Here is a 52,410-nt window from a genome sequence, read left to right as displayed (position 1 = left end):
GGCCACGCCGTGGCCGGCCCCGCTTCCGCGCTGAACTACCTGCGCTGGGTCTACTTGCCCGGGGTGGGCGTGCCACCGCTCACGCTGATCAGCGCCTGGATGAAGGGCAGAGCCGCGTCGCTGAGGCTGCCGGCGCCGGTCTGCATCAGTTCGTAGAGGGAACCCATGTCTAACTCCTGGTGATGAGGTGGATCGGGCTCGGTGAACGAGCCGAAGTGCCGATGTGGGCCGGGTTTACGGGAAGAAGGCTGCTACCGAACCCAGGAAGGCGGCGAGCAGGCCGTCGCCTTCGGCCGCGGAACCCAGTCCGGCGATGGCGGCCATCATGATCTCGGTCAGTGAACCCATCGTAAAACTCCTTGCTCATGTGAAAGGTCTGATCACAGCCGGATAAATGGCTGTGAAGTGTCGGGAATCGACAGCGATTGCCCGCTCGGCCAGTGGTTATGCGCCGCCGATGGGCGTGCCGCCGCTCAGGCTGATCAGGGCATCGACGAACGGCAGCGCGCCGTTGCCGAGGCTGGCCATCCCCGTCGCGAACAATTCGTAAAAGGATCCCACGTGTTACTCCTGAATATGGGGAAATTCAGCATCTGGGCTGAATCGACGGTGCCGACGGGTTGTCGGGTTACGGGAAGAACGCTTCCACCGAGCCCAGGAAAGTCCCGAGCAGGAGGTCGCCCGAGTTCGCGGACGCCATTCCGCCCAGGACGCCGAGTAGCAGCTCATCGAATGAGCCCATGGTGTATCTCCTTGCGCTGTTGTCTAGCCCCCGGAACTGGGGTGGCCCCCTCGCTTCGGGTGGTTATCACCATCGGTAACTGATGTGATGCCGGTAACGTAGCGCCGTCGCAGATGTGTGGCAAGGCGATGTTTCACTCACGGTGAATCGTTCATTTTTTTCATTCCTGATGGAAGCTGCTCGGCGGTTGCCATCTTCTCTGTCCGGACTGCGTGTGACCTGTAGTTACTGCGACTGTCTGGCACAGTAAACAGGGATCTGGCCGCGAACGATCCCGTTCGCCACAAGTGCGTCAAGGGGGGTTGATATCGGTTCTGGACAGTCTGATCTGCGGTGGTTCGGTGAGGCTGGGCGGCTGGGGCCGGTGGCTTGCGGCGTGAGGTTCTTCGATGAGGGGTTCTGGCCGTATCGGGCGAAACGGCCGCAGTTCCGTAGCTGTCTGTTGTCGAGTGGTTCGCCGCTGTGCTGGATGTCCGGCGATCGGGCCGACGCCGGTCCTCCTCTTTTTTCCGACGAAGACCCGGTGTGAATCATGTCGATCAGCTATTGAAATGACGCGTTGACACAGGCGTGGATGGTGGGTAGGAATGGGTCGGGGGCGGACCGTCAACGGCCCGCCCCCGACTGTGTTGCCGTGTATTACTTACCTGGCGTCGGCGTACCGCCGCTGACCGTGATCAGCGCCTGAATGAAAGGCAGAACGGCGTCGCTCAAGCTGCCTGCGCCGGTCGCCATCAATTCGTACAGGGATCCCATGTGTCTTCTCCTCGGGTGATGAAAAAATTATCGTTGGCCGGGTGGCGCGTTTACGGGAAGAAGGCCTCGACCGAGCCGAGGAAGGCCGCGAGAAGGCCGTCGCCCTCGACCATAGAGCCCAGTCCCGCAATTGCGGCCATCATTATTTCCGTCAGCGAACCCATGGTGAATCTCCTTGCATGATCGGTAAGCATCCCGCCGGAAAATGGTCGTACCGTCGGCCGGGATGTGGATCACAATCAGATCTCTGTTGTGATGGGGGTAACGTAGCTCCGCTCATTTCCTACGGCAAGGAAATCGTCCGATTCGCGCAATTCGGGCAGAGATCCTTCCTGATGGAAGTGCCGATGGGTATTGGTGCCCGTCACGAAGAATCGCGCCGTGACCTGTACGGACGTCCAGTCCCGTCAGGTCCGACGATGAACGACCGCGTTCGCCGCCGGATCTGTCAATCCCCCTGGAGTTGGCCGCGCCAGAGACGTGCCGGAATTCCGCTGACCAGATCTTGTCGCCGCAGCACCTGGATGCGCCACGGCGTGAGGCGAAGTACCTGGAAGGCCCGGTCGTCGGCACCCTGCCAGAACTGTCCGGGGTCGTAGCCGGCGCCGGGTGGACTGCCGTGCCGGTACAGGTCCCACACGTGTGCGCGCTCGCCGGGGTCATCGGTCCATTCGGCGACCGCGTCGACGGCGACGGTGTTCTGTGCCGGGCTCCAATAGGAGAACGTCACATGCGGATTTCCCGCGATATGGGCGGCCTTCACCGGTGTGCGGTAGGTTCCGAGCCAGCCCGCCGGGTGGTCGGTATCGGTTTCCCAGACCGGAATCAGGACGCGCGACCGTGGGCGTCCCTTGGCGTCGACGGTGGTCATGGTCGCGTAGTTGACGGCGCCGACGATGGCGTCGAAATCGGGTTTGATATCGGCGAACGTGTGCACGTGGGCGCGGGTGCGGTTGCTCACTACCGCTCCTCGACGCGCACGCCGGCGCGGCGGCCGACGGTGGTGAGGACGAAATCGGTGGTGCCGCCGTCGAGGAAGCCGGCACGCCCGTCGGTGGCGAGGTAGCGGCGGACGTGGTCGGTCACCGGGGGATCGGGGCTGTCGGTCACGGTGTGAGTCATGGATTCACCGTGCCCGGGAGGGCTTCGGACGGACTCAGGGCCTACTCGAGGCGGTCGGGCGATCGAGGTCGGTCGACAGCGTCCGCAGTGGGCTCAGGGCCGGTTCGGGACTTGCGCGAGGTGCAGGGTCGAGGGTTCGGCTCGCTCACCCTCGGCGAGGTTGTCGGCGAACTGATTCGTTCCGATGTCGGCGAGGATGCGTGCCTCGATGCGGTCGACATCGCCGCGTTCGGCCTCGGGCAGCGGGGCGCCGGTGGACCGACGCAGTGCATCGGCGGCACCGAGTAGCCGCGCGGCGTGGGCGGAAGATCCGGCGAGCGACCGGGCTCCGGCCAGGCCTTCCAGCGCGAGTGCGTGGGCACGGGGGTCGCCGGTGCGCAGGGCGCAGGCGAGTCCACGCAGGTGCTGGCGCTCGGCTTCGCCAACGTCACCGGCGAGTTCGGCGGTGAAGCCCAGTTCGGCGAGGATCAGGGCGGCGCCGAAATGCGACCCGGCCCGCAGATGCCAGTCCAGCCAGGTGCCGAGGTACTCGCGCGCCGCCGCCAGGTCGCCGCGGCGGCGCGCGACCAGACCGAGCCCGAGTACCGCGGATTCTTCCCCGACGAGGTGTCCCTGGTCGACCGCCACCCGACGGGCCCGTTCGTGCAGTTCGGCGCTGCGGTCGAGCTCACCGCGCAGCAGCGCGATCCGGCCGAGCGAGGTGAGCCGCTCGCCGACTTCGGTCCACAGGCCGAGTTCCTCGGCAGTGGCCAGCGCGCCGCGGTGGTGGTCACGGGCGGTGTCGAGGTCGCCGGTCACCTCGGCGTGGCTGCCGAGCAGGAATCCGGCGATGGCCTGACCCCAGCGATCGCCCACCTTCGCGAACAGCTCCCGGCTCCGCTCGGCGTGCTCGCTCAGGCCGATCAGGTCGCCGCGGGCGAAGGCGTCGCGCGCCAGCGACACCGAGGCCGCCGCGATGCCCCAGTCATCGGCGTTGTCGGCGAAGGCATCTCGCAGGTGGGCCGCGTCGTCCATGCCCTGGTGGGCGGCGAATCCGGAGTAGACGTGCGCGAGGTACCAGCGGGCACGCAGTTCGGCGGGCGTGGGTCGCGCAGCGAGGGCCGGCAGAGAATCGACCGTACGGCCGGCGCCGATCTCGAGAGCGCCGCGCCACAACAGGGCAACCCGGCGTGTGGCGGGCTCGGTCTCGCCGGATACCGCGAGAGCGATGCCGAGTGACCGGATGCCCTCGGCGAGGCGTCCGCGCATCACCCAGTACCAGGCGAGGGCGTTGACCAACCGCAGCGCGTCCTCGGACCTGCCCGCGGCACGGGCGGTCTCGAGTGCCCGTCGCAGGTCGGCCGACTCCGCGTCGAGCCGAGACAGCCAGCGGCGCTGGTCACCGGTGCGTAGGTGCTGGTCGGCCAGTTCGGCGAACGCGAGGTAGTAGGCGAGATGGCGCCCTCGTGTGTCGGGTTCCTCGCCGCTGTCGCGCAACCGGTCCGCACCGTAGGCGGCGACCGACTTCAGCAGCCGGTAGCGCGGGCGGGTATCGGTGGCGGGGGTGATGATCAGGGAGCGCTCGACCACACGAGCGAGCAACTCCGCGACCTCGGCGACCGCGATGTCGCCACCGGCGCAGACGGCTTCGGCCGATTCCAGCGTGGCGCCGTCGGCGTGGGCCGAAAGCCGCCGCAGCACAGCACGTTCTGGCTCATCGAGCAGTTCCCAGCTCCAGTCGATCACCGCGCGCAGGGTGCGCTGGCGATCGGGTGCGTCCCGATAGCCGGACGACAACAGTGTGAAACGGTCCTCGATCCGTTCGGCGAGCACGTGCACCCCGAGCGCGCGGACCCGCGTCGCCGCCAGTTCCAGTGCCAGCGGCAGGCCGTCGAGATGGGTGACGATCGTCGCGATCGCCGCCGCATTGTCGTCGGTGACGGCGAAGCCGGGCGCGCGCGAGCGGGCCCGTTCGACGAAAAGCTGTGCGGCAGGTGAGGTTTCCACCCCGCGCGACCCCGGTCCGGCAGCGGGTGCGGTGGGCAGGGCCAGCGGCGCCACCGGCCGGATGTGCTCGCCCGCGATATTCAGTGGCACCTGACTGGTGACCAGCACCCGCAGCTCCGGTGCGGCGGCGAGCAGGCGTGACACCACCGTGGCGGCCGCGTCGGCGACGTGCTCGCCGTTGTCCAGCACCAGCAGCACCTGCTTGGCCCGCACCGCCTCGGCGAGATGGTCGAGCTGAGTGCCGTTGCCGGGCGCGGGGAACGGGCTCGAACCGGCCGAATCGTCACGGACGTCGAAGGCGCCCGCCACGACTTCGGTGATCGTCGTCAGCGCGCTGTCGGTGCCGGTGCCCAGGCACAGTCCGGCGAGCTCGACGAACAGCACGCCGTCGCGCGCCGGATGCACGGCCGCGGTGGCCAGTGCCAGGCGGGTCTTGCCGACACCGCCCGGCCCGGTGAGCGTCACCAGTCGTTCGGCAGTGACCAGCGCCTCGACCGCGGCGAGATCGTCCGCGCGCCCGATCAGGGAGGTGGGCGCGACGGGCAGGTTCCGGCGTGGTGTCACCGGTATCGCGGGTGCGGGCCGCGCGGGCGCGCCGAGAGCCGGATCCTGTTCCAGCACAGCACGATGCAATGCGGTGAGCTCGGGACTGGGATCGAGTCCGAGCTCTTCGGCGAGGTGTTCGCGCAGCCGACGGTAGGTTTCCAGGGCTTCGCCGTGTCGTCCCGATCGGTACAGCGCCAGCATGTGGGCCGAGCGCAACCGTTCCCGCAGCGGATGGAGCTCGGTGAGTTCGCCGAGTTCGTCGGCGACCTGATCGTGCTCGCCGAGGGTGATCCGGGTCTGCGCGAGTTCCTCGACCGCGGTGAGGCGCTGTTCCTCCCACCGCAGCACCGGGATCCGCGCGAACTCGTGATCGGCGAGGTCGGCCAGGACCTCGCCCCGCCACAACGCCAGCGCTTCGGTGAGAAGCGTTGCCCGAGTGGCGGTGTCGTCGGTAGCACGCGCCCGATGGAGCACACGCTGGAAGGTCTGGGAGTCCACCGAGCCGTCGGCGACCTCGAGCAGGTAGCCGGGGGAGCGCGAGACCAGCAGCTCGCGCCCGCCCACCTCGGCATCGCCGAGAACCCGGCGCAACTGTGAGGCTCGCGTCTGCAACGAACCAGCAGGGTTGGCGGGCAGGGCCGTATCCCACAGATGCTCGACGAGCCGGTCGGTGGGCACGATCCGGCCCGGTTCGACCAGCAGCGCGCCGAGCAGAACCCGCACCTTGAGCTCTGGAACCCGCACGGATCGTCCCTCGTCGGTCCAGACCGCCAAGGGACCGAGCACTCCGAAACGCATGTCACCCACCCTAAACGGCCCGGCCGCCGACCCGACCACGCACGGCGAGCCCCGCCGCGCCTCGATCATCGCCTCACGTAACCGCTCGAGGTCGTCTGGAGTCGACCCGAAGGGTTCCTGCAGCACGGCCCGGCACTGTCGGTCGCAGTTCGAATCGTCCTCGAAGGGAAACTCCTGATGTCCGAGTTCACCGATGTCCCCGAGCGGGCAGGTACCCGCCAATGGCTGGGACTCGCGGTCCTGCTCCTGCCGACAGTCCTGCTGTTCCTGACCATGACCGTGTTGTTCCTCGCTACCCCGTATATCGCCGCCGATCTGTCGCCGAGCAGCGGTGAGCTGCTGTGGATCAACGACATCTACGGTTTCGTGATGGCCGGTTTCCTCGTCACCATGGGCACCCTCGGTGACCGGCTCGGCCGTCGCCGACTGCTGCTGGCCGGGGCCGTGCTGTTCGGCGCCGCCTCGATCCTGGCCGCGTTCGCGCCGGGCCCGGAACTGCTGATCGCCGCCCGAGCGGTGATGGGCTTCGGTGCGGCTGCCGTCATGCCCGCCACGTTGTCGCTGATCACGACCATGTTCCGGGACGACAGGCAGCGCGCCACCGCCATCGGTCTCTGGGCCGCGTCGGTGTCGGCGGGTGTGGCGCTCGGGCCGCTGCTGGGTGGTCTGATGCTCGCTTCGCTGTGGTGGGGTGCGTCGATGCTCATCGGTGTGCCGGTCATGCTGGTGGTCGTTGCCGCGGTACCGGTGCTGATTCCCGAATACCGTGCGCCGAGCGCGGGTCGACTCGATCCGATCAGTGTCGCGTTGTCGCTGGCCGCGCTGCTGCCGTTCGTCTACGGCGTGAAGAAGCTGGCCGAGACCGGATTCGCCGCCGAATCGCTGCTCACGCTGCTCGCCGGTGTGGTGTTCGCGGTGGTCTTCGTCCGCAGGCAGCTGCGCCTGGCCGATCCGCTGCTCGACGTGCGACTGTTCGCGAATCGCACGTTCAGTGGGTCGCTCGGCGTGTACATGCTGGCCGCCGTCGCCCTGGGCGGGGTGTACCTGCTGTTCACCCAGTACTTGCAGTTGGTCGCGGCCCAGTCGCCGCTGCAGGCGGGGCTGTGGATTCTGCCCGCCGCCATCGGCCTGGTCATCGTTTCCACCGTCACCCCCGCGCTCGCTCGCCGCATTCGTCCCGCCTCTCTCATCGCCGCGGGCCTGGCGGTCTCGGCGGTCGGCTACCTGGTGCTCACCCAGGTCGGCAGCGTTGCCGGGCTACCGCTGCTCATCGTCGGTTTCTACGTCCTCTACCCGGGCATCGCCCCGGCGATGGCACTGATCCCGGGCCTGGTCATCGGTGCGGCCCCGGCGGAGAAAGCAGGCGCGGCCTCGGCCGTGAACAGCACCGCCAGCGACCTGGGCGTGGCATTGGGCGTCGCGCTGCTCGGTAGCGTGGGCGCGGCCATCTACCGCGCCGACATGTCCGAGGCGGAGGGAGCCGCCTCGGAAACCCTTCCGGCAGCGCTGAGTTCGGCCGAGTCGCTGCCCGCCGACCTCGCCGATTCGCTCGTACTGGCTGCTCGGGAAGCGTTCACCCACGGACTGAACGCCGCCGCGTGGACCGCTGCTGTGCTCTCGGCCGCCGGTGCGGTGCTGGCGGTGGCGTTGCTGCGCCGGATCCCGGCCGGGGCGACCTCGGTGCCGGAAAATATGGAGACAAAGGAGGTTTCGGCGGCAGGCGGTGCCGCCGAGCGACCCACCGTCGCTGTCTGACGGTCGCGCGATCTCGTCGACCGAGAGCGATCCGCAGCCCCAGTTCGCCGGGTGCTGCGGATCGCTGTATCCACTGCCCTGCAGAGTATTACGTGAAATCTGTCGGGGATTCCGGAGTTGCGCGTCGGCGGTTACCGCCGGTCGACTCGTTCATCGGGGGAGGTGCGGCCGGTGACCACCATCAGTAGTTCTGCCGCCGTGCCGGTGATCGGTGCGCCGTTGCCCGCGGTCCAGGAGCTGTCGGTGGCTCGCAACGAGTATCCGGCCAGCCGATTCTGCGCGTGGAAAGGGGCGCCCATCGTCCATACCCGGTCCAGTGCGAGTTGCGCTGGCGCAGGTGGCATCACCCGGTCGATGCCGAGCGGGACGGCGATGTCCTGCCCGTGCACCAGCAGATCCATCAGCCGATCGACCGGTGTGGTGCCGATCGGGATGGCCCTGGAGTCGATCGTGGCGCGCAGTTCGGCGAGCAACTCGGCGGTCGGTGTCCGGTCGGCGTGCCGGACAGCGGTGTCATGGATGAGGCGGTCGGTGTTGCCGCGCGCGCGGATCAGGTTCACCAGCAAGGCCGCGACCGTGACGCGGGTGGCCAGCACCAGGTGCGCCACAACGTCCCGAATCCGCCACCCCTCGCACAGGGACGCGGTGTCCCACGCCGATGCGGGCAGGCCGCGCAGCAATTCGGCCAGGGTGGTGCGTTCGTCGGCCACCGCCTGCCAGATCGTGTCGTTCCTCGTGTCCTGTCGGGTCATCGTCGGTTCTCCTTCGCGTGGGCGTCCTCGGTACCGTAGGAGTTCCACCGAGGTGGAGGTGCCAGCGAAAGTGACTCACATCACATATCTGACGATCGGCGAGCTCGCCACCAGGACCGGCGTCGCGGTGCGAACGGTCCGGTACTACTGCGACGCGGGCCTGCTGGACGCGGCGCGCACCCCCACCGGCCACCGAGTGTTCGAACCCGGCGCGGTCGACCGGCTGGTGCTGCTACGCCGGCTGCGCTCCTTCGGCATCGGACTGGCGGCGATCGAGGACGTGCTCGACGGCACTCGCTCGCTCGCCGAGGTGATCGCGGCCGAACGCGTCGCCGTCGACGACGAACTCGACGCGTTGAATCGTCGTCGGGCGCTCCTGCGCGCCGTCGAATCGGCCGCTCCCGACCGGCATGACGAACGCCTGAATCTGCTTGCCGCCGTGGTCGATCCGCGCGCGGCCCACGATGTCCTCGTCACGTTCTGGCGCCGCCAACTCACCCCGCTACCGGCCGCGGCCATCGACGGTTTCCTCAGCATGAACGTCCCCGAACTGGCACCCGGCGCCCACCCCGAACACCTCCTCGCCTACGCGGAACTGATTGCCGTGGCCTCGAATCCGGATATCGCGACCGCCGTGTACGACACCATCCGGCACCGCAGCACCCCCGGCATCCGCGACGAACGGCGCCTCCTGTTCGACGTAGCCGATGCTTGCGTCGCGGTCGCGCCCCTCGTCACCGCGGGCCACCCACCCCACTCCGGCCCTGAACTGGACCATTACGTCGCGATCCACGCCACCGCCCGCGACCGCCACGACACCCCGTCGTTCCGCCGCCAACTCCTTGTCGACGCCGCGGGCGCAGACCACCGAGTCCGCCGATACTGGCACCTCACAACAACTCTCACCGGCGAAACCGCCACCTCCGGCACCACCCAACTCTGGCTCTTCGACGCCCTGACCACGTCGGTGACGTGACAAGGGGAGGCCGGCGACTGACCGGCCTCCCCTTGTCACGACGCAGAACTCAGGGAACGACTTCGACGATGTCGCCCGGTTCCAGCCACTCGTAGTGCGCCTTGGCGCCTTCCGGGGTCAGGCGGATGCAGCCGTGGGACTGCTCCTCGGTGGGTCCGATGTGGTAGGCGATGTCACCGTTGAAGAAGACCGCGTACTCCATGGGGGCGTTGTGCAGCGTGCTCCAGTGGAACGGCTTCTTGAAGGCCACCTTGAAGACTCCGGGCGGCGTTTCGTAACCGGGGCGGCCGTGGGACATCGGGCTCGGCCCGAAGGTGACCTTGCCGTTGTCCATCAACCACGCGTTGTTGGTCGACAACTGCAGGCACGCACGGGCTTTCTCGCTGCACGGAGCCACCACGGGCTCCGGCGGCGGGGCGGGAATGATGGCGGGCACGCCGGGCACATCGGGCCCGCCGGGCCACAGTGGTTCGGCCTGAACGGGTGCTGTGACCGCGGCCCCGACCGCCGCCGCGCACATCACCGCCTGCACGGCCCATCGGGGAATACGACTACTACTCACGAAATCTTGCCTCTCTCGCCGCGCCCAGCCCTGGTCGTCGTACGCCCAGAACATGAGCTTTCACCATCGACACAAGCCTCGGAAAACATAGAGGTACAGCGATCATGGAGTATTCCGATCGTGTTGAGCAAGCCCAGGGCCGGGCTACCGGCGCGTCACGCGCCGCAGCGGATCGGTCGGGGCCGCCGCGGGAGGGTCCGCCCGGAACACACGGGCGGCCAACGGTGGCAACACCATCAGCCGGGTGAGCTGGTTGCGCAGCCAGATCCGGGTGTTCGTGGCGGGGACGAGCATGGCGCTGCCGGTGCCGACCGAGCGCTGGCGAGCGCGGACGATCGGGCGGAAGGCGTGTTCGTAGCGAGCGAAGGCAGCGGTGTGGCCGTCGCTCTCGGCGAGGGCGGTGGCGAGAAGATGCGCGCCTTCGATGGCGAGGGCGGCGCCCGAACCCGAGAACGCGGTGGCGCAGTAGGCGGCATCGCCGACCAAGCCGACGCGGCCGTGCGACCAGGTCGGCATCCGGATCTGTGTCATCGCGTCGAGATAGAACGTCGGATCGGCGGTGGCGGCGTCGAGCAGAGTGGGGATTTCCCAGCCGGCGGTGGCGAATTGCTCGCGCAACAGCTCGATCTGTGATTCCCGGTCGCGCGGGAAGTCGAACTCGCGCGAGGTGCGGAACGCGAAGAACGCTTGCGCGTCTCGGTGATTGCCGGATCGATACACCCCGGCGACGCGGCCCGCCGTATTGTGCAGCGTCACCTCTCGCCGCGCGCCGAAGCTCACATCCACCGTGGCGGTCGCGAAGCCGATGCCGAGCGGGTGCGCCGCCTCGGCCTCGCTCAGCACCGCGAGATTGCGCACGCGCGAATGCAATCCGTCGGCGCCGACGACCAGGTCGAATTCCGCGCTGGTGCCACCGGCGAAACTCACCTGGACCGTGTCGCCGTCCTGGGCGATGGTGTCGACGGTGTCGCCGAAGCGGTAGTCGACATCGTGCGCGGTGGCGTCGTAGAGAACGCGGGCGAGGTCGCCGCGCATCACCTCGATATCGCCGGGCTCGTCGAAGGTGCTGGTCGGCATACCGGCGACTCGTCGTCCCTCGGCATCGACGAAGGTGAGCGCCCGGATATCGGTGGCGAGGTCGCGCAACGCGGGCAGCACCCCCATGGATTCGGCGATACCGACCGCGGCGCCGCGCAGATCGACGCCGTTGCCGCCCGCGCGCAGCTCCGGAGCTTGTTCGACGACGGTGGGACGGAACCCCTGGCGGACGAGCCAGTAGGCGAGAGTGGGCCCGGCGATGCTGGCGCCGGAGATGAGAATGCGGGGATTGGTCGACATGACGACTCCTCAGTGACTGACCGTTGGTCAGTTTTCACCGTAGGCTCCTGACCGATGGTCAGTCAAGGGATAGAATACGCCGATGAGTGATGACGCAGCGGTCGGCACCAGGGAGCGCATTCTTGCCGTCGCGATGGATCTGTTCAGCGCGCACGGTTACCACCGCACGACGGTGCGGGCGATCGCCGACCAGCTCGACATCTCCAAGGCTGGTGTCCTCTATCACTTTCCGAGCAAGTACGACATTCTCGCCGGACTGGCCGAGCCGCTGCTCGTCGCCCTCGCCGCCGCCTTGGCCGCGGCGGCCGACCCTGATCCGCGGGTCGCCCGCAGGCAGGCGCTCGAAGGAATTCTCGAGGTCTACATCGAGCATCGATATCTGCTGCGCCTCAACGTCAACGATCTCGCGCTCGCCGCGTCGGGCAGCATCTTCGAACGGTTCCGCGACTTGGTATTGGCCGCGAATGTGCTGGTAGCGGGACCGAATCCGACGCTGTCCGATCGCGTGCGCGCCGTGCAGGCATTGGGCGTGCTCAGCGACCCGGTGGTGTTGTTCGCGGACGAATCGCCGACGGCTCTGCGTGCGGAAGTGCTGGCCGGGGTGGATCTGCTGTACCCCGACGACATGAATGCTGCTGCGGTGCACCGTGGTAGGCCCGCACTGCTCGACGAAGCGGGAGTAGCCGCGGCGCGCAGGATGAGCCGGGTCGAGCACCGCAGCGCCGCGGAGATCGCCGCCACGCTCGGCGTCTCGCGAGCAACCGTGTATCGGTATCTCAAAGACTAATTATGAGACGAATTATGAGACATTAATGAGACAAATCCGCGAACACTTGACGACTTAGGTAAGCCTGACCTACTCTGATCTCGGCGTACGGATGAGCCGGTGGTCCCGAGGGCTGCGGTCGACTCCGCCATCCTGCCGCGGCGGGCTCCGTTTTCGAGACGGAGCCCGCCGCTACGTCTTACCGGCTGTTGAGCGCCGTTTCGGATGGTGTAAACCGGACGGTATGAGCGAAACGCCCCTGTCCCTGGCCGATGTCACCCCCGAGTTGATGACCAAGGCCAGCGAAGGCACCTTCACCGACCTCATCGGCCTGCGCTACACCGAGGTCACCCCCGACCGGGTCCGCGGTGAATGGCAGGTGCGTCCCGAACTGCATCAGCCCGCGGGTATCCAGAACGGTGGCGTCTACTGCACCATCATCGAAACTCTCGCGAGTGTCGGCGGCGGCGTCTGGTTCGGCGAGCGTGGTTCGGTCGTCGGCGTCAACAACAACACCGACTTCCTGCGTGCGGTCCGCGAGGGCGTCCTCACCGGCGAGGCCACCCCCATCCACCGTGGCCGCAGCCAGCAGCTCTGGGTCGTCGTCATCACCGACGCGGAAGGCCGCACCGTCGCCCGCGGCCAGGTCCGCCTCCAGAACCTCGCCGCCTAGCGGTCCATGGGAGCCCCCGGCCTTGCCGGGTTCGGCGTCGTTCCGGTCTGAACCTGTGAGTTCAGCTTTCTGTACGAGTCCGGTGGCATCGGCGTACCGGGATCGATAACATCGGTCTTTGTGAAGCACGTTGTAGTCGCGGGCGGGACAGACGGGTTGGGGCGGGCGGTCGCACTGGACCGACTCGCCAAGGGCGATGCCGTCGTGGTGATCGGGCGCGATCCGGCGAAGGGCGCGGACCTCCTCGCCGCGGCGGCGGCCATCGGCGCGGACCGACGTGCGCATTTCGTGCGGGCGGACCTGAGTTCGATCGCCGAGACGCGCACCGCGATCGAGTCCGTGCGCGCCCACTTCACCCGACTCGATGCCCTCGTGCTGTGCGCGCGGCACTATCGCTCCGAGCGGCTGGTCACGGTGGAGGGGTTCGAATACACCTTCGCCTTGTTCTACCTGAGTCGCTTCGTGCTGAGCTACGAACTGATCGATCTGTTCGACTCCGCGGTCGACCCGGTCGTCTTGAACGTGGCGGGGCCAGGCAGCGGGACCGAGGAGATCCGCTGGGACGATTGGGGTTTCGAGCGTGATTACCACGGGTTGCGTGCCCTGTCCCAGGGTGGACAGCTCAACGATCTACTGGGTATCGAGTTCGCGCGCCGATCGTCCTCGACGCGCGTGCGCTATGTCCTGCTGCACCCCGGTGTGGTCGATACCGGCCTGTCGGGCGACTATGACGCGGAGATGGCAGTGAGGGTCGAGGCGATGCGCGCGACAGCGCAATCGATCGATCAAGCGATCGGTCCGATTCTGGGCGTCCTGGATGAACCGCCGACGGAGCCACTGGTCGCGATCGTGCAGGGCGCACGGCTCGACACCGCGGGGCCTGCCTTCGACTCCGCGGCGGCTATCAAGCTTTTCGACGAAACGGTGAGAGTGCTGGCTCGGCTGTGATCCGCGCGCCTCACCGAACTCGACACCCTTGTCGACCTGCTGCTGGGTGAGGGTGGTGAGCTCGGTACAGAAATCGCTCACCGTGGACCTGGTCGGGCGCACGATGATGTCGTGCTTGCTCACCCTGGTCCGGGTGGCGAGATCGACCACCGTGATCCCGATCTCGATGATCTCGTTGACCTGTCCGGCGGGCGGGTCGCCCGCCCAGCAGGTGGCTTCCACGTCGACCACGTTGAGCAGGCCGGTCCACTCGTTCATGGGTGTGACGGTACGGGCGCGTCGTGGTGTGCTCCAGTGATATTCGTGGTGCGGCGATCCGTGGCACAGGCGCACCCGCCGCTCGGCCGGTGAGTTGGCTGTTCCCGGGCCGATCCTGGACCCATCGTTAACATCTCGTTAATCGCCTCGGGGTCGTCCCCGGTCGCGCTCGGCGGCGGTCGCCGCGCAGCCGGGCGACGTGCCAGAATGTCGCTCACCGACCACGACCCGCCGAGGAGAGAACGTATGCGCCTGTCGCCGCACGAGCAGGAACGGCTGCTGCTGAGCTATTCGGCCGAGCTGGCGCGCCGCAGGCAGGCGCGGGGGTTGAAGCTGAACCATCCGGAGTCGATCGCGTTGATCACCGATCACGTGCTCGAGGGAGCACGGGACGGGCGGACCGTGGCGGAACTGATGTCGTCGGGGCGATCGGTGCTCACCCGCGAGGATGTGATGGAGGGGGTGCCGGAGATGATTCACGACGTGCAGGTCGAGGCGACGTTTCCCGATGGCACCAAGCTCGTCACCGTGCACCACCCGATCGGATAGGCGAGACCCATGATTCCCGGCGAATACCTCTGTGCCGAGGGCACGATCGAACTGAACGCGGGCGCGGTACGCGTCGAGCTCGAGGTGGTCAATACCGGCGACCGCCCCGTTCAGGTGGGCAGCCACGTGCACTTCCCGCAGTCCAACGCCGCGCTGGAATTCGATCGCGAAGCCGCCCACGGGCACCGGCTCGATATCCCGGCAGGCACCGCCGTTCGATTCGAACCCGGTCTGCCGCAGCGGATTTCGCTGGTTCCGCTCGGTGGTACCCGCGAGGTATACGGCATCAGCATGAACCCGCCCGGGCACCTGGATGCCTGAGGTGACCGACAACCATCGCGCGGCAAGCCTCTCGCCGCGACGTCCGGGAGAGAGCCGATGACCGAACTGAGCCGCGCCCGCTACGCCGAACTGTTCGGGCCGACCGCCGGCGACCGTATTCGCCTGGCCGACACCGACCTGATCGTCGAGATCACCGAAGACCGCAGTGGCGGACCGGGACTCGCCGGTGAGGAAGCGGTGTTCGGCGGCGGCAAGGTGCTGCGCGAGTCGATGGGTCAGTCACGCGCGACCCGCGCCGACGGCGCCCCCGACACCGTCATCACCGGTGTCGTGATCATCGACCACTGGGGGATCATCAAGGCCGACGTGGGCATTCGCGACGGCCGGATCTGCGGAATCGGCAAGGCGGGCAACCCCGACACGATGTCGGGCGTGCACCGCGATCTCGTTGTCGGCCCGTCGACCGAGATCATCGCGGGCAACGGCCGCATTCTCACCGCGGGCGCCATCGACTGCCACGTCCACTTCATCTGCCCGCAGCTGATGGACGAGGCGCTCGGTGGCGGCATCACCACGCTCATCGGCGGCGGCACCGGCCCCGCCGAGGGTTCCAAGGCCACCACCGTGACACCGGGCTCCTGGCACCTGGCGCGGATGCTGGAATCCCTGGACCACTGGCCGATGAACATCGTGCTGCTCGGCAAGGGCAACACGGTCAGCCAGGAATCGATGTGGGAGCAACTGCGCGGCGGCGCATCGGGTTTCAAACTGCACGAGGACTGGGGCTCCACCCCGGCCGCGATCGATGCCTGCCTCACCGTCGCCGACGCGGCCGGCGTGCAGGTGGCACTGCACTCGGACACGCTGAACGAGGCCGGTTTCGTCGAGGACACCCTCGCCGCCATCGCGGGCCGCGGCATCCACGCCTACCACACCGAGGGTGCGGGTGGCGGCCACGCGCCCGACATCATCACTGTCGCTTCCCATCTCAATGTGCTGCCCAGCTCCACCAACCCCACCCGGCCGCACACCGTCAACACCCTCGACGAGCACCTCGACATGCTGATGGTGTGCCATCACCTGAGCCCGTCGATCCCTGAGGACCTGGCCTTCGCCGAATCGCGGATCCGCCCGTCCACCATCGCCGCCGAAGACCTCCTGCACGATCTGGGCGCCATCTCCATGATCGGCTCGGACTCCCAGGCGATGGGCCGGATCGGTGAAGTGGTGATGCGCACCTGGCAGACCGCGCACGTGATGAAACGCCGCCGTGGCGCCCTGCCCGGTGACGGCGCGGCCGACAACGCCCGCGTGCAGCGCTACATCGCCAAATACACGATCTGCCCGGCGGTTTCGCACGGACTCGACGACGAGATCGGCTCGATCGAGGTCGGTAAGCTCGCCGACCTGGTGCTGTGGGAACCGGCGTTCTTCGGTGTCCGGCCGCACGCGGTCCTCAAGGGCGGCATGATCGCCTGGGCCGCGATGGGCGACGCCAACGCCTCCATCCCCACCCCGCAGCCCGTGCTTCCACGCCCCATGTTCGGCGCCGCGGCCCCGGCCGCCGCGGCGACCTCCCTGCACTTCGTCTCCGAACAGGCCATCGACGACGGCCTCGCGAACCGGTTGAACGTGCGCCGAAAGCTGGTGCCGGTCAAGAACGCTCGCCGCGTCACCAAGGCCGACATGCCCCACAACGACGCCATGCCCCACATCGAAGTAGACCCCGATACCTTCACTGTCCGCATCGACGGCGAAGTCTGGGCAGAGGAACCCGCCACCGAACTCCCGATGGCCCAGCGCTACTTCCTTTTCTGACCGCCGTCTTCGCTGCGTCCGTGCCGGGCTGATGAACGCTGTCGCGGCTGTGTCCATTAGGCTCGTCGCGATCCGAGCGGGGCGGGTTCCGGCACGCCTTCCGCCGCACAGCGCCGGGGACCCCGGCGGGAGGGGAACACAGCATGGACGACCTGAACAACGCCGCCGCGGACCTGTCGCGCTGGGCGGAGGACCTGGAACAGAAGGCGCAGCGCTACCAGGAGCTGCACGCCAAGATGACCGCGGTGAGCGTCACCGATACCTCGGCCGACGGCCGGATCAGCGTCACCGTGGACGCCAACGGTTCGACCACCGCGATCACCTTGGCGGCCGCCGTGCGCGGCATGGATCCCACCGCCGTGGCGGCCGAGCTCATGGCCTGCACGCATCGCGCCCAGGCGCGCCTGCGTGACCAGGTCACCGGCCTGGTCCATGACACGGTCGGCACCGACGAGGCCGGGGAGGCGATCGTCGGCCAGTACAGCGACCGGTTCCCCGACCTGGACCCGACCGCGTCGGCGCCCGTCCCGCCGTCGTCGCCGCCCGCCGCTCCGGCCGCCCCCGCCGCATCGTGGCCGGCCGCGCCCGAGGCTCCCGCCACTCGCAAACCCGACCGCGATCGGGTTGTCGCGCCCGAGGAGCCGTCCGACGAGGACATGTTCTACCAGCGCAAATCCTGGTTGCAGTAGCCACCGCTACAACCCGGCACACATTCGAGGGAACCGAACGGGGCCGGGGCGCGTCCAACTAGATCGAGAGCTGCGGACTCGACCGAGTTCGCCGGAGGAGGGATTCTGCGTGACCAGTCTGGTGAATGTGAATCTGGAGGCGATCAGGTCACAGGCCTGCTCGGTGGACGGCGTGTCCGGCGGGGTCGCCAAGGCGCTCGAGGCGGCGAACTATCTCGCCCACGCCGACGACGGCTACGGCCTGCTCGTGAAGCCGTACGCGGTGAGCACCCTCAACTCGCTCCACGACGACATCACCGAGGCACTGGCGCAGCTCGACACCCTGGCCGCGGAGATGCCGGGCAAACTCCGCACCGCCGCCGACACCTTCGAAACGTGTGACACCACCCGGGCGGGCGATCTCACGGGCAAGACCGCCGAGATCGAAAGGAACGTCTGACCATGGCCGACGGACCCAACGCGGCGGGCACGTTCCTCAACGAGCACACCGTCCTGCCCGGCACGGTGAGCACTTTCGACGACGGCGAAGCTCCCGAGAACGACCTGCTCCAAGACGGCGTCGACTATCGGGACACCTATTACCAGGAGAACAACTTCCTGTTCAGCAATGTGGGCCGGCCGACGGGTGGGGAGGAACCCGACGCGGGCATCATGAAAGGCACACTCCAGGGTGACACCTGGGAGAACGGCCTCGGCCTCTACAACGCGATGACCGGCGACGGGTCGATCATGACCAAGGTCGACGCCATCTCCAAAGCGGCCGGTACCGCGGGTGATTGGGCGTCGGCGGCGACGATGTTCGGCAAGGCGATCAAGGGCACCTCCACGCTGGCGAAGTTCGACCCGTTCAACTTCCTCGGCTCGCAACTGATGAGCTGGATGCTCGAACACGTCGAACCGGTGCGCAAATCACTGGAATCGATCACCGGCAGCCCGGATATGGTCCAGGCGTATTCGGATTCGTGGAAGGCAATCGCCGAGAGTCTGACGACCACCGCGCAGGAGTGGGCGACCGCGCTCGACACCGGAATCGGTGAATGGGCAGGTGCCGCGGCCGAAGCCTACGTGGCCAAGGCGACCGAGCTGACCGGCAAGATCGCCGAGAAGGCAGCCGTCGCCGAGGTGCTGTCGGAGTGCAACGCGGCGATGAAGGGCATCGTCGAGACAGTGCGCGAGATCGTGGTCGAGATCCTGAGCAATCTCGCCGGCATGCTCGCCGAGATGACCGCGCTGCTCATCGCCTCCGCCGGAACTGCCACCCCCGCGCTCATCGCCAGGGCGCTGCTCGACATCTCGCTGGCCACAGTGACGGTCTCGCAGATGCTGGTGAAACTGGCGCAGGCGCTGATCGATACGAAGATGCTGGCGCAGAGCGCGGTGAAGATCATCCAGGGCGTGACCGAGGTCGAGACCGCGAAGTAGCGGCCGAGGAGCCGGTGCCGACCCGCGCTCGGTGGCAGACTGCGTCTATGACGATCAACGATTGGGCCGATGTCGACAGCTACCTCGTCACCACGCTCGTCGGTGACGAGGGAGCGCCCGCACTCACCGCCAACGCCGACGCGGGGCTGCCCGCCATCGACGTCTCCCCGCCCCAGGGCAAACTGCTGAACCTGTTGGCCCGCACCGCGAAAGCGCGCCGGGTCCTCGAGATCGGCACCCTCGGCGGATACAGCACCGAGTGGCTGGCGCGCGCGGTCGGTGACGGCGGTCTCGTCGTCACCCTCGAATTCGAACCCCGCCACGCCAAGGTCGCGCGCGAGAACCTCGACCGCGCCGGCGTGGGGGAGCGCGTCGAGATCCTGGTGGGTGCGGCCCTCGACACCCTACCCGGTGTCGCCGAGGATCTGACCGAACCGTTCGACCTGGTCTTCATCGACGCCGACAAGGTCAACAACTCCAACTACGTGCAGTGGGCGCTGCGCCTGACCCACCCGGGCTCGGTGATCATCGTCGACAACGTGGTGCGCGCGGGCGCGGTGGCCGACGAGCAGACCGAGGATCCCAATGCCCGAGCGAGCCGCGACCTGATCGAATTGCTCGCCGCCGAACCGAGTGTCGACGCGACCGTCATCCAGACCGTCGGCGCGAAAGGGTGGGACGGATTCGCCTACGCCGTGGTGAACGGCCCGAATTCCTGATCTTCACCGCCCGGCAATGCGCAGGGTCATTGCCGGGCGTCCGGGATTCATCGGGAGGTTGTTCGCTGCCGCTAGCGTGGGACTGTTCGACTTCAGGAGCCGCCATCATGGAATTCCGTCATCTCGTCTCGTTCATCGCGCTCGCCGAGGAATTGCATTTCGGACGGGCGGCGCAGCGCCTGCATCTGACGCAGCCGAGCCTCAGCGCTCAGTTGCAGAAGCTGGAGAAATCCCTGGAAGTGCAGCTGGTCGCGCGCAATTCACACGAGGTGCGGCTGACGCCGGCGGGCCGGGAGTTCGAGCTGCAGGCCCGCCAGATCATCGCCCAGCTCGACCGGGCCGCCCAGGCCGCGAAGGCGACCGCCGCCGGTCGCGCCGGTAGCCTGAACGTCGGCTACAACCTGCCCGCCAGCAAACACATCCTGCCCGACGCGCTGGCCCAGCTCACCGACCGCCACCCCGGCATCTCGGTGTCGCTGTGGGAGAAGCGAACCGGGCCGCAGCTGGCCGCCCTGGCCGACGGATCCCTCGACCTGGCCATGGTCTACGGCCACCCCAGCACCGCCGACTTCCGGTACCGCCGGCTGCTGCACCGGATTCCGCTGGTGGCGGTGGTCGGCCGGCAGCACCGCTGGGCGCACCGCTCGCACGTGCCGTTCGCCGAACTGCGGGACCAGGACTGCGTGCTGTTCGCCCGTGAACAGTGTCCGGCGATGTACGACGCGATCCTGCGGTCGGCCGCGCAGACCCGGATCTCGCTGAACATCACCCAGATCGCCGACGATCCGGGCGCCACCGCCCACATCGTCTCGGTGCGCCCACTGGTGGGATTCGCCTCGCTGCCACGGGCGGTGTCGGCGGGTATGGGGTCCTCGGACACCGACCCGGTGGCGGTGAAGCTGGTCGATCCGGTCCCGACCCTGGATCTGCACGTGGTGTGGCGGGCCGACGAACAGAATCCGGCGGTGGCGATGTTTCTGGATTGCCTCGCGTCCACGGCACCTGCCCTGGCCGACGACCAGGTCTTGACGGCGTGAAGTCGTCGTTCATTTCAGTCCCGACCGCACGAACGCATTGACGATGTGGCGCTGCAGCACCAGATACAGCAGCAGCACCGGCAGGCAGGCCAGACCCGCCAGCGCCATCATCGGCCCCCACTGATCGCCTTCGGTGCCCATGAAACTACGCAGTCCCAGCTGCAGCACACTGTTGGACTGACGCAGCACGACCGCGGGCCAGAAGTACTCGTTCCACGCGTTGATGAACAGCAGGATGCCGAGCGCGGCGAGCGCGGGTCGCAGGTTCGGGACCACCACGGTCCACAGGATCGACCACGACGAGCGCCCGTCGATCTTCGCGGCGGCGATGAGCTCTTTCGGGAACGCCGACATGTGCTGGCGCAACAGCAGCACCGCCAGCGCCGAGCACAGCGTCGGCAGCACGACGCCGATCAGGGTGTTGATCAGGCCCAGCTGGTTGAGCAGGATGTAGTTGGGCAGCATCGTCACCTGGAACGGCACCAGCCACACCCCGACGAACGCCAGATACAGCAGCTTCTGCAGCGGGAAGGTGTAGATGGCGAACGCGTACGACGCCAGCAACGCGATGAGCAGCTGGCCCGCCGCCGAGAGCACCGCGACGAAGAACGTGTTGGCGATCAGACCGGCGATGTCGACCTTCTGCGCCGCGTCGAGATAGTTGGCGGTCGACAGGGGCCACGGGATCGGCGACAGCGAGGTGACGTCCTCGGGTCTGCGCAGCGACGTCGCGAACAGCCAGTAGATCGGGAACACGCACACCAGCGCCGTGGCGGCGAGCAGCAGGTGGCTGCCCGCCCCGCGCAGTCGTTCAATCGTCATGGACAGCAACCTTTTCCGAGATCCAGACCAGCAGCGCGGCCACCAGACCGAAGCCGAAGAACAGCAGCACACCGGCCGCGGCGCTCAAACCGGCGTCGAAACTGTGGAAGGCGTAATCCCAGAGCAGGTAGTAGATATTGGTGGTGGCCTGCGCGGGACCGCCCTGGGTCATCGAGTCGATGAGCGGGAAAGTCAGTGTGGGACTGAGCAACACGGTTGTGAGGACGAGGAACAGCACAGTGGGCGAGAGCAGCGGCAGGGTGATCCAGCGCCGGATCTGACCGGGTGAGGCGCCGTCGACCCTGGCCGCTTCGTCGTAGTCACCGCTGATGCCGGCCAGGCCCGCCCACACCACGAGCACCGCGAAGCCGATCAGGTGCCAGGCGGTGATCGCGATGATCACGCCCTGCGCGGTCGCGGTCTCGTACACCCAGTTGCGGTCCGAACCGGTCACCTGGGCGAGGAAGCCCGTCCCCGGATGCAGCAACCAGCGCCACACCGCCGCCGCCGCGACCGGCGCGACCAGGAACGGCGCGAACACCAGTGCCTGATAGATCGTGCGCGCCCGACCGGTGACTCGTCTGCTCGCCATCGCGATCACGACCGGCAGCACCACCGTGAACGGCAACAGGCCCAGGATCAGTGTCCCGGTGCGACCGAGGGCGCCCCAGAACGCCGGAAGGTCCAGCAGCCGTTCGTAATTCGCGGTGCCCACCGGTGTCATCGGTGCGGTCGGCAGCAGGTTCCACGAGTAGGTGGACAGCTGCAGGGCCTGCACCAGCGGTTGATAGGTCCACACCACCAGCAGCACCAGTGCCGGGCTCAGATAGAGGTAGGGCGCGACGAACCGGGCCACATGGCGGCGGGTGAGGCGCCGGCGCACCGGTGTCGCCGCGACCGGCGGTACCGGCGACGCCGGCGCATCGATGACGAACATCTACCGCACCGCCGCCCGCGCGGCGACGATCGCCGCGATCTGCTCGAGCATCTCCGACTCCGGCCGGTCATAGACCTTCGGCGCCGGAGCGGCGTCGATCGCGGTGGCCAGCACTGTCGACTCCGTGACGTCGACGCGGCTGAATCCGAATCCGACGAAACCGCGGTGCCTGCCCGCCGGTGCCATGGGGTCCACCCGGTAGGCCGTCGCGGGACCGATCCACACCGGAATCCCGGCCAGCGCCGACGCGCCGGTGAGGTGGTTGTGTCCGCACAGGATCATCCGGACATCGGTGCCCGCCACGACCTCGGCCAGCTGCTCGGCGTCCTTGAGCCGGAGGAAGTCCAGGGTGGCCAGCGGGGAACGCAGCGGCGGATGGTGCACCACCAGCACGGTGCCGTGCGGGGCGGGGGTGCGCAGCTGCTCGGCCAGCCAGGCCAGCTGCTCCGGCTCGAGCTTGCCGTCGTGCTGGAACGGTGTGGTGCTGTCCAGCACGATGATCCGCACGCCCGCGATCTCGACACTCTGGTCGTGTGGGAGATCCGGGTCCACGGTGTCGCGGCCGAGCAGTTCGGTGCCGAAGGCGGTGCGTTCGTCGTGATTGCCCATCGCGTAGACGATCTCGGCGCCGAGATCGGCCGCGACGGGCTCGACCGCGGCCCGCAACCGCCGGTAGGCCTCGGGCGAACCGTTGTCGCTGAGATCACCGGAGAAGATCAGCACGTCGACGCGCTGCCCGAATTCGCGCAGCCGGTCGAGCACCGCGGTCAGATTGGCGGCGGTGTCGACACCGTGGAGCAGTTCGCCCTCGGGCCGCAGGTGGGTGTCGGTGATCTGGACGATCGTCAGCCCGCTCATGACTTCGGCATGAGTTCGGTGCCCGCGGTGCGGGCGGCGGTGAGCGTCGACTGCGGGTCGGCGCCCTGGAACACGACGGCCTCGACGGCGTCCATCATGCCGTCGCGCATCTGCAGATAGTTGTTGCCCGGCATCGACACCCACGGCTCCATGTTCGCCAGCTGCGCGACATTCGGGCGCAGCAGCGGGTTCTGGTCGGCCCATTCCTTCAGCCCACCCGCTTCCTCGAGCAGGCCGGTCCGCAGCGGCAGGTAGCCGATGTTCTGCGCGATCTTCTTGTAGGAATCCTCGCTGGTCAGGTGCTTGATCAGTTCCCACGCGGCCCGCTGTTTCGCGGGGTCGTTGGACAGGATGTGCAGGCCCGCACCGGAATTCGTCGGGACGGCGGCTTTGCTGCCGAAACCGGGCATCGGCGCCGAACGCAGGTCCCACTTGCCCTTGGACCCGGTGACGAAAACGCTTTGCAACGCGCTGGTTTCGAGCATCATGCCGATCTCGCCGCGACCGAACGCCTCGTAGCCCTGCTTCTGATTGAGCTTGGGCATGCTGCCGCTGTTCACGAGGTTCTGCGCCATCTTGGTGACCTCGACGGCGGGCGCGTCGGCGAAGGTGAGAGTGTTGCGATCCTCGGAGATCACGCGGCCGCCGTTGGAGCGCACCAGCGACTGGAAGCACCAGTCCTTGGCGGTCTTGGTCAGGCAGTCGATGTAGACCCCGCCCTTGCCGGTGCGGTCGGCGATCGCCTTCGCGGCGGTGGTGACCTCGTCCCAGGTGGTGGGCGGCTTGGCGGGATCGAGACCGGCCTCGGCGAACAGCGACGCGTTCAGATACAGGACGGGCGTGGAGAAGACGAACGGAACGCCGTAGGTGTGGCCGTCCCAGTCGTCGAGGGTGCGGGCGCGGGGCGCGTACGCGTGCCGGGCGCCGTCGAAGTTCTGCTTCACTTCCGGTGCGCCGACCAGCTGGTCCAGCGGCTTGGCCTTGAGCTGGTGGATGGTGAAGTCCAGGTCGGAGAAGCCGAGCTGGGCGACGTCGGGCGGGGTGCCCGCCACCATCTGGTTCTGGATGCTGGAGACGGTGTCGGTGGCCGGGTTGGGGCTGTTGCCCTGCGGCTTCTGCGCGGTGACCTTGATATTGGGGTGCTTGGCACCGAAGTCGGCGATCAGGGCGTTGAAGGTGTCGGTCCAGGCGCCCGCCACACCGTAGCTGTAGGACTCGAAGACGATCGAAACCTGTTGGTCGGCAGCCAGTTCGGGAATCTGCGCGGTAGTGGTGGCGTCGGTGGACCCGGTGGTGCCGAGGCCGCAACCGGTGAGGGCGAGGGCGGCGGTGAACACCACGCCCAGCGCGGGCAGTGTGCGTTTCATCGTGGTTCTATCCTTGTCATCGGGGTGGTGCCGAAATCAGGGGACGGGGATCGCGGCCGCGTCGACGGCCGGTTCCGCGGGGGAGCTGGGCGCTTGCCACGTCAGCCGCAGGCCGGTGTCGGGGTCGAACAGGTGGATGTCGGCGGGGTCGACGCGGCAGGCGATGTCCTCGCCCACCCGGACACCGGCCGGTCGCGCCGCGCGCACGCAGAGGCCGGACTCGAGGTGCACGAGTTCTTCGCTGCCGAGGTTCTCGACCATCCGTACCCGCCCGCGGACATCGGTCGAGGTGTCGTCGATCCGCAGGCGTTCCGGGCGGATTCCGGCGACGACGGCGGTGGCGTCGCCGGAATCCTCGGCAATGTCCAGGGCGGCATCGATGCCGTCGGCCATCACCGTCATATGGCCGTCGCTCGCGGTGACGACGGCGGGGAACAGGTTCATCGGCGGCGATCCGAGGAAGCCGGCGACGAAGGTCGAGCGCGGGCGGTCGTAGAGCTCCTCCGGGGTGCCGCACTGTTCGATGCGGCCCTGGTTGAGCAGCGCGATGCGCGTCGCCATCGTCATCGCCTCGACCTGATCGTGGGTGACGTAGAGGAAGGTCGCGCCGAGGCGCTGGTGCAGCGCGATCAGTTCGGCGCGGGTCGCGCTGCGCAGTTTCGCGTCGAGGTTCGACAGCGGTTCGTCCATCAGGAACGCGCCGGGATCGCGCACCATGGCGCGTGCCAGCGCGACTCGTTGCCGCTGTCCGCCGGACAGGGCGACCGGGCGTCGCTCCAGCAGCGCCGAGATCTCCAGCGTCGCCGACACCTCGGCGACCCGCCGCGCGATCTCCGCCCGTGGCCTGCGCCGGGCCCGCAACGGGAACCCGATATTGCGCGCCACCGAAAGATGCGGATACAGCGCGTAGCTCTGGAACACCATCGCCAGATCCCGCCGCTGTGGCGCCGCGTCCGTCACGTCGACGTCGCCCACCAGAATCCGCCCCGCGCTCGGCTCCTCCAGCCCCGCGATCATCCGCAACAACGTGGACTTGCCGCAGCCACTGGGCCCCAGCAACACCATGAACTCACCATCGGCGATGTCGAGACTCACCTCGCGCACCGCGTACTCGGCATCGAACTTCTTCGACACCGCTTCGATCTGCAGTCGTGCCATGCGCCCAGTGTCGAGCCCGCCACGGCCCCCGCGCCGGGGCGATAGTGAACGTCGATCGGTCCAATCATCTCGACCCCACCGACCCACGAACCGCACCATCGGTGCTCGTCGTGGTCGTCAGTCGTTGGCGGGGTTCGGCGACGCTGTCACCGGGTGATCGGCCGATGGTGGAAAGCCCCACCGGGGCGCCGATCTACATCGTGGTGGCGGTCAGCGGCGTCAGCGCAGCCGGACCGGTAGTTCGAGTAGGCCCCGGATGAGGGTGCTGGTTTGCCAGCGGAGGTCGGCGGTGGGGGCGAGGGTCAGGTCGGGGTAGCGGTGCAGGAGTGCGGTGAAGGCGATTTCGGCTTCTACGCGGGCCAAGGGGGCGCCGACGCAGAAATGGATGCCGTGGCCGAAGGCGAGGTGGCCGGCGGTGGGAGTGTCGGTGGCGAGGGTGTCGGGGGCGGCGAAGCGGGCGGGGTCGCGGTTGGCGGCAGAGAGGGCGACGTAGACGATCTCGCCTGCGGGGATCTCGGTGTCGCCCAGTGCGACCGGTTCCGCGGTATAGCGGGCGGTGGCCATGTCGACGGGGCCGTCGAAGCGCAGGAATTCCTCGATCGCGGCGGGGACACCGGTGGGGTCGGCGCGCAGGGCCTGCCACTGCTCGGGGTTGCGGAGCAGGGCGAGGACGCCGTTGCCGATGAGGTTCACCGTGGTCTCGTGGCCCGCGACCAGCAGCAGGAACGCCATCGACACCAGTTCCTGATCGGTGAGCCGATCGCCCTCCTCGTCCGCGAGGACCAGTTGGGACAGCAGATCCTCGGCGGGCGCGGACTGCTTGGTGCGCACCAGCTTCGCGAGATAGCCGACCATCGCGGCCGACGCGGCGGGACGCTCGTCCTGCTCGCCCTCGCCCACCACCGTGACCAGGGCCTTGGTCCAGGCTTGGAAATCGGCGCGATCCTCGAACGGGACACCGAGCAGCTCGCAGATCACCGTCACCGGAAGGGGATTGGCGAAATCGTTCATCAGATCGACCTCGTCGCGATCACCCATCGCATCCAGCAGCGACGCGGTGATCTGCTCGATACGTGGTCGCAGCAGGGCGACCTGGCGGCTGGTGAAAGCCTTGTTCACGAGCTTGCGCAGGCGGGTGTGCGCGGGCGGGTCGGTGCCGAGCATATGGCTCAGGAGCGCGACGATATTCGGGTCCGTCGCCGTGGTGTCGCGCTTGGTGTGCAGGATCGCGTTGAGCTGCACGGCGTCCTTGCCCAAGCGCGGGTCGGCGAGCGCGATCTTGGCTTCGGGATAGCCGACGACCACCCAGCGCACGACATCGTCGGGGAAGCGAACCCGATGGACGGGGCCCTCGGCGCGCCACCGGCGGTACTGCGCGTGCGGATCGTCGAAGAAGTCGGCGCCGATGGACTCGACAGGGGCGGAAGCGGTGAGGTCGGCCATCGAATCGACGGTACCCGCGCCGGGCCGAACGCGCATCGACCGTACACACCGGAAGCACGGAAAGCCCTGTGACGAACACGAATTCGCGTTCAGGTGGTGCGTGGCTCCGTCGTCGAGGTGCTCGACTCGACCGATGCCAGGAAATCCCGAAGGAGTTCGGTGACGGCCTCCGGTTGTTCGAGGGAACTCGAGTGACCGCACGCGGGGATCGTGTGGAGCCGGGCATGCGGGATGAGCGCGGCGATCTGGCGGGCATGCGGGAGCGGGGTGGCGGCGTCGTCCGCGCCGACGATGATCTGGGTGGGGACGGTGATCGCCGCGAGTTCGCCGTCGACGGCGCCGCGTTCGGTGACACCGTGGACGGCGTCGCGGGTGCCGATACGATCGATTCCGGCCAGGCGACGCGACCACTCGCGGACGACTTCCTTGCCGGTGCCGGAAGCCCGAAACGAGGGGCCGAACAGGTGCGTGGCCACCCGGCCGGCGATGGGGCGGATGCCGAGCCAGCGCAGCGCCAGGGCCAGCCGGTGGTATTCGCCGATCTTGGCGGGATCCTCGGCCTGAGCGCTGGTGTCGAGAAGCGTGAGCGATCGCAGGAGTTCGCCGTGCCTGGCGGCCAGTCGTTGGCCGACGAAGCCGCCCATGGACAGCCCGACCCAGTGCACGGGGCCCGCGTCGAGAGCGCGGATCACCCCCACCGCGTCGGCAGCGAGAGTGTCCATGTCATAGCCGCCGGCGGTGGGTGGGGTATCGCCCTGACCTCGCCAGTCGAGGGTGACGCACCGGTAGTCGCTTTGCAGGGCCTCGAGCTGGGCGCGAAACATCCAGCCACCGAACAACAATCCGTGGCCGAAGACCACGGTGGCGGCGTCGGGTGTGCCAGAGGGAGCGCCGGTGTCGGTATAGGAGATCGGAACATCGTCGAGAGTGATGACCGGCATGGGGTCGCTCGCCGCCGGTGCTCAGGCCGCCGCGAGGCGAACGTTGCGCATCGTCACCAGCGCGGTGGCACACAGGATTTCGCCGGATTCCTCCACCGAGAACACGTCGGCGGCGGCGATCGTGAGCAGTGCGCCCGGCTTGATCACCCGGCCGCGGGCGACCACGTTCGGCCCTTTGGCGGGCGCGAGAATCTTCACGGTGTAGTCGATGGTCATGTTCACCCAGCCTGCGGGCAGCAGCGTGCCCGCGGCCGAGCCGGCGGCGAAATCGGCGAGCGAGCCGAGGACGCCGCCCTGGAAATAGCCGTCGTGCTGGGTGAGTTCGCGCCGGTGTGGTTGCACGATCTCGACGTCGCCGGGCTCGACCCGGCTGAAGTGGAAACCCAGGTGCGCGGCGGCGGGCATGGACAGCACGACGCTGGGGACCAGCTGTGCGAAGTCGGGATTGGGGGCCTGTGCTGCGGTCATCGGCTCAGTCCTCTGCTCGGCAGCGGCGCGGCGTCGCCGCTGCTCCTGCGGCGAATCCTGCCCGCTGACGGCGCGCGGGAACAGCCCATCGCGGAAATTTCGCCTGCTGTTGGGAGTCCGGAAAGAGTTCGGCCGGGCGAGTGGCGCGTTCACCCGCCCGGCCGAGCGTTCAGCGAGTTCCGGCGTGCAGGACCACTTTGCCGTTGCGGCCGGGAGTTTCGGACACCACCGCGGCCTCGGCGGCCTGCGCGAGCGCGAAATCGGCCTGGACATCCAGTCGCAGGGTGCCGTCGGCGGCGAGGGTGACGAGTTCGGTGATCAACCGCACGTAGTCGGCCCGGTCGATGTCGGAACTGCGCTGCTGGCCCCAGAATCCTTTCACCACAGCCTGTTTGAAGATGACGGCGCCGGTGTCGATGATCAGCGGTTTGCCCGACAGCGCGCCGAAGGAGATCAGTTCACCGCGCGGGGCGAGCAGCGCCATCAGATCACCCGCGGCCGGACCGCTGACCTGGTCGACGGCGCGCACGATCGGTTCGCCACCGGTGATGTCGGCCCCCGTGGCGAGCCAGCCCACCGATTCGGTGTCGAGCACGGGACCGTAGCCGAGCTTTTCCAGCGCCTGCACCGACGACTGGCCGCGGACCAGGCTCAGCACCCGCACTCCGCGTTCCTTCGCGAACAGGTTGAGCAGGCGACCGACCGCGCCGTTGGCGGCGTTCACGACGATCCACTCACCGGCCCGCACCTGGAGATCGTCGAGCAGCATCAGGGCGCTCAGCGGCATGGCGAGCAGCTGGCAGGCGGTCTCGTCGGGCACGGAATCCGGCATCGGCACCGCTTGTTCGGCGCGGGCGACGAAGGAATCCGCCCAGGCGCCGCGGACGCCGGCGATCGCCACCCGCTGACCGACCTGAAGTGCGTCGACACCGGGGCCGACCGCGTCGACGACGCCGGCCGCCTCGGTTCCGGGGATCGCGGGCAGCGGCGGCCGATAGCCGTAGACGCCGCGGATGATCGCCAGATCGTGGTTGTGGATCGGCGACAGCGACATCGCGATCCGCACCTCACCCGCCCCGGGCTCGGGGGTGGGCGCCTGCTGTGCGGTGAGCACATCCTTCGGTTCGCCGAATTCATCGATGACAACTGCCTGCATGTCCGCCTCCGTGGTGGTTGCGAGTCCCTGCCGAGCGTGATCGTGCTCCATTGTGGCACCGTGACGGGCGCGGGTGGCTCAGGGATGCCCATGGTCGGACCCGGCTGTCAATACCTCGCAGGGCTGAGAGCGGGTCACTCCGACAGGGCCTGAAAATAGCTCGCACGGTGGACGAATGTGACCGGGAGGCGTGCGTACCCTCGGTGCATGGCAGACGCGCTCGGAACACGCTCGCCCGCAGTGCGATCCGGATCGCGGATCGCCGAGGTCGACATCCTGCGTGGGTTCGCCCTGTTCGGGATCCTGATCACCAACGTGGTCGTGGCGACCTCGCTGTGGTCGGTGGTAGGAACGCGCGAGGATCCGGTACTGCGTTTCGGCGGCACCGTCGATCTGCTGGTACGGGCCACCGTCGACGCGCTGTTCGCCGGGCGGTTCTACCTGCTGTTCGCGTTTCTGTTCGGGTACTCGTTCACGTTGCAGATCGCGGCGGCCCAGCGGGCGGGGGCCTCGCCGGTGCGGCGGTTGCTGCGGCGGTGTGCCGCGCTGATGGCGATCGGACTCGTCCACGTCTACCTGCTGTGGATCGGCGACATCCTCACCCTGTACGCGTTCCTGTGCCTGACCCTCATCGCGCTGCGCAAATTGCGGCCGCGGACCGCGGTGATCACCGGTGTGGTGCTGTACGCGACGTGGTCGGCGTGGAGCTTCCTGCCCGGCAGTACCGGTCTTCTCGCCTTCGGCGAGCTCGTCGACCTGCCCGCGATGTCGGCCGACTACACCGCGGACTTCGCATCGACGTTCTCCGCGCAGACGGCCATCGCGCCGGTGTTCCTGTTGCTGATCTGGTTCAGTCAGGGCGTACCGAGCCTGGCGATGTTCCTGATCGGCATGGCGGCGGGCAAACGCAACCTGTTCGCGGATCCGGATACGCTGCGCCGCTGGTCCTTTCGCGCACTCGTGATCGGCTTCGGCATCGGTGTTCCGATCTCGGCGATGACCTTCGCCGAGTCGATGACCTGGTGGCACGCCCCCGCGGTGATCCACGGCCTGCAGATGCTGGCGAACCCGTTCATGACGTTCGCCTATGTCGCCGCGGTCCTGCTGGCCGCGCAGTCCGCACGCCTGGGCCGCTTCACTGCGATCCTCGCCCCGGCGGGGCGCATGGCCGCTACCAACTACATCGGGCAATCCGTGGTGCTGATGCTCGTCTACACCGGATACGGCCTAGCCCTCGCCGATGACATCGCACCCCTGGGCGTCATCGCGATCGCCCTGCTCACCTTCGCCGCCCAGCTCGCGTTCAGCGCCTGGTGGCTGCGCGGTCATTCGTACGGCCCGGTGGAGTGGTTGCTCCGCGCCGCGACCTACCTGACCGTCCCAACGTGGCGTCGCCCCGTACAGAACGCTGCGCCCGGCGTCTGAGGCGCCGATTCGGCGCTCTACCGTCTGGGGGACGGCGACATTCTCACGCTGTACGCGGCCCTGGGCCTGGTCTTGATCGCGATTCGCGCGCTCGGTCCGCGTTCGGCCGCCCCCGCGGACCGCTCCTGCCTGGCGTTGCCCGGTGTCAGTCGGCGGTGCGCGGCGGGCGGTGGAACTCCGCCCGCCAGCGGTGCAGACCTGAGGCGTCGGCACGAGAGACGGTTTCTACCCGGACCGGGGTCAGGTCGGAGGCGGTGAAAGAGTCGATGTCGGCGCGGGTGAGCGGCCAGGGCGGGCCGGCGGTCGCGGGGGTCTGGCTGATGTCGGCGATCACGAGCAGGGTCGCGCCGGGTGCGAGGAGGTCCCGGATACCGGTGATGGCGTGGGTGCGGACGTCCAGGGGCAGGGATTGAACGGTGATCGACTCGACGACCAGGTCGAAGGCGTGGAGCCAGGTCGGCGGCGGGTGGAGGAGGTCGGCGACCTTGTAGGTGACGGGGGAATGCGGGAATCGGGCACGGGCGCCACGGATCGCGGTGGGGGAGATGTCGAAGGCCGTGGTTCGGATACCTTGGGAGGCAACGAATTCGGCGTCGATGCCGTATCCGCAGCCGATCACCACGGCCCGCGCTCCCTGCGGCAGGGTGGCGGTGCGGAGCCAGTCGACCAGCAGGGGATTGGGGACGTCGCGATCCCACGGAACCACCGAGGTCCCCGCGGCGGCCTCGGCGTAGAGCGGTTCGAACCATCCGGTCGGATCGTTCGCGGCCAGCGACTGAGCGGCGAGGCGACGATCGGCGGGCGGCTGCGCGTCGGTCATAGGTCCAGTCTTCACCACCGACCCTCGCCCCGTCGTCCGACATTCGGGGACGCGCCCGACGACCGGTGAGCTGGTCGGTTGATCATCAGGCCCGGGTACCGGAGATTCCGGCCGGATCACCACCGCCGGAGCCCGATGATCTCGACCTGTCAGGGGATCAACACGACTTTGCCTGTGGTGGAGCGGGATTCGAGAGCGTGGTGGGCGGTGGCGGCCTCGGCCAATGGGAATTCGGTCACTGCGGGACGGAACAAGCCGGTGCCCGCGCCGGCCAGGGCGCGTTCGGACAGGACGCGCAGGTCACCGCCCGCCCGCTGGATCATCGGCGGGCCGAGCACGGTTTCGGAGGTGATGCCGCGCGCGGCGGTGTCCACCTGTGCCGGAGCGCCCGCCGACCAGCCGAAAACCAGGTGGGCGCCGCCGCGGCCGAGCAGGTCTACGGCGGCTTCGGCGACCGGCCCGCCGACGCCGTCGAACACGACGGTCGCGGCTCGGCCGCCCAGCTGGGCGCGTACCTTCGCCGGCCAATCCGGCAGTGTGTAGTCGACTGCGATATCGGCGCCGTTGGCTCGCGCCATCGCCACCTTGTCCGGTCCACCCGCGAGCCCGACCACTGTGGCGCCCGCGGCGACGGCGTACTGGACCAGCAGGGTGCCGATCCCGCCGGCCGCCGCGGTTACGACCGCGATGCTGTCGGCATCGAGTTCGGTGAACTGGAGAATGCCCAGCGCCGTGCGACCGGTGCCGACCATCGCGACGGCGGCGCTGAAGCTCACGCCGTCCGCAACGGCAAGGAGGCGTTCGGCTTCGGTGACCGCGAGCTCGGCATAGCCGCCGGGTGCGGTGCCCAGGTGGGCGACGACACGCGTACCGAGCAGGGCACCGTCGACACCGTCGCCGACGCGGTCCACGACTCCGGCGACCTCGCGGCCGGGGACCGTCGGTAGCTCGGGTACCGGGTACGGGCCCGGCTCACCACGGCGCAACGCGGTGTCGACGAGGTGGACCCCGCAGGCCGCCACGTCGATGCGGACCTGACCCGGGCCCGGTGCCGGATCCGGCATCGACGCGTAGCGCAGGTTCTCGGCGGGACCGAACTCGTGGAGCTGAATCGCATGCATGACGTCAGTGTTCAACCTGAACGGTGCTCGAGGTCAAGCGTGACGGACGGCCCGGGCGGCGAAACCGTCGCAGAGTGCTTCGAGGCCGAGGAACAGCAGGTCCTCGGAGGTCAGGTCGCTCACCCCGGCGCCCTCGAGCTCGGCCAGCGCCGGCGGGACGGGGAAGGAGGGTTTCCCCTCGAGGAGATCGCGCAGTCCGTTGGTGTCGTCGGTGGCGGTGCGCTTCTCGGCGAGCAGTGCGCCGCCGACCACCGGCAAGCTGGCGCCGGAGATGTAGTTCCAGACGGAGAATCCCATCGTGGTGGCCTCGCGGGCGGTCACGTCGAGTTCGCGCAGGCCTTCGACCAGCCATGCCAGGCTGTTGAGGCCTTGCGGGCCGAAGCTGTAGCGGGGGACCGCGAAAGTGAGCAGCACCCACGGATGCTGCTGATAGAGCTCCCAATCGATCTCCGCGGCGATGCGCACCCGGTCGCGCCACGTCCACCCGCGACCGGCGGGATCGGGGTAGGGGTGCCGGGCGGCGATCTCGTCGGTCATGGCCGCGATGAGTTCGTCCTTGTTCGCCACGTGCCGGTACAGCGACATGGTGCCCACATCGAGGCGGTCGGCGATGCGGCGCATCGATACCGCGTCGAGTCCGTCGGCGTCGGCGAGGGCGATCGCGGCGTCGACGATCGCGGTGCGGGTGAGCTTCGTCTCGGTCATCCCATGACTCGTTTTCGTAATACAACCTTCATGCGTACACTGTACCCAGCTCGCGCGTACGGCGTACGCACAACCTCGGAAGGATGTCGGAATGACGAAGCTGGAACCGGCGGTGCCCACCGCAGTCGCCGGTGGACGCCGCGCATGGCTCGGATTGGGCGTGCTGCTGCTGCCGGTGCTGCTGGTGTCGATGGACATCTCGGTGCTCTTCCTTGCCATGCCGACCCTCACGGCCGACCTGGATCCCACCGCGTCGCAACAACTCTGGATCCTCGATATCTACGGGTTCATGCTCGCCGGTCTGCTCATCACCATGGGCAACCTCGGCGACCGGATCGGCCGACGCAACATCCTGCTCGCCGGCGCCGCCATCTTCGGCGTCGCTTCGGTGCTCGCCGCGTTCGCCCCCACCGCGCCGATCCTCATCGCGGCCCGCGTACTCATGGGCATCGGCGGGGCGACGCTGCTGCCGTCGAGCCTGGCGCTGATCTCCACCCTGTTCCCCGACACCCGGCAACGGGCCACCGCGATCGGCATCTGGACCGCGTTCTTCGCCGGTGGTTCGGCGGTCGGGCCGATCATCGGCGGCGTCCTGCTGCACCACTTCTGGTGGGGTTCGGTATTCCTGATCAACATCCCGGTCCTGGCGATCCTGCTGATCTTCGGGCCGATCCTGCTGCCCGAACATCGCTCCGCGGCCCTGGGGCCGATCGATCTGCCCAGCGTCGCGCTGTCGATCGGCGGCATCCTGCCGTTGATCTACGGCATCAAACACATCGCCGCCGAAGGCCTGGACGCGGTGTCGCTGGTGATCGCGATGATCGGCGTCGGGCTGCTCGTGCTGTTCGTGCGCAGGCAGCGTCATCTCGCGGAACCGCTACTCGACCTGTCGTTGTTCACGCGGCCGCTGTTCCGGGTGGCGATCGGGGCCAGCATGGCGGGCATGATGTCGCTCGCCGCGCTGAGCTACCTGACCAGCATCTACCTGCAGTCGGTCACCGGGCGTGACCCGCTGGCCGCCGCGCTGCTCGGCATTCCGATGGCGATCGCGGTGTTCGTGTGCTCGATGAGCGGCGCGCGCCTGGGGCTGCGGCTCGGCGTGCGGGCGACGTTCACCCTCGCGCTGCTGCTGTCGGCGATCGGCAACCTGATGTTGCTCGGCGTCGGTGTCGACGGCGGCCTCGGCTGGTACATCGCGGGCTCGGTGATCGCCGGTATCGGGTACGGCTTCTCGTTCACCCTGGTGTCGGATGTCGCGGTGTCGGCGGTGCCGGCCGAGCGGGCGGGTTCGGCGGTCGGGATCTCCGAAACGAGTTTCGAACTCGGCAACGCGCTCGGTCTCGCCCTGCTCGGCTCGGTGGCCGCGCTGGTGTTCCGTTCCGGCGGCGACTTCGGCGAGACCCTGGGCGACACCCTCTTGGAGTCCGCCGGCGACGACGGGCTGATCCACGCGGCCCGCGAATCCTTCGTCAGCGGCATGCACGTCGCGACCGCGGGCGGCGCACTGCTGCTGATCGCGATGGCGGTACTGGCCTGGCGCTCTGCCCGCACCGGCTCGGCGGCCACCGAGCCGCGCTGAAGCACCCGCGGCTGATCGGCGAGCACGACCACCGGCCGGGGTGATGACCGCCACGGTGTGCCCTGCTGATTGCCCTCACCGGGCAGACGTCCAGGTTCGTTGCATAGGATCGGCGGATGCGAAACGAGGGTGCGACAGGACTGGCGACCTTGCTCGCCCTGGCCGATTCGCGCCTGCCCATCGGTGGACACGTGCACTCCGGCGGCGTCGAGGAAGCGGTGTCGTCGGGGTTGCTGCGCGACAACGCGAGCGTGGAGCTGTATCTGCGGCGCCGGATCTCCACCTCGGGACTGGTCACGGCATCGCTGGCCGCCGCGGTGTGCGGCGGGGTGCTCACGCCCGAACGCGCCGAGCTCGAAGCCGACGCTCGTACGCCGTCACCCGCCGCGCGAACGGCGTCGCGCGCGCAAGGCCGTGGGCTGCTCCGCCTGGCCAAACAGCTGTGGCCGCACCATGATTGGGCCGCGGTAGGCCCGCGCCCGCACCTGTCGACGGTGTTCGGCATGGTCGGCGCCGCGAGCGGAACGAGCACCGAACAGCTGGCGGGCGTGGTCGTCTACACGACGCTCACCGGCGCCGCCACCGCGGCGCAACGACTGCTCGCCCTCGATCCCGCGGCCATCGCCGCGAGCACCGTGCGCCTGGCACCGCTGTGCGATCGGATCGCCGCCGAGGCCGCCGTCGGCCTCGCCGCCCTGTCCGATCCGCTGCAGGACGCGCTCGCCGAACGTCACCTCCATCGCGACATGCCGTTGTTCGCGTCCTGACCCCCGTGATTCCGAGAAGAATGGAGCCCCCATGCCTCCCCATCTGATCGATGGCGAACCGCACGATCACAGCCACGACCGGCCCAAGCGCAACCGCACGGCCGGTGAAGCGCTGCGCATCGGCATCGGTGGACCCGTCGGCTCCGGCAAGACCGCGCTGGTGGCGGCCCTGTGCAGGCAGCTGCGCGACGAGCTGTCCCTCGCGGTGCTGACCAACGACATCTACACCACCGAGGACGCGGACTTCCTGCGCCGCCACGCCGTGCTGCCCGACGAGCGGATCACCGCCGTGCAGACCGGTGGCTGCCCGCACACCGCCATCCGCGACGACATCACCGCCAACCTCGACGCCATCGACGATCTCGTCGCGGCCAATCCGCCGCTGGACCTGATCCTGGTGGAATCCGGCGGCGACAATCTCACGGCCACCTTCTCGTCCGGTCTGATCGATGTGCAGATCTTCGTCGTCGACGTGGCAGGCGGCGACAAGGTGCCGCGCAAGGGCGGCCCCGGCGTCACCTTCTCCGACCTGCTCGTGGTGAACAAGACCGACCTCGCCCCGCTGGTCGGCGCCGACCTCGGTGTGATGGAGCGCGACGCCGCCAAGGTCCGCGACGGCCGCCCCACCGCCCTGGTCTCGCTGACCGACGACCCGGCCGCCACCCCGGTCCTGGCCTGGGTGCGCGAGCAGCTGCGGGTCGCCGCCGACCAGGACGCGGCCACCGGCGTTGCGCACTGAACTGAGCATCGTCGCCGCACCGGGCAGGCTGCCCCGCATCGACGCGATCGGCGGCCTGGCCGGGCGGCACACCGGTATCGACACCGTGCACCTGATCGGTACCGCGGCGACCCCGCTCGGCGGGGACGAACTCGACATCACCATCGTCGTGCGGGCCGGCGCGCGGCTGGTGGTTCGTTCGGTGGCGGCGACGATCGCCCTGCCGGGCACGGGCACCATGGTGTCGCACGCGCACTGGCGTTTCGACATCGGCGAAGGCGCCGAACTGGATTTCGATCCGGAACCCACGATCGTGGCCGGTGGCGCACACCATCATGTGGTGACCACGGTCCAGGTGGCGCCCGACGCGCGGCTGCGGCTGCGGGAACGGGTGCAGGTGGGCCGCAGCGGCGAGGACGGCGGTGGGTGGCGCGGTGATCTGCTGGCCGACCTGGGCGAGGTGCCGTTGCTTCGGCACCGGCTCGAGCTCGGAGCGGGTTCGGCGACCGACGATCGGCTGAGCGGGGCCCGTGCGCTCGACAGCGAATTGGTCTACCCGGACCATCGTCCTGCCTGGTCGGGCAGCGTGGACGAGGTTCGGCTCCCGCTGGCCGCGGGCGGCTCGCTCGCCACCCGCACGAGCAGCCGCCTGCGCGCGCTCGCGTTCGCGCCCGGATAGCTCACGAAAAGGCGGTGGGAGCCGGGCAGCAAGAGCCCGACTCCCACCGCTGGGAATTCGATCAAGCGTTGACGAGCCCGGCGTCGCTGTCGGCGGCCTCGGGGGCCATCCCCCGCGGCGGCGCGAGGAAACCGCTCGCCGCACCCACCGCCGCACCGATACCGGCGCCGACGACCGTGACGGGGATCGACACGGCCATGTACGCGGCCATACCGCCCAGGATCGGACCCGCGACCAAACCGATCGGCACGAACGGGATTCCGGCGACGAGCCCCGCCAACGCGCCACCCGTGCTCGCCATCATCGCGAACGGGATCGCCACGGTGGAACCGACCGCCGCACCCCTGGCCGCCGAACCGAGGGTCTCGGACGCGATCCGGTCCGAGCGGCTGCGCTCGAGCCCGACCGAGTCGAGGAACGTCGCCAGGTTGGCCTCGGTGTTGGCCGCGGCGTCGTTGATCTGGATCGAGGTGTCCACCGGCACGAAGTCCGGCACCGGAACCTGCTGGTCACCGAAGCGGAACTGGCCCGGCGGCGGCAGGATCGGCGGCACCGGCGCGACCGCGGTCGGTGCGTGCAGCGGTCCCACCGGGGACAGGTAATCCATTTCCGGCCCCGTCCGCGACCACTGCAGCGAGCTGCGGGTGTTCGCGGGCATCGGCTGCCCCACGTACGGGGTGGCGTTGGGCGCCACCGCGTCGAACTCCGGTCCGGCCTGATGCTCGGGCTGGGTCACCGCCGCCTGCGCGGGATCGGCATTCGCGGTGCCCGTGCCGATCAGGGCCATGACCAGGGGTACCGCTCCGGCTGCGACGACCGAACCTACCTTCTGTCGCTGCAAGTTCGGCGCCCTGTGTTTCCCCGTCGCCATAGATCACCTTTCATCCTGGGGATTGGTCACACATATGACCTCCGACATTCGGACCGGTGCCCGACTCGGATGGGTCCGAAACGTCGGCAACCCGCAACAGCGGTCGGGGGAAAGGCAACTGGCACGAGAAAGGCCGGGTGGTTCGACGGAACCACCCGGCCTTCGTAGAGCTGTGTCAGCCGATCTTGCGCTGCTCCGCGGTGAGCGGTTCGGCGGTGGCGGGCGGCGCGCCCACGTCGGCCGCGAGTTCCTTGGCCTCCGCCTGATCGGCGTTGACCTCCTCGATCGCGAGCCGCGCGAAGATCCACTGCTCGGTCGCCGCCATCTGACCGCGGTTGCGGCCGAGGAACGACACGAACCAGCCGATCACCGTGACGATTCGGCTGCGGTAGCCGACCAGGTAATACAGGTGCAGGGCCAGCCAGGCGAGCCAGGCGAGGAACCCGCTGAACTCGAGCTTGCCGATCTGGCAGACGGCGTCGAACCGCGAGATCGTGGCCATCGAGCCCTTGTTGAAGTACTTGAACGGCTTGCGCTCCTGCGGCGTCTGACCGTGCAGCCCGGCCTTGATCGCCTTGGCCGCGTAGGTCGAACCCTGGATGGCACCCTGTGCCTGCCCCGGCACACCGGGCACCGACATCAGGTCGCCGACCACGAACACGTTCGGATGGCCCTTGACGGTGAGGTCGGGCTCCACGATGACGCGCCCCGCCCGGTCCACCTCGGTGCCCTCGGATCGCTCGGCGATCATCTTGCCCAGCGGACTGGCCTGCACGCCCGCCGACCACACCTTGCACACGGCCTCGATGCGGCGGGTGCTGCCGTCGGCGTCCTTCACGATCACGCCGTGCGCGTCGACATCGGTCACCATGGCGTTGAGCTGGATCTCCACACCCATCTTCTCGAGCCGCTTGGCCGCCTTGGCGCCCAGCTTGGGACCCATCGGGCCGAGCACCGCGCCGGCGCCCTCGAGCAGGATGACGCGCGCGTCGCGGGGATCGATGGTGCGGAAGGTGCCGTCGAGGGTTCGGTCGGCGAGCTCGGCGATCTGCCCCGCCAGCTCCACCCCGGTCGGGCCCGCGCCGACGACGATGAACGTCATCAGCCGGTCACGCTCTTCCTGGGTGGTGGCCAGCTCCGCCTGTTCGAAGGAGCCGAGGATGCGCGCGCGCAACTCGAGCGCGTCGTCGATGGTCTTCATGCCGGGCGCGTAAGTGGCGAAGTGGTCGTTGCCGAAGTACGACTGCTGGGCGCCGGTGGCGACGATCAGGCTGTCGTAGGTGGTTTCGGTGTCGCGGTTGAGTAGTCGCGAGGTGACCTTCTTGTTCGCCAGGTCCACGTCGACGACGTCACCGAGCAGCACCTGCGCGTTCTTCTGCTTGCGCAGCACCAGCCGCGTGGCCGGGGCGATCTCGCCGGTCGAGAGGATGCCGGTGGCCACCTGGTACAGCAGCGGCTGGAACAGGTGGGTCGACGTTTTCGAGATGAGCGTGACGTCGACATCGGCTCGGCGCAGGTGCCGGGTGCCGAACAAACCGCCGAACCCGGAACCGATCACCACTACGTGGTGCCGCTTCCCGACAGACTCAGTGCTCATCGTCGCGCTCCTCGACAGACTGGGGTGGGCCCCGCGGTGGTAATGACAGGGGTAACCGTAGTCGGCTCCGGTTGTGACGTCGCAACAAGAACCCGATCGCGGCGTGTGACGCGGTATCTCATCGAAACGACACGATCGACAATACGGGATGCGCCCAGTCAGCGACCTGCGAGAAGGATCTCGGCGACCCGGGTGTCGGTCTCGGCGCCGTCGGTGTATCCGCCTGCTCCGCCGAGCGCGTTCATGATCGACAGCGTGTACCGCTCACCGGCGCCCGCGACGCCGACCGAGTTGACCACCCAGCCGTCGGCTTCGGCCGACCAGCCGTTCTTCAGGCCGGGCCGCATCGAGGCACCCGCGCCCCACACGCCCCAGTGCTGATTGGAGTCGACCGAGCGCATCCGGTCGAGCAGGTAGGCGAGATCGTCGGGGTGCATGGTGTCGAGGATGGTGTTCATCAGCCGATCCAGGTCGGCGGCCGTGCACTTCTGGAACGACCAGTCCGGGAACAGCGCGGTCGTGGTCGGCTGCGGGATCAGGCTGACCATGCCGTAGGCGCGGAACGCGTTGTTGTAGGCCATCCGGTCGAAGCCGATGTACTTCTGCCACAGCACGTCGGTGGCGTGGTCGTTGGAGGTGGCCAGCATCGCTTCGATGTTGAAACGGTCGTCGGGGGACAGGCCGATGGCGCCGACGCGGGCCCGATTGAGCAGGTCGGCGGCGATGGCCAGCTTGATCGTGGACGCGGTCCAGACCTGGTTCTCGGCGTGTTCGTTGGCGTAGATGCCACCGGTCTTGCGGTCACGCAGCACGTAGCCGACCACACCGGGACGGCCGGCGAGATAGGCGTCGGCCCGGGCGATCCGGGAGCTCAGGTCGGCGTCGAATCCAGGCACCGACACCTGGGTCAGCGCGGGCGGCGCGGCATGAGCCGGGCCGGTGAGAACAGGGACGCCCGGAGTGAGGGCGGCCGCGGCGGCGAGGAGGCAGGCAGTTGCTGCGACTCGGGAAACGACACGGGTGGAGGGGGAACGGTCACGCACGATGGACCACACTCGCACACCGGGCGCCGCAATGCACTACTTCACCCCAAATCCGGCATCAGGCGCGACAACGCTGCCGAGACGCACGGTTGCCGTCTCTCAGGGTTGTTGCGGCACAGCGCAATTGCTGTCAGTGATGTGCGGCGTGCGGAGTGGCGATGGTGCAGCCGTTGAGGCGATGGCAGTGCTCGAACGCTTCGCCGTGTCGGTCCAGCGGCCACGAATGCAGCACCTGATCAGGCCCGTAGCGCCGGGAATTGATCAGCTCCCAGCGCCCGCCCACTCGACGGACGATGAAGCCGCCACCGGGAACCAGGGGAAACACCTGCGCGATCATGAAACGAAACCAGCCTTTCGCCCGCGGCCGTACTGTCCCACCCGAACCGCCACGATCCCACGCCCGGCGCCGAGGGTGCCGCAGGCGGGGCCGGGACATCTTGCGGTGTGGCGTATTTCACTAGCCCGGTGCAGTGGTGGTCGCGGGGCCGCGCGATTGCGGGTCGGTCGCTGGGCGTATAAACAACGGATGCCGTTGCACCTCCATCGCGCCGAACGCGCCGACGCGCTGGCCGACGGACTGGGGCGTTTGCTGGGTGAGATTCCCGCCGATCCTTTCGCCACGGAAGTGGTCGCGGTCCCGGCCAAGGGGGTGGAGCGCTGGCTGGCGCAACGGTTGTCGGGTGTGCTCGGAGTCGCCGGCGCCGGCGACGGGGTGGCCGCGAATATCGCGTTTCCCGCGCCTGCGGCCCTGGTGGCCGAGGTGCTGGCCGGTGCGAGTGGGGTCGCGCCCACCGACGATCCGTGGGCGGGTCAGCGACTGGTGTGGACGCTGCTGCGGGTGATCGACGAGGTCGCCGACCAGCCGTGGGCGGCCGTCCTGGCTCGGCATCTCGGCCTGCCCGGTACCGATCACCGTCTCGGCAGGCGCTACTCCACGGCCGCCCACCTCGCGTCCCTCTTCGACTCCTATGCCGCGCAACGCCCGCAGGTCCTGCTCGACTGGGCGGCGGGCGCGGACACCGACGGCGCGGGCGGGCCGGTGCCCGACGACCTCGCCTGGCAACCGCGGTTGTGGCGCGCCCTGCGCACCGCCGTGGGCGCCCCGAGCCCGGCCGAACGGCTCGCCGACGCCTGTGCCCACCTGCGCGCCGAACCCGCCTCGATCGACCTGCCCGAGCGGCTCTCGCTGTTCGGGCTCACCCGTCTGCCCGCCGATCAGCTGGCCGTGGTCACCGCGCTCGCCGCCCACCGCGAAGTTCACCTCTGGTCGGCGCACCCGAGTCCGGCGATGTGGGCCGCGCTCGGCCGGGTAGCCGTCGGCATCGCGGTGAACGAGGACGCGTCCGTACCCGCTGAGGGTCGCCTCGGCGAATGGGCTGTCGGGGGCGACGGCGCGGCCGACCCGGGTGACAACGCCGTGCGCGCTGATCGCCGTGCGAACGACGTGGCCGTCCGCCCCCGCGCGGACGACCACACCGCGGATCTGGTGTCCCACCCGCTGCTCTCGGGGCTGGCCCGGGATGTGCGGGAATTGGAGCAGCGCCTGAACCCGGTGCTGGACAGCGATATCCACCTCGCCGGCGAGACGGCCGCGCCCACCCTGCTCGGTGCCGTGCAGACCGCTGTTCGCGCGGACCGCGTCCCCGGGATCGGCGCGGTGCCGGACGGCAGCGTCGAGATCCACGCGTGCCACGGCCCGGCGCGGCAGGTGGAAGTGCTGCGGGATCTGCTGCTGAGCACGTTCGCGGCGGATCCGGCGCTCGAGCCGCGTGACGTGCTGATCATGTGCCCGGACGTGGAGGCGTTCGCGCCCCTGGTGCGGGCGGCGTTCGGCCAGCGCGGGTCCGGAGTGGATCTGCCGGTCGACGGTGAACACCCGGCGCATCAGTTGCGGGTGCGGCTCGCCGATCGCGGGCGGGCGGTGACCAACCCGATGCTGGCGGTGGTGATCGAACTGCTCGAGCTGGCCGACGGACGCGTCACGGTGACGCAGGTGCTCGATCTGGCGGCGAGCGAAACCGTCGGCCGCCGTTGCGGTTTCGACGACGACGACATCGAACGGCTGCGCGAGTGGGCGGCCGAATCAGGCGCGCGATGGGGGATCGGGCAGCGTCAACGCGAGGCGTTCGGGCTCGCCGATTTCGCCCAGAACACCCTCAACGCCGCGGTGGACCGCATCCTGCTCGGTGTCACCGCCGACGAATCCGGCGACGACTGGCTCGATCTGGCGTTGCCGCTCGATGATGTCGACTCCAACGACGTCGACCTCGCCGGCCGCTTCGCCGAGTTCATCGACCGCCTCGCGGTGTGCCTGCGCGACCTGCGCGGCCCGCGCCCCGCCGCCGAATGGACCGCGGTGCTGCTGCGCGCGGTCGAGCTGCTCACCGACGTGCCCACCGCGCACGCTTGGATCCGCACCGAAGCGCGGCGTGAGATCGTGGCCGCCACCGAACACGCGGGCGATACCCCGCTGCGCCTCGCCGACGTGGCGGTCCTGCTGACCAGCCGCCTGGCGGGCGGCCCCGGCCGCGCGAACTTCCGCACCGGCGAACTCACCGTGTGCACGCTCGTGCCGATGCGGTCGGTGCCCCACCGTGTGGTGGTACTGCTCGGCCTCGACGACGATGTCTTCCCGCGTCCCGGCAGCGTCGACGGTGACGATCTGCTGGCCCGGAACCCATTGGTCGGCGAACGCGATGCGCGCAGCGAAGACCGGCAACTTCTCCTCGACGCCATCATGGCCGCGGGGGACAGGCTGCTGATCCTGCACACCGGTGCGGACCCGGTCACCGGTGCCGCCCGTCCGCCCGCTGTCCCCGTCGCCGAGCTGCTCGACGTGCTCGCCACCCATGTGGGTCCGGCGGCCATGGACACCGTCCACCTTCGCCATCCCCTGCAGGCTTTCGACCGGCGCAATTTCGCCCCCGAGAAGCCGCGCAGCTTCGACACCGTCGCCTTGGCCGGTGCCCGCGCCGCCGCGCGCCCGTCCCGGCCGCGTCCACCGCTGCTCACGGCGGCGCTGCCACCTGCTGCCGTCGCGGATGTCGCACTGGCGGAACTGATCTCGTTCGCCGAACACCCGGTGCGCGCGTTCCTGTGGCAGCGGCTCGGCCTGCGGGTACCCGAGGAATCCGAGGACATCGCCGATCAGCTCCCGATCGAACTCGACGGCCTGGCCAAGTGGGACCTCGGCGAACGCATGCTGTCGGCGCGCCTCACCGGCGCCGACCCGGCCGGGCTGCGGGCCGCCGAATGGCGCCGGGGCACCCTGCCCCCCTTCGGTTTCGGGGCCAGGGTGCTCGACGAAGTGGAGGGCACCGTCGACACCCTCGTGCGGACCGCGCTGCCCGACTACGAGGCGTCGCCGCGCGCCGTCGACATCGCCGTCGACCTCGGCAACGGCCGCACCCTCGCGGGCACCGTGCCCGAGGTTCGCGGCGAAACGCTGGTGCGTACCACCTACTCGCGGCTCGCGCCGAAACACCGGCTCGCGTCCTGGGTGTCGTTGCTCGCCCTCGCCGCGACCGAAGACCGCTCGTGGCAGGCGATCAGCACGGGGCGGGGGCAATTCCGCAGCAGGCCGGTGGCCAGATCGGTGATCACCGCACCCGAAGCGCCTGCCGCACTGGCGATCCTGCGTGATCTGGTCCGGTTGCGCGACGAGGGGCTGTGCGAACCGCTGCCCTGCGCGCCCGCCGCCACCGCGGCCTACGCCGAGCGCCGCTTCCGCGGGGACAGCGTCGCCGACGCCCTGCTCGCCGCCGAACACGCCTTCGACGGTGGCCCCAACGGCCCCGACAAGTTCGGCGACCACACCGACCGCTACCTGCGCTACGTCTGGGGCCGCGCACCCCGATTCGCCGGTCTCGCCACCGAAACCAGCCGGCCGGGCGAGCCGGAGAGCACCCACTTCGGTGCCCTCGCGCGCCGCTGGTGGGCGCCGCTGCTCGCCGCCGAAAGTCAGGGACAGCCGTGACGGGAACCGTCTCGGCGCCGACCGCCTTCGATGCCACCGGTCCGCTGCCGCAGGGCACCACGGTGCTCGAGGCCAGCGCGGGCACCGGCAAAACGCACGCGATCGTCGGGCTCGCCGTCCGCTATGTCGCCGAGGCGGGCATCGCGATCACCGAACTGCTCCTCGTCACGTTCAGCCGCGCCGCCACCCAGGAATTGCGCGAACGCACCAGGGACCGTTTCGTCACGGTGGCGACCGCCCTGGCCGAGCCCGATACCGCACGGCACCATCAGGACGAGCTCGTCCGCGCGATGGCCGACACCGACCCCGCCACGGTGCGCTCGCGCAGGCACCGATTGCTCACCGCCCTGGCCGATTTCGACGCGGGCACCATCGCCACCACCCACTCGTTCTGCCAGCGGATGCTCGACGAACTCGGCCTGGCAGGCGAACACGATCCCGGCGCTCGGCTGGTCGAATCGGTGGACGAACTGGTCGGCACCGTCGCCGACGACCTGTATCTGGCCCGCTACGCCCGCGACCGCGCCCCGTTCACCCTGCGCGATGCCCACACCCTGGCACTGGCGGCGGTCCACGACCGGCACGCCGACCTCGCCCCGCGCACCGACGGTGCGGCAGGGGAGCGGGTCGCCTTCGCAAGTGCCGTGCGGGTCGAGACCGAACGACGCAAACGCCGTGCGGGACTGCGTGATTTCGACGATCTGCTGGTCCTGCTGCACGACGTGTTGGCCGACGCCGACCACGGGCCGCGCGCCCGCGCCCGGATCAGGCAGCGCTACCGGGTCGCGCTGGTCGACGAGTTCCAGGACACCGATCCGTTGCAGTGGGACATCCTGCGCCTGGCCTTCCATCAACACGCCACCCTCGTCCTGGTCGGCGACCCGAAGCAGGCCATCTACGCCTTCCGTGGCGCCGAAGTGCTCAGCTACCTCGACGCCGTGGCGCTGGCCGATCGACGCAGCGAGCTCACCCGTAACTGGCGCAGCGACGCCGGACTGCTGCGCGCCATCGACCACCTGTGTGGCGGTGCGGAATTGGGTCATCCCGAGATCAGCGTCTACCCGGTCACGCCGACGCGGCCGATGACCCGTCTGCACGGTGACCCGGACGCCATCGCCCCGCTGCGACTCCGGGTGCTCCCACGGACGGGGGCCGGTCCGCGCAATCGGTCGGGGTTCCCGTCGGTGGGCAGGCAGCGGGCCAAGGTGGCTGACGACCTGGCCGCCGATATCGTCACCCTGCTCGAATCCGGTACCACCATCGACGCCAAACCTGTACGCGGCGGGGATCAATCGCTGCGCGAGGTCGGCGACGGCCGGGTGCGCAGGCCGATCGGGCCGGGCGATATCGCGGTACTGGTGCGCACCCGCTCCCAGATCGATGTGGTGCGCGCGGCGCTGGACCGGGTCGGGGTGGCCTCCGTCCTCGCCGGTGGCACCAGTGTCTTCGCGACCGTCGCCGCGACCGATTGGCTGTGGGTGCTGCGGGCCCTGGAACAACCGCATCGTGGTGACCGGGTGCGGCTGGCCGCGTGCACAACGATCCTCGGGGTGAGCGCCGCCGAGATCGACGCGGGCGGTGCGGATCTCGTCGGCCGGGTGTCCACCCAGTTGCGTGACGCCGCGCGCTTGTTCGCGCGCGCCGGATTCGCCGCTGTGTTCGACAAGCTCGCCACCGAGACCGACCTCGCGCCCCGCCTGCTGGCGGTGGACAACGGCGAACGCGAACTCACCGACCTGCGCCATCTCGCGCAGTTGCTCGACGAGGTCGCACTGGCCGAGGGGCTCGGCCTGACCGCGCTCACCCGCTGGCTCGCCGACCGTGTGCGCGAGCCGGAGGCCGGTAGCGTCAGCGGCCGCAGTCGCCGCCTCGATCGAGACGCGGCGGCCGTGCAGATCGCCACCGTGCATGCCAGCAAAGGCCTCGAGTTTCCGATCGTCTACCTGCCTTTCACCTGGGACAGCGCCAAGAATCCGTATCCGGCGACGCTGCTGTTCCACGACGACAACGGCACCAGGGTGCTCGATATCGGCGGCAAGGAGGCGCCCGGGTACGGCGAGCGCCAGTTGCGGTGTGAGGCCGAGGAATCGGGGGAGGAACTGCGGCTGCTGTATGTGGCGCTGACCCGGGCGATGTGCCAGATCGTCGCGTGGTGGGCGCCCGCGGTGACCACCGGCGCCGCGCCGCTGCACCGGATGATGCTGGGCAGGCGCCCGGGATCGGCGCAGGTACCGCGCCGGGCCGAGATTCCCGCCGACAACGCTGCGGCGCAACGGATTTCCGAATGGGCCGCGTCCGCATCGGAGGTGATCTCGGTGACCGTGGTCGACCGTCCCGAGGATGTGGCGCCCCGGCGAGTACGCTCCGAGCTACCGACCGGCGAGCTGGCGGCCGCGGGGTTCACGCGCGCGCTCGACCAGCAGTGGCGGCGCACGTCGTATTCGGCGCTCACCGCGGGCGCGCACGACGCCCCTGGCGTGGCCGACGAGGAACCCGAGGACGGTCCCGGCCCGGACGACGAGCCGACCGAGGCGCCGATCGACGCCCTGACCGGCAGCACGGCCGACCCGTCGCTGATGAACGACCTGCCCTACGGCGCCGAGTTCGGCACGCTGGTCCACGGCGTTCTCGAAACGGTCGACACCTCGGTGCCCGATCTCGCCGCCGAGGTCCACCAGCGCTGTGTCGAGGCGGTAGAGCACACGATGGCCGAGCTCGATGTCGATCTGCTCGCGACCGCGCTGCTCGAAGTTCTGCGTACCCCGGCCGATTTCGGGTCCCTGGCCGCGATCGCGACCCGTGACCGGCTCAACGAACTGGAATTCGAGCTCCCGCTCGGCGGTGGTGATTCACCCGGACCGCGCTCGGCCGGGATGCACGCCGTAGCCGCGCTGCTGCGTACCCACCTGCCCGCCGACGACGACCTCGCCGGTTACGCTGATCATGTTGCCGCACTATCGGATACGGTGCTGCGCGGCTATCTCACCGGCAGTATCGACGCGGTGCTGCGGGTGCCCGATGAGACGGGTGAGCTGCGCTATCTGATCATCGACTACAAGACCAACCGGCTCGGGACCGGCGACCTCACCGTCGAGCACTATCGCCGCGACCACATGGTCGCGGAGATGATCCGCTCGCACTATCCACTGCAAGCGCTGCTGTATGCCGTGGCGCTGCACCGGTATCTGCGCTGGCGGCTGCCCGGTTACGACCCCGCTCGCCATCTCGGCGGCGCCAGATACCTGTTCGTGCGGGGCATGATCGGCGCGGCGACCCCACCGGGGCACGGCGTCTTCGATTGGCATCCTTCGGCGGAACTCGTCGTCGCGCTGTCGGACCTCCTCGCGGGGCACTCATGACGTCTATCCAGGTGGCGCAGCGGGGGACCGGGTTGTTGCGGGTCTTCAACGAGGCGGGGGTCCTGTCGGCGGCGGACGTGCACGTGGCGGTGCGGTTGGGTCGCATGGGGCGCGAGGACGGCGAGGACGTGTTGTTCGCGGCGGCGCTGGCCGTGCGCGCGGTGCGCTCGGGATCGGTGTGTCTCGAGTTGGCCCGGATGCGCGAGATTGGCATCGATGCCGACGAAACCCGCGACAGCGTCACGGGAATCGACCCCGCGACCCTGCCGTGGCCGGACACCGAGCGGGTGCTCACGGCCCTGCGTCGCAGTCCGCTGATCTGCGGTGGGCAGTCCGGTCCGCTGCGCCCGTTGCGGATCGTCGAAGCCGATGCCGAGGGTGGCGCGCTGCTCTACCTCGACCGGTACTACCAGCAGGAGCAGACCCTGCGACGAGTGCTCACCGAGCGCAGTGCCGACCACCCTGTCATCGAGACCGAACTGGTACGCGCACAACTGGATCGGCTCTTCGCCGACCCGCTCGGCGCGGGTCCCGACCGGCAACGTCTGGCCGCTGCCCTCGCCGCGACCCACTGGACCACCGTCGTCGCCGGTGGACCCGGCACCGGCAAAACCCACACCATCGCCCGGATCCTGGCCCTGCTCACCGCCCATCGCGCCGCCTCGCCGAAACTGCCCGCCTTGCGGATCGCGCTCGCGGCCCCCACGGGTAAAGCGGCGGCCCGCCTGCAGGAAGCGGTTCGCGAACAAGCCGCCGTCCTCGGCCTGCCCGAGCTCACCGCCTCGACCCTGCACCGCCTGCTGGGCTGGCAGCGCGGCCGCACCACCCGCTTCCGCCACCACGAGCACAACCGTCTGCCCTACGACGTCGTCGTGGTCGACGAGACCTCGATGGTATCGCTGACGATGATGAGCCACCTGTTCTCCGCGCTGCGCCCGGATACTCGCCTCGTGCTCGTCGGCGACCCCGACCAGCTCGCCTCGGTCGACGCGGGCGCCGTGCTGGCCGACCTCGTGGCCGGGCCGGTGAGCGGCGCGCCCAATCCCGCGCTGCGCGAGGTGCTCGGCCTCCACGGCGATGTGGTACCCGGGACTCCCGAAGGATCGCCGGCCGATCCACCCGCGACGCAGGCACACTCGCTGACGGCACTCGAACAGCGGCGGTTGCAGGGCGGGATCGTCCGGTTGACCAGGGGACGGCGATTCGGCGGCCACATCGCCGATCTGGCGGTCGCCGTTCGCGCGGGTGATGCCGATGCGGCGCTGGCGATTCTGCGTGCGGGCGGCGACGATGTGTCACTGTGCGGCCCCGACGATGTTCGCGCGGTGCGGGCGGACGTCACGACTGCTGCCCTCGCCGTCACGGCCGCCGCCGAGGCGGGTGATGCGATCGGCGCGCTGACCGCCCTCGAGTCGCATCGCCTGCTCTGCGCCCACCGCCAGGGTCCGTTCGGTGTGGAACGCTGGGACCGCATGGCGGCCGAGTGGGCCGCGGCAGGCGGCGCGGGACCCGAAGGGCCGCAATCGGTCTGGTACCCCGGCCAGCCGCTGCTGGTCACCGCCAACGACCACGAAGCCCGCATCTACAACGGTGACACCGGCGTCATCATCCGCCGCCCCGACGGCTCGCTGCGCGCCGCGCTCCAGCGCGGCAGCGAGCCCTACCTGGTTCACCCCACCCAATTCCCCGCTGTCGTCACGGTTTTCGCCATGACCATCCACCGTAGCCAGGGCAGTCAGTACGACACCGTCTCGGTTGTGCTGCCGGAACCCGAATCCACGCTGCTCACCAGGGAACTCCTCTACACGGCCATCACCAGGGCGCGTTCCCACGTCCGCGTCATCGGTACCGAGGACGCCATCCGCGCCGCGATCGGCCGCCGGGTCCTGCGAGCCAGCGGACTGTCCAGAACTGTTGCGCCGCAGGGGTAGTGAGTGATGACGCGCGGCCGCCCGTAACCAGCGACCGCGCCTGCGACTGTCAGCGGGCTGCGCTGCGAGACCAGTTCCAGGACCACCAGTGGTCGGGGTCGAGGTCGTCGAGAACGGGGGTTTCGATCTGTGTCCGCAGGTGTGCGGGCAGCGGATCGAGGGCGGGAAGGATGTCGGGGGAGAGACTGCTCAGGTAGTCCGTGTCCAGGCGGCCGCTGGTCTGCCAGCGGTCGATATTACGTTCGGCGACAAGATGTTCCGGGTTGATCACCGCGAGTGCGATGAGGGTGGCCAGCGCCGTGCCGATCGCGGCGCGCGGCACCCAGCTCCAGCGCAGTCGTGCAATGGCGGCCAGCACGAGAACGTAGACGAGGCCGACCCACAGCTCGCAGGTAGTCACCAGCAGGCGCAGCACGGTGAATCCGTAAGCCTGCTGGTAGGTCCACATCCGGCCCAGCGCGGAGCACACGATCACCAGCGCCAGCACGCTCACCGCGCTCAGCAGGACGCGCAGCGACCGGCGGTCGGCAGCGGTTTCCCGCACCGACCAGTGCAGTACCGCGAGGATCACGGCCAGCGTCAGAATGCTCACCGCCGACAACTGCCAGAAACCGCTGCGAGCGTATTCGGCATAGGTCAGACCGGCGGTGCGCTGCACGTAATCGTCGCCACCGAACAGCGCGACGAACTGCGCGCCGACGAATACCGCGAACAACACGGTCAGTGCCCCGACCGGCAGCATCCACTCACTGCGTGACCACAGTCGCTGCGGCCGCACCGAATCCGTGGCGCGCGAAGGTGGCCCGGCAAGCACATACAGCGCTCCGAGCACACCTACCGTGACGACAGCGAACAAGAAGATCCACTGCCACATCGCCGGGCCGTCCACGGTCGGGACGAGCCCGTTCAGTAGCTTGGCGAAGGTCGCGTCCGCCCCACCGAGCAGCGGCACGAACACCACCAGCAACGCCGCCGTCGCGGCCACCGAGATCCCGTACCGGCGGACACTCGAGGTCCCGACCGACCGCGACTCCCGCAGCCCCGAGAACGCCCACGGCACCGCCCCGAACGACGCCAACGGCACCGCGAACATGTCGTGCGCGATGCCACGCACACTGCGTCGTCCCAGCACCGCCAGTGACCCGGCGACACACGCCGCGAGCACACACAGCACGAACAGCCAGCCCGCCGCCCGCACCGTTCCCACTCCCAGCAGCACGATCGCGGCTGCCGCCCACCAGGCCCGATCGCCGATCGAGACAGCGCGGGAGGCTGCCACGACGTCGTCGGCGTTGGACGGTGCAAGTGCACCGGCATTTGAAAGTGAAAGTGGCTCAGCGGCATTAGTGCTGACTTCGCCGGCCGCAGACGGCACCGCCGTGGACGGAGCCGGCGCGGGTGGTGTTTCGGCCGTCGGTGCGGAATCCGAGGTGGGTTCGGATGACGGACCGCTGGACCGGGCGCGATAGTCGACGACGCAGAGAGCTCCGGCGATGGCGGTTCCCGCGATCAGCCAGCCGATGCCGGGACGGTCGAGCGGGATCACCGTGGCGCCGATGATTCCGGCGAGTGCCGCGGCCGGGAGGACACCGGGTGGGCGCGCTACCCGCTGCCAGCGTGGGGGGACAGGGGGAATGGGCGGTGGCAGACTCGGCCACGCTGCGGTTCGGAGGTCGGCGGTCCCCGGCGGGGCGGCCAGCAATTTCGCGAACGAGACCGAGACGGGCGGCGCGGCCGGGTCCGGCGAGGTCTTGGTGAGCACAGCTGTCGACTGAGTACCGGCGCCTGTCGCATCGCCGCCCACCTGGGGGTCTGCGGCGGTGCTGCCGGAGTCGGGCACGCCGCTCGCGACTGCCTCGCCCGTCGGGTCGGTCGTGGTTGTAGTTGTGGTCGTGTCGGCGGCTTGTGTCGCGGTGTGCTGGTTCTCGGCAGTGCCCTGATCGGGCGTCGGTGCCTCGGATATCGGCTTGTCGGACATAGGTTCCCCTCCTGGAGGTGTGCGGATGCGTCCCGGGACCGAAGTGCCGGGTAGATGGTTTCGACGTAGAGGTCAGCCCGTGGGGAGGACGACGCGGATGCGGGAGCCGGGGTCGGCGACGGCGATGGTGCCGCCGTGCAGGTCGATCACCCAGCGGGCGATGGCCAGGCCGAGGCCGGTGCCGCCGCCGTCGGTGC

45 protein-coding genes and 1 pseudogene (1 of these 46 cut by a window edge) are annotated in these 52,410 nt (G+C 69.1%); 21 read left to right on the top strand and 25 right to left on the bottom strand.

The features are described from left to right. Nucleotides 1-1,946: 1,946 nt before the first annotated feature. The 3 genes from ACFQ9R_RS02975 to ACFQ9R_RS02965 all read right to left on the bottom strand — a co-directional run bounded on the left by ACFQ9R_RS02975 (nucleotide 1,947) and on the right by ACFQ9R_RS02965 (nucleotide 5,950). Nucleotides 1,947-2,459, bottom strand: coding sequence for a pyridoxamine 5'-phosphate oxidase family protein (locus ACFQ9R_RS02975; RefSeq protein ID WP_378988432.1), 513 nt, complete (start codon nucleotides 2,457-2,459; stop codon nucleotides 1,947-1,949). Next, the gene (locus tag ACFQ9R_RS02970; RefSeq protein WP_378988430.1) at nucleotides 2,459-2,620 is read right to left on the bottom strand and encodes a hypothetical protein; all 162 of its coding nucleotides are present in this window, start codon (nucleotides 2,618-2,620) and stop codon (nucleotides 2,459-2,461) included. The genes ACFQ9R_RS02975 and ACFQ9R_RS02970 overlap by 1 nt, the downstream gene beginning before the upstream one ends. A 93-nt stretch (nucleotides 2,621-2,713) precedes the next feature. Continuing rightward, nucleotides 2,714-5,950 (bottom strand): BTAD domain-containing putative transcriptional regulator, encoded by a 3,237-nt coding sequence (locus ACFQ9R_RS02965; protein ID WP_378988428.1) that lies wholly within the window; start codon nucleotides 5,948-5,950, stop codon nucleotides 2,714-2,716. Between the two features lie 177 nt (nucleotides 5,951-6,127). Here ACFQ9R_RS02965 and ACFQ9R_RS02960 point away from each other — a divergent pair, with 177 nt between their 5' ends. Beyond that, nucleotides 6,128-7,705: an MFS transporter gene (locus ACFQ9R_RS02960; protein WP_378988426.1), complete on the top strand. Its 1,578-nt coding sequence runs from the start codon at nucleotides 6,128-6,130 to the stop codon at nucleotides 7,703-7,705. Nucleotides 7,706-7,836: 131 nt separating this feature from the next. Here ACFQ9R_RS02960 and ACFQ9R_RS02955 read toward each other — a convergent pair whose 3' ends face one another. Continuing rightward, on the bottom strand, nucleotides 7,837-8,457 hold the full coding sequence (locus ACFQ9R_RS02955; RefSeq protein WP_378988424.1) for a maleylpyruvate isomerase family mycothiol-dependent enzyme: 621 nt from the start codon (nucleotides 8,455-8,457) through the stop codon (nucleotides 7,837-7,839). 70 nt (nucleotides 8,458-8,527) lie between these two features. On the opposite strand from ACFQ9R_RS02955, the gene ACFQ9R_RS02950 reads away from it, so the two are divergent. After that, complete coding sequence (locus ACFQ9R_RS02950; RefSeq protein ID WP_378988422.1) at nucleotides 8,528-9,433, top strand: MerR family transcriptional regulator; 906 nt, start codon at nucleotides 8,528-8,530, stop codon at nucleotides 9,431-9,433. Between the two features lie 49 nt (nucleotides 9,434-9,482). On the opposite strand, the gene ACFQ9R_RS02945 is transcribed toward ACFQ9R_RS02950, so the two are convergent. Continuing rightward, nucleotides 9,483-9,995, bottom strand: coding sequence for a L,D-transpeptidase (locus tag ACFQ9R_RS02945; protein ID WP_378988419.1), 513 nt, complete (start codon nucleotides 9,993-9,995; stop codon nucleotides 9,483-9,485). Between the two features lie 144 nt (nucleotides 9,996-10,139). Next, nucleotides 10,140-11,333 (bottom strand): FAD-dependent monooxygenase, encoded by a 1,194-nt coding sequence (locus tag ACFQ9R_RS02940; RefSeq protein ID WP_378988417.1) that lies wholly within the window; start codon nucleotides 11,331-11,333, stop codon nucleotides 10,140-10,142. A gap of 82 nt (nucleotides 11,334-11,415) precedes the next feature. Between ACFQ9R_RS02940 and ACFQ9R_RS02935 the strand changes: the two genes are divergently transcribed. The 3 genes from ACFQ9R_RS02935 to ACFQ9R_RS02925 all read left to right on the top strand — a co-directional run bounded on the left by ACFQ9R_RS02935 (nucleotide 11,416) and on the right by ACFQ9R_RS02925 (nucleotide 13,720). After that, the gene (locus ACFQ9R_RS02935) at nucleotides 11,416-12,120 is read left to right on the top strand and encodes a TetR family transcriptional regulator (RefSeq protein ID WP_378988415.1); all 705 of its coding nucleotides are present in this window, start codon (nucleotides 11,416-11,418) and stop codon (nucleotides 12,118-12,120) included. 268 nt (nucleotides 12,121-12,388) lie between these two features. Next, the gene (locus ACFQ9R_RS02930; protein ID WP_378988477.1) at nucleotides 12,389-12,772 is read left to right on the top strand and encodes a PaaI family thioesterase; all 384 of its coding nucleotides are present in this window, start codon (nucleotides 12,389-12,391) and stop codon (nucleotides 12,770-12,772) included. Nucleotides 12,773-12,892: 120 nt separating this feature from the next. Then, nucleotides 12,893-13,720: an SDR family NAD(P)-dependent oxidoreductase gene (locus ACFQ9R_RS02925; RefSeq protein ID WP_378988413.1), complete on the top strand. Its 828-nt coding sequence runs from the start codon at nucleotides 12,893-12,895 to the stop codon at nucleotides 13,718-13,720. A gap of 66 nt (nucleotides 13,721-13,786) precedes the next feature. Here the strand turns inward: ACFQ9R_RS02925 and ACFQ9R_RS02920 are convergent. Beyond that, nucleotides 13,787-13,978, bottom strand: a pseudogene (locus tag ACFQ9R_RS02920) (DNA polymerase III); the annotation flags it as partial. 246 nt (nucleotides 13,979-14,224) lie between these two features. Here ACFQ9R_RS02920 and ACFQ9R_RS02915 point away from each other — a divergent pair. The 8 genes from ACFQ9R_RS02915 to ACFQ9R_RS02880 all read left to right on the top strand — a co-directional run bounded on the left by ACFQ9R_RS02915 (nucleotide 14,225) and on the right by ACFQ9R_RS02880 (nucleotide 20,494). Then, nucleotides 14,225-14,527, top strand: a complete 303-nt coding sequence (locus ACFQ9R_RS02915) for an urease subunit gamma (RefSeq protein WP_378988411.1) — start codon at nucleotides 14,225-14,227, stop codon at nucleotides 14,525-14,527. Between the two features lie 9 nt (nucleotides 14,528-14,536). Next, nucleotides 14,537-14,848, top strand: a complete 312-nt coding sequence (locus ACFQ9R_RS02910) for an urease subunit beta (RefSeq protein WP_378988409.1) — start codon at nucleotides 14,537-14,539, stop codon at nucleotides 14,846-14,848. 57 nt (nucleotides 14,849-14,905) lie between these two features. Then, a complete protein-coding gene (locus tag ACFQ9R_RS02905; protein WP_378988407.1) occupies nucleotides 14,906-16,627 on the top strand; it encodes an urease subunit alpha in 1,722 nt (573 codons plus the stop codon). Nucleotides 16,628-16,770: 143 nt separating this feature from the next. Then, entirely contained in the window at nucleotides 16,771-17,316 is a 546-nt protein-coding gene (locus ACFQ9R_RS02900; protein ID WP_378988405.1) for a YbaB/EbfC family nucleoid-associated protein, read from the top strand. Between the two features lie 109 nt (nucleotides 17,317-17,425). Then, nucleotides 17,426-17,755 carry a type VII secretion target gene (locus ACFQ9R_RS02895; RefSeq protein WP_378988403.1) on the top strand — a complete coding sequence of 110 codons (330 nt, stop codon included), beginning with the start codon at nucleotides 17,426-17,428 and terminating at the stop codon, nucleotides 17,753-17,755. 2 nt (nucleotides 17,756-17,757) lie between these two features. After that, nucleotides 17,758-18,738: a hypothetical protein gene (locus ACFQ9R_RS02890; protein WP_378988401.1), complete on the top strand. Its 981-nt coding sequence runs from the start codon at nucleotides 17,758-17,760 to the stop codon at nucleotides 18,736-18,738. 47 nt (nucleotides 18,739-18,785) lie between these two features. Beyond that, the gene (locus ACFQ9R_RS02885; RefSeq protein WP_378656229.1) at nucleotides 18,786-19,457 is read left to right on the top strand and encodes an O-methyltransferase; all 672 of its coding nucleotides are present in this window, start codon (nucleotides 18,786-18,788) and stop codon (nucleotides 19,455-19,457) included. Nucleotides 19,458-19,564: 107 nt separating this feature from the next. Then, a complete protein-coding gene (locus ACFQ9R_RS02880) occupies nucleotides 19,565-20,494 on the top strand; it encodes a LysR family transcriptional regulator (RefSeq protein WP_378988399.1) in 930 nt (309 codons plus the stop codon). Between the two features lie 9 nt (nucleotides 20,495-20,503). Here ACFQ9R_RS02880 and ACFQ9R_RS02875 read toward each other — a convergent pair whose 3' ends face one another. From ACFQ9R_RS02875 to ACFQ9R_RS02835, 9 genes are all read right to left on the bottom strand, one after another. Continuing rightward, entirely contained in the window at nucleotides 20,504-21,316 is an 813-nt protein-coding gene (locus ACFQ9R_RS02875) for a carbohydrate ABC transporter permease (RefSeq protein ID WP_378988397.1), read from the bottom strand. Then, nucleotides 21,306-22,253: a carbohydrate ABC transporter permease gene (locus ACFQ9R_RS02870; RefSeq protein ID WP_378988395.1), complete on the bottom strand. Its 948-nt coding sequence runs from the start codon at nucleotides 22,251-22,253 to the stop codon at nucleotides 21,306-21,308. Before ACFQ9R_RS02870 ends, ACFQ9R_RS02875 begins: the two co-directional genes overlap by 11 nt. After that, nucleotides 22,254-23,111, bottom strand: coding sequence for a metallophosphoesterase (locus ACFQ9R_RS02865; RefSeq protein WP_378988392.1), 858 nt, complete (start codon nucleotides 23,109-23,111; stop codon nucleotides 22,254-22,256). Next, a complete protein-coding gene (locus ACFQ9R_RS02860) occupies nucleotides 23,108-24,478 on the bottom strand; it encodes an ABC transporter substrate-binding protein (protein WP_378988390.1) in 1,371 nt (456 codons plus the stop codon). The genes ACFQ9R_RS02865 and ACFQ9R_RS02860 overlap by 4 nt, the downstream gene beginning before the upstream one ends. A gap of 36 nt (nucleotides 24,479-24,514) precedes the next feature. Further along, the gene (locus tag ACFQ9R_RS02855; RefSeq protein WP_378988388.1) at nucleotides 24,515-25,636 is read right to left on the bottom strand and encodes an ABC transporter ATP-binding protein; all 1,122 of its coding nucleotides are present in this window, start codon (nucleotides 25,634-25,636) and stop codon (nucleotides 24,515-24,517) included. A gap of 219 nt (nucleotides 25,637-25,855) precedes the next feature. After that, nucleotides 25,856-27,079 carry a cytochrome P450 gene (locus ACFQ9R_RS02850; protein ID WP_378988386.1) on the bottom strand — a complete coding sequence of 408 codons (1,224 nt, stop codon included), beginning with the start codon at nucleotides 27,077-27,079 and terminating at the stop codon, nucleotides 25,856-25,858. 89 nt (nucleotides 27,080-27,168) lie between these two features. Next, the gene (locus ACFQ9R_RS02845; RefSeq protein WP_378988384.1) at nucleotides 27,169-28,020 is read right to left on the bottom strand and encodes an alpha/beta fold hydrolase; all 852 of its coding nucleotides are present in this window, start codon (nucleotides 28,018-28,020) and stop codon (nucleotides 27,169-27,171) included. Nucleotides 28,021-28,041: 21 nt separating this feature from the next. Further along, entirely contained in the window at nucleotides 28,042-28,488 is a 447-nt protein-coding gene (locus tag ACFQ9R_RS02840; protein ID WP_378988382.1) for a PaaI family thioesterase, read from the bottom strand. Between the two features lie 169 nt (nucleotides 28,489-28,657). Further along, nucleotides 28,658-29,644 carry a zinc-binding dehydrogenase gene (locus ACFQ9R_RS02835; RefSeq protein WP_378988380.1) on the bottom strand — a complete coding sequence of 329 codons (987 nt, stop codon included), beginning with the start codon at nucleotides 29,642-29,644 and terminating at the stop codon, nucleotides 28,658-28,660. Between the two features lie 207 nt (nucleotides 29,645-29,851). Here ACFQ9R_RS02835 and ACFQ9R_RS02830 point away from each other — a divergent pair, with 207 nt between their 5' ends. Next, on the top strand, nucleotides 29,852-31,069 hold the full coding sequence (locus ACFQ9R_RS02830; protein ID WP_378988378.1) for a DUF418 domain-containing protein: 1,218 nt from the start codon (nucleotides 29,852-29,854) through the stop codon (nucleotides 31,067-31,069). A gap of 145 nt (nucleotides 31,070-31,214) precedes the next feature. On the opposite strand, the gene ACFQ9R_RS02825 is transcribed toward ACFQ9R_RS02830, so the two are convergent. The 3 genes from ACFQ9R_RS02825 to ACFQ9R_RS02815 form a co-directional block, all read right to left on the bottom strand. Beyond that, entirely contained in the window at nucleotides 31,215-31,889 is a 675-nt protein-coding gene (locus ACFQ9R_RS02825; protein ID WP_378988376.1) for a class I SAM-dependent methyltransferase, read from the bottom strand. Between the two features lie 149 nt (nucleotides 31,890-32,038). Then, entirely contained in the window at nucleotides 32,039-33,010 is a 972-nt protein-coding gene (locus ACFQ9R_RS02820; RefSeq protein WP_378988374.1) for a zinc-binding dehydrogenase, read from the bottom strand. Between the two features lie 33 nt (nucleotides 33,011-33,043). Then, nucleotides 33,044-33,715, bottom strand: coding sequence for a TetR/AcrR family transcriptional regulator (locus ACFQ9R_RS02815; protein ID WP_378988372.1), 672 nt, complete (start codon nucleotides 33,713-33,715; stop codon nucleotides 33,044-33,046). 91 nt (nucleotides 33,716-33,806) lie between these two features. Here ACFQ9R_RS02815 and ACFQ9R_RS02810 point away from each other — a divergent pair, with 91 nt between their 5' ends. From ACFQ9R_RS02810 to ACFQ9R_RS02795, 4 genes are all read left to right on the top strand, one after another. Beyond that, nucleotides 33,807-35,294: an MFS transporter gene (locus ACFQ9R_RS02810; protein WP_378988370.1), complete on the top strand. Its 1,488-nt coding sequence runs from the start codon at nucleotides 33,807-33,809 to the stop codon at nucleotides 35,292-35,294. Between the two features lie 116 nt (nucleotides 35,295-35,410). Then, nucleotides 35,411-36,061: an urease accessory protein UreF gene (locus tag ACFQ9R_RS02805; RefSeq protein ID WP_378988368.1), complete on the top strand. Its 651-nt coding sequence runs from the start codon at nucleotides 35,411-35,413 to the stop codon at nucleotides 36,059-36,061. Nucleotides 36,062-36,092: 31 nt separating this feature from the next. Further along, nucleotides 36,093-36,800 (top strand): urease accessory protein UreG, encoded by a 708-nt coding sequence (gene ureG, locus ACFQ9R_RS02800; RefSeq protein ID WP_378988366.1) that lies wholly within the window; start codon nucleotides 36,093-36,095, stop codon nucleotides 36,798-36,800. Then, nucleotides 36,790-37,458 carry an urease accessory protein UreD gene (locus ACFQ9R_RS02795; RefSeq protein WP_378988364.1) on the top strand — a complete coding sequence of 223 codons (669 nt, stop codon included), beginning with the start codon at nucleotides 36,790-36,792 and terminating at the stop codon, nucleotides 37,456-37,458. Before ureG ends, ACFQ9R_RS02795 begins: the two co-directional genes overlap by 11 nt. A 61-nt stretch (nucleotides 37,459-37,519) precedes the next feature. Here ACFQ9R_RS02795 and ACFQ9R_RS02790 read toward each other — a convergent pair whose 3' ends face one another. The 4 genes from ACFQ9R_RS02790 to ACFQ9R_RS02775 form a co-directional block, all read right to left on the bottom strand. After that, the gene (locus ACFQ9R_RS02790; protein WP_378988362.1) at nucleotides 37,520-38,299 is read right to left on the bottom strand and encodes a hypothetical protein; all 780 of its coding nucleotides are present in this window, start codon (nucleotides 38,297-38,299) and stop codon (nucleotides 37,520-37,522) included. A gap of 205 nt (nucleotides 38,300-38,504) precedes the next feature. Then, on the bottom strand, nucleotides 38,505-39,926 hold the full coding sequence (locus ACFQ9R_RS02785; RefSeq protein ID WP_378988360.1) for an NAD(P)/FAD-dependent oxidoreductase: 1,422 nt from the start codon (nucleotides 39,924-39,926) through the stop codon (nucleotides 38,505-38,507). A 158-nt stretch (nucleotides 39,927-40,084) separates the two neighbouring features. Then, nucleotides 40,085-40,969, bottom strand: a complete 885-nt coding sequence (locus ACFQ9R_RS02780) for a tat pathway signal sequence (protein WP_378988357.1) — start codon at nucleotides 40,967-40,969, stop codon at nucleotides 40,085-40,087. Between the two features lie 130 nt (nucleotides 40,970-41,099). Next, nucleotides 41,100-41,306: a hypothetical protein gene (locus tag ACFQ9R_RS02775; RefSeq protein WP_101467248.1), complete on the bottom strand. Its 207-nt coding sequence runs from the start codon at nucleotides 41,304-41,306 to the stop codon at nucleotides 41,100-41,102. 189 nt (nucleotides 41,307-41,495) lie between these two features. Between ACFQ9R_RS02775 and recC the strand changes: the two genes are divergently transcribed. The 3 genes from recC to recD are packed head-to-tail and all read left to right on the top strand — an operon-like array spanning nucleotide 41,496 to nucleotide 50,235. Beyond that, complete coding sequence (gene recC, locus ACFQ9R_RS02770) at nucleotides 41,496-44,945, top strand: exodeoxyribonuclease V subunit gamma (protein ID WP_378988354.1); 3,450 nt, start codon at nucleotides 41,496-41,498, stop codon at nucleotides 44,943-44,945. Beyond that, nucleotides 44,942-48,304 carry a UvrD-helicase domain-containing protein gene (locus ACFQ9R_RS02765; RefSeq protein WP_378988351.1) on the top strand — a complete coding sequence of 1,121 codons (3,363 nt, stop codon included), beginning with the start codon at nucleotides 44,942-44,944 and terminating at the stop codon, nucleotides 48,302-48,304. The genes recC and ACFQ9R_RS02765 overlap by 4 nt, the downstream gene beginning before the upstream one ends. Continuing rightward, nucleotides 48,301-50,235: an exodeoxyribonuclease V subunit alpha gene (gene recD / locus ACFQ9R_RS02760; protein ID WP_378988348.1), complete on the top strand. Its 1,935-nt coding sequence runs from the start codon at nucleotides 48,301-48,303 to the stop codon at nucleotides 50,233-50,235. Before ACFQ9R_RS02765 ends, recD begins: the two co-directional genes overlap by 4 nt. 49 nt (nucleotides 50,236-50,284) lie before the next feature. Here the strand turns inward: recD and ACFQ9R_RS02755 are convergent, their stop codons facing one another. Next, nucleotides 50,285-52,213: a DUF4153 domain-containing protein gene (locus ACFQ9R_RS02755; RefSeq protein ID WP_378988345.1), complete on the bottom strand. Its 1,929-nt coding sequence runs from the start codon at nucleotides 52,211-52,213 to the stop codon at nucleotides 50,285-50,287. Between the two features lie 72 nt (nucleotides 52,214-52,285). Beyond that, on the bottom strand, nucleotides 52,286-52,410 hold the 3' end of the coding sequence (locus ACFQ9R_RS02750) for an ATP-binding protein (RefSeq protein WP_378988342.1). Its footprint extends 913 nt past the window's final position; only the last 125 of its 1,038 coding nucleotides appear in the window; the start codon falls outside the window, past its right edge; the stop codon is at nucleotides 52,286-52,288.

Source organism: Nocardia sp. NPDC056541 (assembly GCF_042794235.1).
Lineage (GTDB): Bacteria > Actinomycetota > Actinomycetes > Mycobacteriales > Mycobacteriaceae > Nocardia.
The sequence above is the reverse complement of the archived record's forward strand: the minus strand, read 5'-3'. Positions and strand labels throughout refer to the sequence as shown.

Bases quoted from the DNA above. Each gene is read 5' to 3' on its own strand.
- ACFQ9R_RS02880 (WP_378988399.1), top strand. From the start codon at position 19,565: ATGGAATTCCGTCATCTCGTCTCGTTCATCGCGCTCGCCGAGGAATTG.
- ACFQ9R_RS02915 (WP_378988411.1), top strand. From the start codon at position 14,225: ATGCGCCTGTCGCCGCACGAGCAGGAACGGCTGCTGCTGAGCTATTCG.
- ACFQ9R_RS02955 (WP_378988424.1), bottom strand. From the start codon at position 8,457: ATGACCCGACAGGACACGAGGAACGACACGATCTGGCAGGCGGTGGCC.
- ACFQ9R_RS02820 (WP_378988374.1), bottom strand. From the start codon at position 33,010: ATGCATGCGATTCAGCTCCACGAGTTCGGTCCCGCCGAGAACCTGCGC.
- ACFQ9R_RS02930 (WP_378988477.1), top strand. From the start codon at position 12,389: ATGACCAAGGCCAGCGAAGGCACCTTCACCGACCTCATCGGCCTGCGC.
- ACFQ9R_RS02870 (WP_378988395.1), bottom strand. From the start codon at position 22,253: ATGTTCGTCATCGATGCGCCGGCGTCGCCGGTACCGCCGGTCGCGGCG.
- ACFQ9R_RS02805 (WP_378988368.1), top strand. From the start codon at position 35,411: ATGCGAAACGAGGGTGCGACAGGACTGGCGACCTTGCTCGCCCTGGCC.
- ACFQ9R_RS02825 (WP_378988376.1), bottom strand. From the start codon at position 31,889: ATGACCGACGCGCAGCCGCCCGCCGATCGTCGCCTCGCCGCTCAGTCG.
- ACFQ9R_RS02815 (WP_378988372.1), bottom strand. From the start codon at position 33,715: ATGACCGAGACGAAGCTCACCCGCACCGCGATCGTCGACGCCGCGATC.
- ACFQ9R_RS02865 (WP_378988392.1), bottom strand. From the start codon at position 23,111: ATGAGCGGGCTGACGATCGTCCAGATCACCGACACCCACCTGCGGCCC.
- ACFQ9R_RS02910 (WP_378988409.1), top strand. From the start codon at position 14,537: ATGATTCCCGGCGAATACCTCTGTGCCGAGGGCACGATCGAACTGAAC.
- ACFQ9R_RS02855 (WP_378988388.1), bottom strand. From the start codon at position 25,636: ATGGCACGACTGCAGATCGAAGCGGTGTCGAAGAAGTTCGATGCCGAG.
- ACFQ9R_RS02840 (WP_378988382.1), bottom strand. From the start codon at position 28,488: ATGACCGCAGCACAGGCCCCCAATCCCGACTTCGCACAGCTGGTCCCC.
- ACFQ9R_RS02965 (WP_378988428.1), bottom strand. From the start codon at position 5,950: ATGCGTTTCGGAGTGCTCGGTCCCTTGGCGGTCTGGACCGACGAGGGA.
- ACFQ9R_RS02830 (WP_378988378.1), top strand. From the start codon at position 29,852: ATGGCAGACGCGCTCGGAACACGCTCGCCCGCAGTGCGATCCGGATCG.
- ureG (WP_378988366.1), top strand. From the start codon at position 36,093: ATGCCTCCCCATCTGATCGATGGCGAACCGCACGATCACAGCCACGAC.
- ACFQ9R_RS02860 (WP_378988390.1), bottom strand. From the start codon at position 24,478: ATGAAACGCACACTGCCCGCGCTGGGCGTGGTGTTCACCGCCGCCCTC.
- ACFQ9R_RS02970 (WP_378988430.1), bottom strand. From the start codon at position 2,620: ATGACTCACACCGTGACCGACAGCCCCGATCCCCCGGTGACCGACCAC.
- ACFQ9R_RS02835 (WP_378988380.1), bottom strand. From the start codon at position 29,644: ATGCAGGCAGTTGTCATCGATGAATTCGGCGAACCGAAGGATGTGCTC.
- ACFQ9R_RS02875 (WP_378988397.1), bottom strand. From the start codon at position 21,316: ATGACGATTGAACGACTGCGCGGGGCGGGCAGCCACCTGCTGCTCGCC.
- recC (WP_378988354.1), top strand. From the start codon at position 41,496: ATGCCGTTGCACCTCCATCGCGCCGAACGCGCCGACGCGCTGGCCGAC.
- ACFQ9R_RS02935 (WP_378988415.1), top strand. From the start codon at position 11,416: ATGAGTGATGACGCAGCGGTCGGCACCAGGGAGCGCATTCTTGCCGTC.
- recD (WP_378988348.1), top strand. From the start codon at position 48,301: ATGACGTCTATCCAGGTGGCGCAGCGGGGGACCGGGTTGTTGCGGGTC.
- ACFQ9R_RS02810 (WP_378988370.1), top strand. From the start codon at position 33,807: ATGACGAAGCTGGAACCGGCGGTGCCCACCGCAGTCGCCGGTGGACGC.
- ACFQ9R_RS02755 (WP_378988345.1), bottom strand. From the start codon at position 52,213: ATGTCCGACAAGCCGATATCCGAGGCACCGACGCCCGATCAGGGCACT.
- ACFQ9R_RS02890 (WP_378988401.1), top strand. From the start codon at position 17,758: ATGGCCGACGGACCCAACGCGGCGGGCACGTTCCTCAACGAGCACACC.
- ACFQ9R_RS02850 (WP_378988386.1), bottom strand. From the start codon at position 27,079: ATGGCCGACCTCACCGCTTCCGCCCCTGTCGAGTCCATCGGCGCCGAC.
- ACFQ9R_RS02775 (WP_101467248.1), bottom strand. From the start codon at position 41,306: ATGATCGCGCAGGTGTTTCCCCTGGTTCCCGGTGGCGGCTTCATCGTC.
- ACFQ9R_RS02940 (WP_378988417.1), bottom strand. From the start codon at position 11,333: ATGTCGACCAATCCCCGCATTCTCATCTCCGGCGCCAGCATCGCCGGG.
- ACFQ9R_RS02885 (WP_378656229.1), top strand. From the start codon at position 18,786: ATGACGATCAACGATTGGGCCGATGTCGACAGCTACCTCGTCACCACG.
- ACFQ9R_RS02845 (WP_378988384.1), bottom strand. From the start codon at position 28,020: ATGCCGGTCATCACTCTCGACGATGTTCCGATCTCCTATACCGACACC.
- ACFQ9R_RS02785 (WP_378988360.1), bottom strand. From the start codon at position 39,926: ATGAGCACTGAGTCTGTCGGGAAGCGGCACCACGTAGTGGTGATCGGT.
- ACFQ9R_RS02905 (WP_378988407.1), top strand. From the start codon at position 14,906: ATGACCGAACTGAGCCGCGCCCGCTACGCCGAACTGTTCGGGCCGACC.
- ACFQ9R_RS02960 (WP_378988426.1), top strand. From the start codon at position 6,128: ATGTCCGAGTTCACCGATGTCCCCGAGCGGGCAGGTACCCGCCAATGG.
- ACFQ9R_RS02900 (WP_378988405.1), top strand. From the start codon at position 16,771: ATGGACGACCTGAACAACGCCGCCGCGGACCTGTCGCGCTGGGCGGAG.